This window comes from Nonomuraea glycinis (assembly GCF_014646515.1).
GTDB classification, from domain to species: Bacteria; Actinomycetota; Actinomycetes; order Streptosporangiales; family Streptosporangiaceae; genus Nonomuraea; species Nonomuraea glycinis.
Genome location: NZ_BMNK01000002.1, coordinates 54,063 through 107,325, shown reverse-complemented (window position 1 = coordinate 107,325; position 53,263 = coordinate 54,063). Strand labels below are relative to the sequence as shown.

63 protein-coding genes, 1 tRNA gene, 1 pseudogene and 1 riboswitch (2 of these 66 only partly in view) are annotated in these 53,263 nt (G+C 69.8%); of the genes and pseudogenes, 30 read left to right on the top strand and 35 right to left on the bottom strand.

Features of this window, described 5'->3' with window-relative positions; genetic code table 11:
- Positions 1 to 235 carry the 3' portion of a rhodanese-like domain-containing protein gene (locus tag IEY87_RS05645; protein WP_189137427.1) on the top strand. 89 nt of this gene lie to the left of the window's left edge, so only the last 235 of its 324 coding nucleotides appear in the window; its start codon lies off the left edge, out of view; the stop codon is at positions 233 to 235.
- Positions 236 to 387: 152 nt separating this feature from the next.
- Here the strand turns inward: IEY87_RS05645 and IEY87_RS05640 are convergent, their stop codons facing one another.
- Positions 388 to 831 carry a hypothetical protein gene (locus IEY87_RS05640; RefSeq protein WP_189137426.1) on the bottom strand — a complete coding sequence of 148 codons (444 nt, stop codon included), beginning with the start codon at positions 829 to 831 and terminating at the stop codon, positions 388 to 390.
- 337 nt (positions 832 to 1,168) lie between these two features.
- Positions 1,169 to 1,281: riboswitch (TPP riboswitch) on the top strand.
- Between IEY87_RS05640 and IEY87_RS05635 the strand changes: the two genes are divergently transcribed.
- Positions 1,272 to 2,621, top strand: a complete 1,350-nt coding sequence (locus IEY87_RS05635) for a purine-cytosine permease family protein (protein WP_189137425.1) — start codon at positions 1,272 to 1,274, stop codon at positions 2,619 to 2,621. It overlaps the preceding riboswitch by 10 nt.
- Here the strand turns inward: IEY87_RS05635 and IEY87_RS05630 are convergent.
- A complete protein-coding gene (locus IEY87_RS05630) occupies positions 2,590 to 3,156 on the bottom strand; it encodes a methylated-DNA--[protein]-cysteine S-methyltransferase (protein ID WP_189137424.1) in 567 nt (188 codons plus the stop codon). The genes IEY87_RS05635 and IEY87_RS05630 overlap by 32 nt on opposite strands.
- A 142-nt stretch (positions 3,157 to 3,298) precedes the next feature.
- Here IEY87_RS05630 and IEY87_RS05625 point away from each other — a divergent pair, with 142 nt between their 5' ends.
- Positions 3,299 to 5,122 (top strand): PAS domain S-box protein, encoded by a 1,824-nt coding sequence (locus IEY87_RS05625; RefSeq protein ID WP_229699299.1) that lies wholly within the window; start codon positions 3,299 to 3,301, stop codon positions 5,120 to 5,122.
- Between the two features lie 143 nt (positions 5,123 to 5,265).
- A complete protein-coding gene (locus IEY87_RS05620; RefSeq protein ID WP_225277159.1) occupies positions 5,266 to 5,697 on the top strand; it encodes an ATP-binding protein in 432 nt (143 codons plus the stop codon).
- Here IEY87_RS05620 and yidC read toward each other — a convergent pair.
- Genes yidC through IEY87_RS05605 form a run of 3 tightly spaced genes read right to left on the bottom strand, consistent with a single transcriptional unit; the run spans position 5,681 to position 6,761 of the window.
- Entirely contained in the window at positions 5,681 to 6,328 is a 648-nt protein-coding gene (gene yidC / locus IEY87_RS05615) for a membrane protein insertase YidC (RefSeq protein WP_189137421.1), read from the bottom strand. The genes IEY87_RS05620 and yidC overlap by 17 nt on opposite strands.
- A gap of 41 nt (positions 6,329 to 6,369) precedes the next feature.
- On the bottom strand, positions 6,370 to 6,591 hold the full coding sequence (locus IEY87_RS05610) for a DUF6412 domain-containing protein (protein ID WP_225277160.1): 222 nt from the start codon (positions 6,589 to 6,591) through the stop codon (positions 6,370 to 6,372).
- Complete coding sequence (locus IEY87_RS05605) at positions 6,588 to 6,761, bottom strand: hypothetical protein (RefSeq protein WP_189138203.1); 174 nt, start codon at positions 6,759 to 6,761, stop codon at positions 6,588 to 6,590. Before IEY87_RS05605 ends, IEY87_RS05610 begins: the two co-directional genes overlap by 4 nt.
- A 48-nt stretch (positions 6,762 to 6,809) precedes the next feature.
- Between IEY87_RS05605 and IEY87_RS05600 the strand changes: the two genes are divergently transcribed.
- A complete protein-coding gene (locus IEY87_RS05600) occupies positions 6,810 to 7,553 on the top strand; it encodes a response regulator transcription factor (protein WP_225277161.1) in 744 nt (247 codons plus the stop codon).
- The gene (locus IEY87_RS05595; protein ID WP_225277162.1) at positions 7,550 to 8,668 is read left to right on the top strand and encodes a sensor histidine kinase; all 1,119 of its coding nucleotides are present in this window, start codon (positions 7,550 to 7,552) and stop codon (positions 8,666 to 8,668) included. The genes IEY87_RS05600 and IEY87_RS05595 overlap by 4 nt, the downstream gene beginning before the upstream one ends.
- A gap of 4 nt (positions 8,669 to 8,672) precedes the next feature.
- Here the strand turns inward: IEY87_RS05595 and IEY87_RS05590 are convergent, their stop codons facing one another.
- Positions 8,673 to 9,074, bottom strand: a complete 402-nt coding sequence (locus tag IEY87_RS05590) for a hypothetical protein (RefSeq protein WP_189137420.1) — start codon at positions 9,072 to 9,074, stop codon at positions 8,673 to 8,675.
- 288 nt (positions 9,075 to 9,362) lie between these two features.
- Here IEY87_RS05590 and IEY87_RS05585 point away from each other — a divergent pair, with 288 nt between their 5' ends.
- The 3 genes and pseudogenes from IEY87_RS05585 to mptB form a co-directional block, all read left to right on the top strand.
- Entirely contained in the window at positions 9,363 to 9,710 is a 348-nt protein-coding gene (locus IEY87_RS05585; RefSeq protein WP_189137419.1) for an STAS domain-containing protein, read from the top strand.
- Positions 9,707 to 10,435 carry a glycosyltransferase family 2 protein gene (locus IEY87_RS05580; RefSeq protein ID WP_189137418.1) on the top strand — a complete coding sequence of 243 codons (729 nt, stop codon included), beginning with the start codon at positions 9,707 to 9,709 and terminating at the stop codon, positions 10,433 to 10,435. Before IEY87_RS05585 ends, IEY87_RS05580 begins: the two co-directional genes overlap by 4 nt.
- 159 nt (positions 10,436 to 10,594) lie before the next feature.
- Positions 10,595 to 11,659: pseudogene (gene mptB / locus IEY87_RS46595) on the top strand (polyprenol phosphomannose-dependent alpha 1,6 mannosyltransferase MptB); the annotation flags it as partial.
- A 667-nt stretch (positions 11,660 to 12,326) separates the two neighbouring features.
- Here the strand turns inward: mptB and IEY87_RS46590 are convergent.
- The gene (locus IEY87_RS46590; RefSeq protein WP_189137417.1) at positions 12,327 to 14,843 is read right to left on the bottom strand and encodes a hypothetical protein; all 2,517 of its coding nucleotides are present in this window, start codon (positions 14,841 to 14,843) and stop codon (positions 12,327 to 12,329) included.
- Positions 14,844 to 15,062: 219 nt separating this feature from the next.
- Between IEY87_RS46590 and IEY87_RS05565 the strand changes: the two genes are divergently transcribed.
- From IEY87_RS05565 to serS, 3 genes are read left to right on the top strand one after another with little or no spacing between them, the layout of a single operon-like run.
- Positions 15,063 to 16,346, top strand: coding sequence for a glycosyltransferase 87 family protein (locus IEY87_RS05565; RefSeq protein ID WP_189137416.1), 1,284 nt, complete (start codon positions 15,063 to 15,065; stop codon positions 16,344 to 16,346).
- Positions 16,292 to 17,212: a prephenate dehydratase gene (gene pheA / locus IEY87_RS05560; RefSeq protein WP_189137415.1), complete on the top strand. Its 921-nt coding sequence runs from the start codon at positions 16,292 to 16,294 to the stop codon at positions 17,210 to 17,212. Before IEY87_RS05565 ends, pheA begins: the two co-directional genes overlap by 55 nt.
- Positions 17,213 to 17,253: 41 nt before the next feature.
- Positions 17,254 to 18,516 carry a serine--tRNA ligase gene (gene serS / locus IEY87_RS05555; protein ID WP_189137414.1) on the top strand — a complete coding sequence of 421 codons (1,263 nt, stop codon included), beginning with the start codon at positions 17,254 to 17,256 and terminating at the stop codon, positions 18,514 to 18,516.
- Positions 18,517 to 19,236: 720 nt separating this feature from the next.
- Here serS and IEY87_RS05550 read toward each other — a convergent pair.
- On the bottom strand, positions 19,237 to 19,440 hold the full coding sequence (locus IEY87_RS05550) for a cold-shock protein (protein ID WP_043619750.1): 204 nt from the start codon (positions 19,438 to 19,440) through the stop codon (positions 19,237 to 19,239).
- Positions 19,441 to 19,663: 223 nt separating this feature from the next.
- On the opposite strand from IEY87_RS05550, the gene IEY87_RS05545 reads away from it, so the two are divergent.
- Positions 19,664 to 20,470, top strand: a complete 807-nt coding sequence (locus IEY87_RS05545) for an HAD family hydrolase (RefSeq protein ID WP_189137413.1) — start codon at positions 19,664 to 19,666, stop codon at positions 20,468 to 20,470.
- Here IEY87_RS05545 and IEY87_RS05540 read toward each other — a convergent pair.
- Positions 20,461 to 20,973: a bacterial proteasome activator family protein gene (locus IEY87_RS05540; RefSeq protein ID WP_189137412.1), complete on the bottom strand. Its 513-nt coding sequence runs from the start codon at positions 20,971 to 20,973 to the stop codon at positions 20,461 to 20,463. The genes IEY87_RS05545 and IEY87_RS05540 overlap by 10 nt on opposite strands.
- 5 nt (positions 20,974 to 20,978) lie before the next feature.
- A complete protein-coding gene (locus IEY87_RS05535; RefSeq protein ID WP_189137411.1) occupies positions 20,979 to 21,935 on the bottom strand; it encodes an NAD(P)H-quinone oxidoreductase in 957 nt (318 codons plus the stop codon).
- 113 nt (positions 21,936 to 22,048) lie between these two features.
- Between IEY87_RS05535 and IEY87_RS05530 the strand changes: the two genes are divergently transcribed.
- A complete protein-coding gene (locus tag IEY87_RS05530) occupies positions 22,049 to 24,286 on the top strand; it encodes a MinD/ParA family ATP-binding protein (protein WP_225277164.1) in 2,238 nt (745 codons plus the stop codon).
- Positions 24,287 to 24,365: 79 nt separating this feature from the next.
- Here the strand turns inward: IEY87_RS05530 and IEY87_RS05525 are convergent, their stop codons facing one another.
- The gene (locus IEY87_RS05525) at positions 24,366 to 24,815 is read right to left on the bottom strand and encodes a carboxymuconolactone decarboxylase family protein (RefSeq protein ID WP_189137410.1); all 450 of its coding nucleotides are present in this window, start codon (positions 24,813 to 24,815) and stop codon (positions 24,366 to 24,368) included.
- An 83-nt stretch (positions 24,816 to 24,898) separates the two neighbouring features.
- Between IEY87_RS05525 and IEY87_RS05520 the strand changes: the two genes are divergently transcribed.
- Positions 24,899 to 25,777, top strand: coding sequence for a sigma-70 family RNA polymerase sigma factor (locus IEY87_RS05520; RefSeq protein WP_189137409.1), 879 nt, complete (start codon positions 24,899 to 24,901; stop codon positions 25,775 to 25,777).
- A gap of 24 nt (positions 25,778 to 25,801) precedes the next feature.
- Here IEY87_RS05520 and IEY87_RS05515 read toward each other — a convergent pair.
- Positions 25,802 to 25,891 (bottom strand) — tRNA-Ser (locus IEY87_RS05515).
- Between the two features lie 53 nt (positions 25,892 to 25,944).
- On the opposite strand from IEY87_RS05515, the gene IEY87_RS05510 reads away from it, so the two are divergent.
- Positions 25,945 to 26,265: an STAS domain-containing protein gene (locus IEY87_RS05510; protein ID WP_189137408.1), complete on the top strand. Its 321-nt coding sequence runs from the start codon at positions 25,945 to 25,947 to the stop codon at positions 26,263 to 26,265.
- On the opposite strand, the gene IEY87_RS05505 is transcribed toward IEY87_RS05510, so the two are convergent.
- Entirely contained in the window at positions 26,254 to 27,099 is an 846-nt protein-coding gene (locus IEY87_RS05505; RefSeq protein WP_189137407.1) for an NUDIX hydrolase, read from the bottom strand. The genes IEY87_RS05510 and IEY87_RS05505 overlap by 12 nt on opposite strands.
- 369 nt (positions 27,100 to 27,468) lie before the next feature.
- On the opposite strand from IEY87_RS05505, the gene IEY87_RS05500 reads away from it, so the two are divergent.
- Complete coding sequence (locus IEY87_RS05500; protein ID WP_189137406.1) at positions 27,469 to 28,545, top strand: GNAT family N-acetyltransferase; 1,077 nt, start codon at positions 27,469 to 27,471, stop codon at positions 28,543 to 28,545.
- A 179-nt stretch (positions 28,546 to 28,724) separates the two neighbouring features.
- Here the strand turns inward: IEY87_RS05500 and IEY87_RS05495 are convergent, their stop codons facing one another.
- From IEY87_RS05495 to IEY87_RS45520, 3 genes are all read right to left on the bottom strand, one after another.
- Positions 28,725 to 29,135, bottom strand: coding sequence for a type II toxin-antitoxin system VapC family toxin (locus tag IEY87_RS05495; protein WP_189137405.1), 411 nt, complete (start codon positions 29,133 to 29,135; stop codon positions 28,725 to 28,727).
- Positions 29,132 to 29,380 carry a hypothetical protein gene (locus tag IEY87_RS05490; protein WP_189137404.1) on the bottom strand — a complete coding sequence of 83 codons (249 nt, stop codon included), beginning with the start codon at positions 29,378 to 29,380 and terminating at the stop codon, positions 29,132 to 29,134. The genes IEY87_RS05495 and IEY87_RS05490 overlap by 4 nt, the downstream gene beginning before the upstream one ends.
- A 136-nt stretch (positions 29,381 to 29,516) precedes the next feature.
- Positions 29,517 to 29,633, bottom strand: a complete 117-nt coding sequence (locus IEY87_RS45520; protein ID WP_229699314.1) for a hypothetical protein — start codon at positions 29,631 to 29,633, stop codon at positions 29,517 to 29,519.
- A 168-nt stretch (positions 29,634 to 29,801) separates the two neighbouring features.
- Between IEY87_RS45520 and IEY87_RS05480 the strand changes: the two genes are divergently transcribed.
- On the top strand, positions 29,802 to 30,059 hold the full coding sequence (locus IEY87_RS05480; protein ID WP_189137403.1) for a hypothetical protein: 258 nt from the start codon (positions 29,802 to 29,804) through the stop codon (positions 30,057 to 30,059).
- 204 nt (positions 30,060 to 30,263) lie between these two features.
- Here the strand turns inward: IEY87_RS05480 and IEY87_RS05475 are convergent, their stop codons facing one another.
- The 5 genes from IEY87_RS05475 to IEY87_RS05455 all read right to left on the bottom strand — a co-directional run bounded on the left by IEY87_RS05475 (position 30,264) and on the right by IEY87_RS05455 (position 33,976).
- Positions 30,264 to 30,605, bottom strand: a complete 342-nt coding sequence (locus IEY87_RS05475; protein ID WP_189137402.1) for a VOC family protein — start codon at positions 30,603 to 30,605, stop codon at positions 30,264 to 30,266.
- 73 nt (positions 30,606 to 30,678) lie between these two features.
- The gene (locus IEY87_RS05470) at positions 30,679 to 31,407 is read right to left on the bottom strand and encodes a M15 family metallopeptidase (protein ID WP_225277165.1); all 729 of its coding nucleotides are present in this window, start codon (positions 31,405 to 31,407) and stop codon (positions 30,679 to 30,681) included.
- 75 nt (positions 31,408 to 31,482) lie between these two features.
- On the bottom strand, positions 31,483 to 31,722 hold the full coding sequence (locus tag IEY87_RS05465) for an SPW repeat domain-containing protein (protein ID WP_189137401.1): 240 nt from the start codon (positions 31,720 to 31,722) through the stop codon (positions 31,483 to 31,485).
- On the bottom strand, positions 31,722 to 32,126 hold the full coding sequence (locus tag IEY87_RS05460) for a hypothetical protein (RefSeq protein WP_189137400.1): 405 nt from the start codon (positions 32,124 to 32,126) through the stop codon (positions 31,722 to 31,724). The genes IEY87_RS05465 and IEY87_RS05460 overlap by 1 nt, the downstream gene beginning before the upstream one ends.
- Positions 32,123 to 33,976 (bottom strand): MDR family MFS transporter, encoded by a 1,854-nt coding sequence (locus IEY87_RS05455; RefSeq protein WP_225277166.1) that lies wholly within the window; start codon positions 33,974 to 33,976, stop codon positions 32,123 to 32,125. The genes IEY87_RS05460 and IEY87_RS05455 overlap by 4 nt, the downstream gene beginning before the upstream one ends.
- A gap of 87 nt (positions 33,977 to 34,063) precedes the next feature.
- Between IEY87_RS05455 and IEY87_RS05450 the strand changes: the two genes are divergently transcribed.
- From IEY87_RS05450 to IEY87_RS05440, 3 genes are all read left to right on the top strand, one after another.
- A complete protein-coding gene (locus IEY87_RS05450) occupies positions 34,064 to 34,654 on the top strand; it encodes a TetR/AcrR family transcriptional regulator (protein ID WP_225277167.1) in 591 nt (196 codons plus the stop codon).
- 121 nt (positions 34,655 to 34,775) lie between these two features.
- Positions 34,776 to 35,894 (top strand): S1 family peptidase, encoded by a 1,119-nt coding sequence (locus tag IEY87_RS05445; RefSeq protein WP_189137399.1) that lies wholly within the window; start codon positions 34,776 to 34,778, stop codon positions 35,892 to 35,894.
- Between the two features lie 115 nt (positions 35,895 to 36,009).
- Positions 36,010 to 36,387, top strand: coding sequence for a VOC family protein (locus tag IEY87_RS05440; RefSeq protein ID WP_189137398.1), 378 nt, complete (start codon positions 36,010 to 36,012; stop codon positions 36,385 to 36,387).
- A gap of 48 nt (positions 36,388 to 36,435) precedes the next feature.
- Here IEY87_RS05440 and IEY87_RS05435 read toward each other — a convergent pair whose 3' ends face one another.
- The 7 genes from IEY87_RS05435 to IEY87_RS05405 all read right to left on the bottom strand — a co-directional run bounded on the left by IEY87_RS05435 (position 36,436) and on the right by IEY87_RS05405 (position 42,285).
- Positions 36,436 to 37,191 (bottom strand): GntR family transcriptional regulator, encoded by a 756-nt coding sequence (locus IEY87_RS05435; RefSeq protein ID WP_189137397.1) that lies wholly within the window; start codon positions 37,189 to 37,191, stop codon positions 36,436 to 36,438.
- A 9-nt stretch (positions 37,192 to 37,200) separates the two neighbouring features.
- A complete protein-coding gene (gene trpA / locus IEY87_RS05430) occupies positions 37,201 to 38,001 on the bottom strand; it encodes a tryptophan synthase subunit alpha (RefSeq protein WP_225277168.1) in 801 nt (266 codons plus the stop codon).
- Positions 37,998 to 39,194 (bottom strand): tryptophan synthase subunit beta, encoded by a 1,197-nt coding sequence (trpB, locus tag IEY87_RS05425; RefSeq protein ID WP_189137396.1) that lies wholly within the window; start codon positions 39,192 to 39,194, stop codon positions 37,998 to 38,000. Before trpB ends, trpA begins: the two co-directional genes overlap by 4 nt.
- Positions 39,195 to 39,318: 124 nt before the next feature.
- Positions 39,319 to 39,582 (bottom strand): DUF3817 domain-containing protein, encoded by a 264-nt coding sequence (locus IEY87_RS05420; protein ID WP_189137395.1) that lies wholly within the window; start codon positions 39,580 to 39,582, stop codon positions 39,319 to 39,321.
- A gap of 181 nt (positions 39,583 to 39,763) precedes the next feature.
- Positions 39,764 to 40,525 carry an HD domain-containing protein gene (locus IEY87_RS05415; RefSeq protein WP_189137394.1) on the bottom strand — a complete coding sequence of 254 codons (762 nt, stop codon included), beginning with the start codon at positions 40,523 to 40,525 and terminating at the stop codon, positions 39,764 to 39,766.
- Between the two features lie 17 nt (positions 40,526 to 40,542).
- The gene (locus IEY87_RS05410) at positions 40,543 to 41,502 is read right to left on the bottom strand and encodes a GlxA family transcriptional regulator (protein WP_225277169.1); all 960 of its coding nucleotides are present in this window, start codon (positions 41,500 to 41,502) and stop codon (positions 40,543 to 40,545) included.
- Between the two features lie 108 nt (positions 41,503 to 41,610).
- A complete protein-coding gene (locus IEY87_RS05405; RefSeq protein WP_189137393.1) occupies positions 41,611 to 42,285 on the bottom strand; it encodes a TetR/AcrR family transcriptional regulator in 675 nt (224 codons plus the stop codon).
- A 68-nt stretch (positions 42,286 to 42,353) separates the two neighbouring features.
- Between IEY87_RS05405 and IEY87_RS05400 the strand changes: the two genes are divergently transcribed.
- Positions 42,354 to 43,091, top strand: coding sequence for a hypothetical protein (locus tag IEY87_RS05400; RefSeq protein ID WP_225277170.1), 738 nt, complete (start codon positions 42,354 to 42,356; stop codon positions 43,089 to 43,091).
- A gap of 40 nt (positions 43,092 to 43,131) precedes the next feature.
- Here the strand turns inward: IEY87_RS05400 and IEY87_RS05395 are convergent, their stop codons facing one another.
- Both IEY87_RS05395 and IEY87_RS05390 read right to left on the bottom strand, forming a co-directional pair.
- A complete protein-coding gene (locus IEY87_RS05395; RefSeq protein ID WP_189137392.1) occupies positions 43,132 to 44,010 on the bottom strand; it encodes an alpha/beta hydrolase in 879 nt (292 codons plus the stop codon).
- A gap of 29 nt (positions 44,011 to 44,039) precedes the next feature.
- Positions 44,040 to 44,645: a GNAT family N-acetyltransferase gene (locus IEY87_RS05390; RefSeq protein WP_189137391.1), complete on the bottom strand. Its 606-nt coding sequence runs from the start codon at positions 44,643 to 44,645 to the stop codon at positions 44,040 to 44,042.
- A 141-nt stretch (positions 44,646 to 44,786) separates the two neighbouring features.
- On the opposite strand from IEY87_RS05390, the gene IEY87_RS05385 reads away from it, so the two are divergent.
- The 8 genes from IEY87_RS05385 (at position 44,787) to IEY87_RS05350 (ending at position 49,315) form a co-directional block, all read left to right on the top strand.
- A complete protein-coding gene (locus tag IEY87_RS05385; RefSeq protein ID WP_189137390.1) occupies positions 44,787 to 45,848 on the top strand; it encodes a GntR family transcriptional regulator in 1,062 nt (353 codons plus the stop codon).
- 75 nt (positions 45,849 to 45,923) lie between these two features.
- Positions 45,924 to 46,400, top strand: a complete 477-nt coding sequence (locus IEY87_RS05380; RefSeq protein ID WP_189137389.1) for a hypothetical protein — start codon at positions 45,924 to 45,926, stop codon at positions 46,398 to 46,400.
- Between the two features lie 13 nt (positions 46,401 to 46,413).
- Entirely contained in the window at positions 46,414 to 47,256 is an 843-nt protein-coding gene (locus IEY87_RS05375; protein WP_189137388.1) for a hypothetical protein, read from the top strand.
- Positions 47,253 to 47,630 carry a YbaB/EbfC family nucleoid-associated protein gene (locus tag IEY87_RS05370; protein ID WP_189137387.1) on the top strand — a complete coding sequence of 126 codons (378 nt, stop codon included), beginning with the start codon at positions 47,253 to 47,255 and terminating at the stop codon, positions 47,628 to 47,630. The genes IEY87_RS05375 and IEY87_RS05370 overlap by 4 nt, the downstream gene beginning before the upstream one ends.
- Positions 47,631 to 47,633: 3 nt before the next feature.
- A complete protein-coding gene (locus tag IEY87_RS05365; RefSeq protein WP_189137386.1) occupies positions 47,634 to 47,948 on the top strand; it encodes a YbaB/EbfC family nucleoid-associated protein in 315 nt (104 codons plus the stop codon).
- A gap of 109 nt (positions 47,949 to 48,057) precedes the next feature.
- Positions 48,058 to 48,510 carry an SRPBCC family protein gene (locus IEY87_RS05360; protein WP_189137385.1) on the top strand — a complete coding sequence of 151 codons (453 nt, stop codon included), beginning with the start codon at positions 48,058 to 48,060 and terminating at the stop codon, positions 48,508 to 48,510.
- Positions 48,507 to 48,845 (top strand): ArsR/SmtB family transcription factor, encoded by a 339-nt coding sequence (locus tag IEY87_RS05355; RefSeq protein WP_189137384.1) that lies wholly within the window; start codon positions 48,507 to 48,509, stop codon positions 48,843 to 48,845. The genes IEY87_RS05360 and IEY87_RS05355 overlap by 4 nt, the downstream gene beginning before the upstream one ends.
- 26 nt (positions 48,846 to 48,871) lie before the next feature.
- On the top strand, positions 48,872 to 49,315 hold the full coding sequence (locus IEY87_RS05350) for an SRPBCC family protein (RefSeq protein ID WP_189137383.1): 444 nt from the start codon (positions 48,872 to 48,874) through the stop codon (positions 49,313 to 49,315).
- Between the two features lie 62 nt (positions 49,316 to 49,377).
- Here IEY87_RS05350 and IEY87_RS05345 read toward each other — a convergent pair whose 3' ends face one another.
- From IEY87_RS05345 to IEY87_RS05325, 5 genes are all read right to left on the bottom strand, one after another.
- Entirely contained in the window at positions 49,378 to 51,153 is a 1,776-nt protein-coding gene (locus IEY87_RS05345) for a ferritin-like domain-containing protein (RefSeq protein WP_189137382.1), read from the bottom strand.
- A 1-nt stretch (position 51,154) separates the two neighbouring features.
- Positions 51,155 to 51,385 (bottom strand): hypothetical protein, encoded by a 231-nt coding sequence (locus IEY87_RS05340; RefSeq protein WP_189137381.1) that lies wholly within the window; start codon positions 51,383 to 51,385, stop codon positions 51,155 to 51,157.
- Between the two features lie 17 nt (positions 51,386 to 51,402).
- Positions 51,403 to 51,813 (bottom strand): cupin domain-containing protein, encoded by a 411-nt coding sequence (locus IEY87_RS05335; RefSeq protein ID WP_189137380.1) that lies wholly within the window; start codon positions 51,811 to 51,813, stop codon positions 51,403 to 51,405.
- 23 nt (positions 51,814 to 51,836) lie between these two features.
- Positions 51,837 to 52,592 carry an SDR family oxidoreductase gene (locus IEY87_RS05330; RefSeq protein WP_189137379.1) on the bottom strand — a complete coding sequence of 252 codons (756 nt, stop codon included), beginning with the start codon at positions 52,590 to 52,592 and terminating at the stop codon, positions 51,837 to 51,839.
- Between the two features lie 119 nt (positions 52,593 to 52,711).
- Positions 52,712 to 53,263, bottom strand: partial view of an FAD-binding protein gene (locus IEY87_RS05325; protein WP_225277171.1) — the 3' portion only. 477 nt of this gene lie beyond the right edge of the window; the window shows 552 of its 1,029 coding nt (coding positions 478-1,029); its start codon lies off the right edge, out of view — the gene reads right to left on this strand; it ends in the stop codon at positions 52,712 to 52,714.

Below are 53,263 nucleotides of genomic sequence, written 5' to 3'. Positions count from 1 at the left end.
CGCGCCCGAGGCGGTGCACATTCCCATGACGCAGATCCAGTCCCGCGTGGACGAGGTCCCCAGTGAGCGGACCGTCCACATCATCTGCCGGTCGGGCGGCCGCTCGCTGCAGGTGGCGGCCTGGCTCAACCAGCTCGGCCGCGATGCCATCAACGTCGACGGCGGCATGCGGTCCTGGGAGCACGAGAAGCGGCCGATGGTGAGCGAGACGGGGCAGCAGCCCTTCGTCGCCTGAACGAACCCGTCAAGTTTGCGCTGTCATCGGCCGGTACTGCGTTGAGACGCAGGTCAAGGGCCACCCGCACGGTTGCGGATGACCCTTCGGTTACTTGTACGGCTCATCAAGTCCTGGTACGCCGACCATCAGAAAGCCTGAGCGTCAGCGGCTCAGTTGTACTGGTTGTCTCGGGTCTTGCTGATCTTGGTAGTCCGCTCGCCTGGTCGGATGTAGACGGACACCTCCACCCAGACCATCGCTATGGGCTTGGTGCTGCGGCGGGTGATGTTTCCGAAGTTGGTGCCGTCGTCGCCGCAGCCGTTGGTGTCCGACTTCCAGGCGCCGTACCCGTTGGTTCCGTCGGTGTGTCTCCACCAAGCCCGGGCTCGCACCGGGAGGTTGTCGCCGGGACAGAGGTCGCGCACCGTGAAGTTCCGAAACACGACCTTCCTACGGTTGACGAAGTCGACGGTCGCCCGGACGGACCCGCCACCGTATCTCGCGGTGTCTATGCGGGCGGAGGACACTCCGTCTCTCGCCTGTGCCGGGCTTGCCACCAGCAGCCCGCTCAATACTGCGATTCCCAGCGCGGCGCCCAGAATGCGTGTCTTCAACAGTCCTCCAGCAAGAGATGTGCGACGAGGCTTCGCCCTGCTCGAAATCCCTGCTGACACGAGCGATTCCGGCGGCCCGGTTCACCGGAGTGATCGTTGCACGCGTCGGGAGCAGTGTGGAATACGCTGGGAATACGCCTGGTCACCCGATGTGATGATGAAGTGGGCAGCCCTCCTGCCCCCGTTCTCGGTGAGCGCGGCGAACGCACCTAGCTGTGCTCCCGCGGACCTGCACGGACTCTCCCGGGGGCGCGATGGCGGCTACCCCGGTGGTGGCCGATCTAGGACGAATGGTGCATCATGGGGGCGCGAGCTGGGATGATCCCGGCTTCGTGTACCAAACCCCCGCGGGAGCTTGGGGCAACCAGGCTGAGAGGGTAGCTACCGCTGCTGCCGACCGCATGAACCTGTCCGGGTAATGCCGGCGTAGGGAGTGCGCGATGTCGCATGCCGTCCACGATGACGAAGTTCCCCTCACTCTCCAGAGCGCGGCCCCCAAGACGCTGGGAGTGCTCGACCAGGGCGCGCTCTGGGCCAACCTGGCCGTCAGCCTGCTGGGCTTCTCCGGGGCGCTGTTCCTGATCGACCCGCTGGGCGGCGCTCCGCTGACGCTGGCCGCCGCGCTGACCGCGACGGTCGTGGGCAGCCTGATCGGCACCGCCATGGTGGGGCTGTCGGCGATCCCCGGCACGCAGACCGGGCAGCCGGCGATGGTGCTGCTGCGCGGGCTGTTCGGGGCCCGGCTGTCCTACATCCCGACGGTGCTCAACATCATCCAGATGATCGGCTGGGGGGCGTTCGAGCTCTGGGTCATCTCCATGGGCGCGATGGCCATCTTCGGCGACACCGTCCCATACGCGGTGTGGGTGATCGTCGCCGGGGTGCTGACCACGGTGCTGACCATCTGGCCGCTCGGCGCGATCAGGCTGCTGCGCCGCTACATCACCATCGCCGTGATCGTCTCGCTCGTCTGGTTCGCCGTGCAGTTCCTCGGGGACGCGCCGCCGCAGACGGGCGGGACGTGGGCGGCGTTCATGCCCGCGGTCGACTACGTGATCGCGCTGTCGGTGTCGTGGGTGCCGCTCGCCGCCGACTTCGCCCGGCACTCCAGGTCCAGCCGGGCGGCCTTCACCGGGGTCGTCGGCGGCTACACCCTGGCCCAGGTCGCCTGCCTCGGGCTCGGCGTCTACGCGGTGGCCATCGCGGGCGCCGGGGCGGTGGCGGCGGACAGCACGGCGGTGTTCGTGCCCTTCGTGGCCGCGCCGCTGGGCGCGCTGTTCTTCGCCATCCTGGTGCTGCGCGAGGCTGACCAGTCCTTCGCCAACGTCTACTCCACGACGGTCTCGCTGCAGAACCTCATGCCGCGGGTCGACCGGCGGATCCTCAGTATCGCCATCGGCGTGCTGACCGTCGCCATCGCGCTGGTGGTCGACGTGACGTCCTACGGCGCCTTCCTCGGCCTGATCGGCGCGGTCTTCGTGCCCATGTTCGCGGTGCTGGCCGTGGACTACTTCCTGCTCGGCGGCGGGGCCCGCTGGAACACCGCCGAGAACGCGCCCTCCCGCTGGTCGATGCTGCTGCCCTGGGCGCTCGGCTTCGCCGCCTACTGGCTGACCACCTCGACCCCCACGGTCGCCGCGTGGGACGGGATGTGGGCCGGGGTCCGCGAGGCGATCGGCTTCACCAGGGAGCCCTGGATGAACGGCGCGCTGGGCGCCGCCATCGTGGCGGCCCTGGTCACGCTGGCGGTGGGCGCGCTCAGGCGCGCGACTCGCGACGCTCGACGTTGAGCAGGTGCCGCTTGGCGGCCACGCCTCCGGCGTAGTCGCCGAGCTCGCCGTCCTCACGCACCACCCGGTGACACGGCACGATCACGCACACGGGGTTGGAGTTGAGCGCGTTGCCGACCGCGCGCAGCGCGCGTGGCCGACCGATGAGCTCGCCGATCCGCTCCATCGTGGTGGTCGTGCCGTACGGGACCGCCATCGTCTTCTGCAGCACCGTGCGCGCGAAGGAAGTGGCGAGGGCCAGGTCGACCGGCGTGGCGAAGGCCCGCAGCCGGCCGGAGAAGTAGGCGTCCAGCTCCCTGCGCACCGGGTCCAGCCGCCGGGCCTCGGGGCCGATGAGGCTGCCGACCTGCTTGGCGACGCGTTCGTACACGATCTGCTCGTCCTCGAAGCTGCAGGAGGCGATGCCCCGGGCCGTCACCGCGAGCACCAGCCGGCCGACCGCGCCGTCATAGGTGCCGAAGGCGACGTCGAGCGGCCGGTCGTCACGGTAGGTGTCGGATGTCACCCGCAGCAGGGCTTCGAGGTCGCCTGACATGCTTTCACCCTCTTCAGCCAGCCACGGAAATGCCGTGACCGCAGCGTATCGGACGGATCGCCCGGCATGAGCGCCACGCCACAGGCACTATGGAGATGTGGGGGACCTAAGGGCTGGGAGTGACGATGAGATAGCCCGCGCTGTGCTCGACAGCTCGCCCAACGCCGTGGTGGCCTTCGACAGGGACCAGAGTGTCCTGGTCTGGAACGCGGCGGCGGAGCGGCTCTTCGGCTGGAGCGCCGAGGAGATGCTGGGGCGCAGGGCGCCGATCGTGCCGGAGGAGCTGACCGCCGAGCACCACGCCGTTCTGGAGCGGGTCCGTACGGGCGAGCAGGTCTCGCTGCGCACCAAGCGGGTGCGCGGCGACGGGGAGCTGCTCGACGTGCGGGTGGACATCAGCGCGCTGCTCACGGGGAGCGCGGTGGCCGGCTACGTCTGCGTTTACCACCTGGTCCGGATGGACGACGCCGCCAAGAACCGGATGGCGCGCCGGGCCAGGCTGGTGCGGCGGCTCACCGACGTGGTGGGCGACATCAACGCCGAGCTGGACCTGCCCGCCGTGCTCGAACGGATCACGGCCAGCCTCACCGAGCTGACCGGCGCGGACGCGGGCGGGTTCGTGCTCATCGACGGGGAGCGGGTGCGGCTGGTCAGCACCTATCAGCTTCCGCGCACGCTGCAGGACAGCACCGCCGACCTGCACTCCAGCCTGGTCGGCAAGCTGCTGCGCACCGGCAAGACCGTCATGCTGGAGTCACAGGAGCTCGACGGCCTGGTGTGGGCCGAGCTGAAGGGGCTGCACACGATCGCGCTGGGTCTCGCCGCGGTCGGGGGCCGCCCGTACGGCGCCCTCTACGCGCTGTTCGCCAAGCGCAAGCCGGGTCATCTGGAGCTGGAGCTGCTGGAGCTGCTCGCCGGGCACGCGGGCATCGCGGTCGGCAACGCCGTCGCCTACCAGGACGCGGTGCGGCAGCGGGCGTACGAGCGGGCGGTGTTCGACGCCAGCGCGGACGGCATCGCGGTGCTCGACGACGAGGGCCGGGTGCTCAGGTGGAACCCGGCCGCCGTCGAGCTCACCGCCGTCCCCGCCGAGACGGTCATCGGGCAGAAGCCGCCGTTCCCGCTGCCCGCCCCCGGTGAGAAGCTCACCTTCCAGCTCGACACCGGGCGCTGGCTCGACGTGGTCAGCGCGCAGATCGAGGAGACCGGCGAGCTGGTCGTCGACTTCCGCGACGTGACCGCCGCCAAGGAGCTGGAGGAGGCCAAGGACCTGTTCCTGGCCACGACCAGCCACGAGTTGCGCACCCCGATCACGATCGTGCGCGGCTTCGCCAGCACGCTGGACACCCGCTGGGACAAGCTGAGCGACGCCGAGCGGCGCTCGGCCGTGCACACCATCGCCGAGCGGTCGCGTTCGCTCGGGCAGCTCATGGACCACCTGTTGCTGGGGGCCAGGGCGGGGGCGGAGGAGCAGGCGGTCAGGGACGAGCCGTTCGATCTGGCCGAGCGGGTGCACGCGGCGACGCTCGGGCTGCCGGTGCTGTCCGACGAACATCGGGTCGAAGTGAGCATCGGCGCCGGACTGCCGCCGGTGCGGGGGGACGCGCTCGCCACCGACATCGTCCTCGGGCAGCTCCTGGAGAACGCCTTCAAGTACTCGCCCAAGGGCGGGTTGATCAGGGTGGCGGCCTGGCCCGAGAACGGCGGGGTGACCGTGGTGGTCGACGACGAGGGCGTCGGTATCGCGCCCTCGGACCGGGAGCGCGTCTTCGAACGGTTCGTGCAGGTGGACAGCGGTGACCGCAGAAGATTCGGCGGCGTCGGGCTCGGTCTCTACATCGTGCGCAGCCTGGCCAGGGCCCAGGGCGGCGAGGTGAGCGCCCATCCGCGGCCCGACGGAGGCACCCGGATGAAGCTCGTGCTGAGAAGTGCTTCACCTATCGGATCCGACACACCGATGCGGTAACGAGGTGGTCACAGTTGAGCTGATCTATCGTCCGATGTGTACAAGCTGTGATCGAGATGCGGTTTCTGGGATCGAGTAACGGGGCATTTCGGTCGTACCGGGGTGTGTTCCCGCGGGGGGCACTGTGAGCGGGGGAGGTGGGTGTGTCAAGCGTCGTGCTGCTGCCGTACGCGCCGTCCAGCGTCGCCGTTGCCCGCCAGCGTCTGAGCACTGACCTGCAGGACTGTGGGGTGTTCAGCACCGCGATCGACGATGCCGTCCTCGTGGTGAGTGAGCTGATGAGCAACGCGCTGAGGCATGCGCATCCATTGCCTTCCGGCATGGTGAAGGTCACCTGGATGCGCAGTGATGATCACATTGAGGTCGCCGTGAGCGACGGGGGCGCGGCGACCGAGCCGCGCGCGGGCCGCCCGACGTTGTCCTCACTGGGCGGCCGTGGCCTGGGCATTGTCGAGTACGTCGCGGAGAGCTGGGGGGTTCGCCACGACGGTGACACGACGACGGTGTGGGCGATTCTGCCCGCTCCCCATGGCTCGGTGAACGGGCAGATCCGCGTGCTCAAAGAGGCCGGGTAGCCAGCACCGCCCGCTCCCCGGCCGTCCAGGCCGTGGAGACCAGCAGATAGAGCCCCGCCGCCAGGGGGAGCACGGCGGCGGCGAGCACCGACCCGTACGGCAGCAGCGGCATGACCCTGCGCAGGACCTCCGGCTGCTCCGCCGTGAGTTTCGACCTGATCTGCCGCGAGGTCAGCCAGGCCACCACCACGAGCAGCACGATGACCAATGCGAAGACCGAAACCGGCCAGCTGACCAGACCGTAACTAGTGACCACGCTCGCCACCTGCTGACCCAGGGGAGCGCCCAGAAGGTCATGGCCGGCGAGCGCGGTCGGATGCGTGGCGACTCGGTACACGAGCCACATGAAGGGGAGCTGCGCCAGGCCCGGCAGGATCCCCGCGAACGGTGAGGTGCCTTCGGCGGCGAAGAGCGCGGACGTCTCCTTGGCCAGCCGCTCCGGGTCGCGCTCGAATGTCGCGCGCAGCGCGCGCAGCCTGGGCGCCAGGCGCTCCCTGATCCGCGCGCTACGCGCCTGGCGGATGCCCAGCGGCAGCAGCAGGAGCCGCACGGCCAGGGTGAACAGCACGATGGCGAGAGCGGCGTTGCCGCCGGACACGCCGATGACGAAGGTGACCAGTGAATCGATCATGAGCCCATCCCACTAGGAGGTCAGGGCTTTGACAGCCCCGCTTATTCGGCAGCGGGGCGTGTGGAGGGGGCTCGTGGCCGTGGCCGTCCCGGCGCGTCGGGATCGCTCTGGCGCGGGAACGCCGTACGCCGCGCGTAGACCAGGGGGAAGCCGGCCGGCTCACCGCCGACGACGGGCAGCATCCTGGCGGCCCATGAGGCCAGCAGCAGGACCGCCATCATCGTGACGGCGATGAGCCAGGGATCGAACAGGAAAAGCGTCACCGGGATGAGGACGACTTACCGACCAGGGTGACCGCGATGAAGACGAACAGACCGACCACCCCGATGATGAGAGCGATCTTCAGCAGCCCCAGGACCATGGGAATGATGAAATTGAACAGCACGAAAAGCGCCAGCAGGGCGCCCAAAACGAGCATGATGACTCGACTCATGGGGCCACCGTACGTCCTGGCCGATAGATCCGCGAGGCTTACGAAGTCATGACGTGGGTGTCGATCGACCGGGTCGCGCCGTACCGTGAGGTCGTGAAGACCCGCATCCTGGTCGTGGACGACGACCCCACCGTGTCCGAGGTGGTGGCCCGCTACCTGGAGCGGGACGGGCACGAGGTGGAGTGCGTCGCGGACGGCGCGGAGGCGCTGCGCAGGGCGCTGGCCAGCCCGCCCGACCTGATGGTGCTCGACCTGATGCTGCCCAAGATCGACGGACTTCAGGTGTGCAGGAAGCTCAGGGAACGCTGGCCGGTCCCGGTGATCATGCTGACCGCGCTGGGCGAGGAGATCGACCGGGTGGTGGGCCTGGAGACCGGCGCCGACGACTACGTGACCAAGCCCTTCAGCCCGCGCGAGCTGGCGCTGCGGGTGCAGTCGGTGCTGCGCAGGGCGCGCGGCGCCGCCGTCACCGGCGGTACCGGGGTGCTGCGCGATGACGACCTGATGGTCGACGTGGGCGCGCACGAGGTGCGGCTGGCCGGCGCCGAGGTGCTGCTCACCGCCCGCGAGTTCGACCTGCTGGCCTACCTGATGCGCAACCCCAGGCAGGCCTTCAGCAGGTCCGCGCTGCTCAACCAGGTGTGGGGCTGGTCGTTCGGCGACTCCTCGACCGTGACCGTGCACGTCAGGCGGCTGCGGGAGAAGATCGAGCCGGACCCCACCGAGCCGCGCAGGATCGTCACGGTGTGGGGAGTCGGCTACCGGTACGAACCGCTGGAGGGCCCGGCATGACGCCGCACGTGGCCGCGATGGACGACCTCGGCGTGATCGTGGCCGTCACCGCCGGGCTCGGACTTCTGGTGGCGGCCCTGGGCATCGCGGTCATGTGGTGGCTGCGTACCCGGTCGATCGGCGTGATGCTGGCCGTCGTGGTGGTGGTCGCGGTCGTCGCGACCCTGGCGGGCGTGGTGGCGATCACCATGAGGATGATCATCGAGGGTCCGGCGCGGAACATCGTGCTCAGCGTCGTGGCCGTGGGCGGCCTGGTCGGGCTGGGGGTCGCCTTCGTGCTGGCCCGGCGGGTGGTGGGGGAGAGCAGGCGGCTCGTCGCCGCCGTGGGCGAGCTGCCGTTCGTCGCGCCGCGCAAGCTCCCGGCCGAGCTCCAGACGATCGCCAACACGCTGGAGGAGGCGTACGCCCGCGAACGCGCCCTGGAAGGCGCGCGCCGCGAGCTCGTCGCCTGGGTCAGCCACGACCTGCGCACCCCGCTGGCCGGGATGCGGGCCATGGCCGAGGCATTGGAGGACGGGGTGGTGACCGACCGCGAGACGGTCAGCCGCTACCACGGCCAGATCAAGCTGGAGGTCGAACGCCTGTCGGCCATGGTCGACGACCTGTTCGAGCTGTCCAGGATCCACGCCGGCGCGCTGCGGCTGTCGCGGGCCAGGGTCGGGCTGTCGGACGTCGTGGCCGACACCCTGGCCGGGGCCGAGCCGCTGGCCAGGGCCAAGGGTGTGCTGCTGACGGCCGAGGCGACGGCCGCGGTGCCGGTCGAGGCCGACGCGGGCGCGCTCAGCCGGGCGCTGGCCAACCTGGTGATCAACGCGATCAAGCACACGCCGTCGGACGGTTCGGTCGTGCTGCGGGCCCGGGTGGACCAGGGCATGGCCTGCGTGTCGGTCAGCGACTGCTGCGGCGGCATCCCGGAGGAAGACCTGCCACGGGTGTTCGACGTGGCGTTCAGGGGCGAGGCGGCCCGGACCCCGACGGCGGACGGCGGGGCCGGGCTCGGCCTGGCGATCGCTCAGGGCATCGTGGAGGCGCACGACGGGATGATCGGCGTGGTCAACGACGGGCCCGGCTGCCGGTTCGAGATCCGGCTGCCACTGGTCGACGCACCGCGCTGACCCATCAGGCCGACTCCGGAACGGTCGACTCCTGGCTCGTCCCGAACGACTCCGACATCGCACGAAATGTCGGGCAGGGCCAGCGCCACATGCAGCTCCGGCACCGCAGGATCGGATGCGCGGCGTCGCTGGTGATGCCCCCCGCGTCGCGCGGCTGGTGCAGGTCCAGCAGCCGGAGCCCGAGCTCGGAGAACCTGAGCAGCTCGTCACGGGCGCCGGCGAGGAAGTCGAGGTCCTCGCCGGCCAGTTTGGTGCGGACGGGGACGTACCCCTCGTGGTTGACCAGGCCGCGCAGGCGCGCGGCCTCGTCATGCCAGGGAGCGGCCTTCTCCGTGCGGATGAAAATGGCCTCCAGCTGCTCGCGGAGCCTCTGACGCTGAGGATCTTCGGCTTGGTCTGTGTTCATCGGTGATCGGGCCCACGAAACTCGCCCAGCCCCTCCTCCTGAGTGAAGTGGTGACCGACGCGAAGGCGCCGGCGCCGGTGTCACAGTGTCAAGCTTCGCGTACTCTCCGTCTCCGCGATGGCGAAACAGGGACTCTCATCGCCAGATCGCTACCAGGGGCTCCTGATGGCAAAATGTGTCACCACGTCAGGTCAAGAACGGGTCGATTCGCCTCGTCGCTTCATACCCGTCGTCCCCCTATCGGCGTGACAACGTGACCCGAGGCCGTCTCGCCGCTAGCCTGCCCATGTGGAGCTCAAGGTCTCGACTCGATCACATGCCGGCCATGCACTCGTTGCGATCACCGGCGAAATCGACCTCTATACGGCACCCCACCTGCAGTCGGAGTTCACCCGCCTGCTGCAGGAAGGGCCCAGCCGCGTGGTCATCGACATGTCCGCCGTGGATTTCTGTGACTCCACGGGGATGAACGTGCTGCTGTCAGCACTCAAACGGATGAAGGAGCAGGGAGGCGCGCTCGACGTGGCCGCCCCGCGCCCCGCCGTCCGCAAGATCCTTCAGGTGACCGGACTGGACTCGGTGTTCACCGTGCACGATGAGGTGCCGCAGGAGTTCCTCATCACCGAGGGCTCATGACGAGTCCTGACACGGCGGTCGTCATACCGGCCAAGAACGAGGCCGATCGCATCGGCCTCACCGTCAAGTCCGCGCTCGACCTGCCCGGCGTCGACCTCGTCGTCGTGGTCGACGACGGCTCGACCGACCAGACGGGCAAGGTCGCGCGGGCCGCGGGAGCCAAGGTCGTCCGCCACAGCCGCAACCGCGGCAAGGCCGCCGCCATGGAGACGGGCGCGGAGGCGGTCCGGCTGCTGGACGCCGACACCCCGCGCCACCTGCTCTTCCTGGACGCCGACCTGGCCGGCACCGCTCAGGCGGCGGCCCCCTTAGTCGAGCCCGTCCGGGCCGGCGAGGCCGACATGACCATCGCGGTCTTCCAGACTCGGGTGAAGCTGGCCGGCCACGGCATCGTGGTGCGCCTGTCCCGGGACGGGATCCGCCGCGCCACCGGCTTCCAGGCGTCCCAGCCCCTCAACGGGCAGCGCTGCCTCACCCGAGCCGCCTTCGAGGCGGCCCGGCCGCTGGCGCACGGGTTCGGCGTGGAGACCGCGCTGACCATCGATCTGCTGCGCAAGGGGTATCGGATCGTCGAGGTCGAGGTGGAGATGGCGCACCGGGCCACTGGGTCTGACTGGCGGGCCCAGTTGCACCGCGCCAAGCAGTTGCGGGACGTGGCACTGGCCCTGGCCGGCCGGGAGCCGGTGGTGGTCGAGAGCCTGGCCAAGCTGCGTCCCAAACGCTGACGGGCACTCGGTCCGTACGGCTTCCGTTTGCTGGGGGCGGGCGGGTTATCCACAGGCTGGGGATCGGCGGCCGAAGCCCGGCGTGGAGTGTGCTGGAATTTGCGGGTGACTTCCGAGACGCGGAGCGTCAGGCCGCCTGACCGGCTCGCGGTGCCGGCCATGGTGTCGATCGCTGCCTCGATCATGCTGACGATCGCCATCGGTCTGCTCGGCCCGTCAGCCATGATCCCGGCGCTGGGAGGTCCGGGCTGGCATCCGCCCTACTCTCTGGACGTCCACCCGCACCCCTACGCGGTGGTGGCGATGGCCGCCGCCGCGATCGTCCTCGGTGGTCTCGGCCTGCTGACGGCCCTGACGGCGCTGCCGCCGGCGGCCACCTCGGCCCGCCTGCCCCGCATCCTCGTGATCGTCGGCTGCCTGGCCGCAGGTCTCCTGGCGTTCCTGCCCCCGGCAGGGTCAGGCGACCATCTCAACTACGCCGCCTACGGCCGCATGGTCACCCTCGGCCTCGATCCTTACACGCACGGCGCGCACGCCCTGCCCGGCGACCCCATAGCCGACGCGGTCGAAGCGCCGTGGCGTGAGGAGCCCAGCGTCTACGGTCCCGTGGCGACGGCCGTGCAGGCCCTGGCCGGCTGGATCGGCGGTGACTCGCTCCGGCTCACCATCTTCGTGCTGGCTCTGGTCAACGCCGCCGCCTTCATCGCCACCGGCTTGCTGATAGACCGCTTCACCAGGGACGACCCGGCCAGGCGCACCCGGGCCGCCCTGCTGTGGACGGTCAACCCGCTGCTGCTCTACCAACTCGTGGCGGGCATGCACGTGGACACCCTGGTCGTCGCCTGCATGGTGGCGGCCCTCCTCGCCAGGGGCCGGCCGGTGGTCGGCGGGGCGCTGCTCGGGGTGGGGGTCGCGCTCAAGCTCAACGCCGGACTGGTGGCCCTCGGACCGGCCTGGGAGCTTCGCCGCCGTCCGGCTCGCCTGGCCCTGATGGCGGGGATCGCCCTGGCGGTGGTGGCCGTCGGCTACGCCATCGTCGGACCCGCCGCGCTCGAACCGGTGACCCGGACGAGCAAGTCCGTGTCCAACGCCTCGTTCTGGAAGCTGGTCCAGGGCTGGCTGCAGTCACTGGTCGGCACGGGCAGCGCCTACCGGGGCGAGATCCAGATCGGCTCCCTGCTCGTCCTCGCCCTCGTGGCCTGGTGCCTCTTCCGCCTGACCTCCCACCGCCTCCCCCTCACCACCAGGCTTTTCACCCCCGGGCCCCCACGAGGTGCCGCCGCTGAGCGCCTGCCGGGTGACCTTGAGCGTCCACGGGGTGACCTTGAGCGCTCGCCGGGCGATCCCGAGCGTCCTCCGGGCGATCCCGAGCGCTCGCCGGGAGATCCTGGGCGTCTGCCGGGCGGTGGAGAGCACCCGCCGAGTGGGGGGCGGCAAGCCCCGACAGCCGCGACGGGCGGCAGCAGTGCGGCGGACGCCGGCCGAGTAAGGCTCGTATCCACGGCCAAGCTGCCTGACCCGTCCACGGCCGGGCGGCCTGACCCGTCCACGGCCGGGCGGCCTGACCCGTCCACGGCCGGGCGGCCTGACCCGGCCGGGCGGTCGGCGGGCGAATCGTCCGTCCATGGCCAGGTGGGGCCGGAGGGCGGCGGAAAGCATGTGGGTCGTGGGGGTGATGGGGATGAGGCGACGGTGGTGGCCTTGGTGCTGGTGGTCGCCTATCTGTTCGCCTCGCCGTACGTGCTGCCCTGGTACGACGGGCTCGCGTTCGGGCTGCTGGCCCTGGTCGCCGCTTCCACCGTGGACCGGTTCATGGTCGTACACCTGATCGTGCTGTCGCTGGCCTATCTTCCGGCGCGTGTCGCTGGGCAGCCGCCGGAGCTCGAATGGCTCAGGACCGTCGTACGGGGTGAGTTCGCTCCGTGGGCGCTTCTTGCGCTGACGGCGGCGCTAATGGTGTGGACTTGGCGAGCTGCAGGGCGCGTACGCACGCGGCCAGAGTCAGGGGCACCGCGACCGTGAGCGCCATGGACGGGATGGCGATGCCCGAGTCGTTCATCAGGAAGCCGATGAAGGCGGAGGTGAGTGCGCCGATCAGGCCTGCGCGGAGTGCGGGGGCGAGCGCGTAGGTCTGGCCGAGAGCCGATGCGCCCCAGCGGGAGGGCCTGTTGAGCACCAGGAAGAGGAAGGCCAGGGCGACCAGGGAGAGGAGCGTCAGTGACCAGTTGCCGACGGTCACGCCCACCATCGCCGTGAACTTACGGACGACGACGGTCAACGCCTGACCGTCGATGACCTGCTGGACGAAGGTGCCCAGATGGGTGCGCTGGGTGGCGGGGCGCAGCCAGTCGAACAGGGCGATGGCGCTGATGAGCGCGCCTCCGGCCAGGCCGACCAGCAGCAGCTTCAGCACCGACACGCGGCGGCCGGAGAGCAGGATGAGGAAGACGGCCAGACCCACCACGAAGGCGGGTACGCCGCCGAAGTCCGCACCCCAGGAGGGCCACCCGTCGGCGAACACCGCCAGGCCGCCGTACAGCACGCACACCAGCATCGTCACGAACCTCGACGCACCCCTGCCCATCAGCCACTGAGCGACCCCGGCCAGCCCCAGGATGGTGCCGGTGGCGTAGATGGCGAAGGCGATGTTGCTGAAGCCGTAGAACCGGCCGCCGGTGACGGGCTCGTACCCGGAGACGGCGTTCACCTGAAGGGTGGAGCCGGTCATCACGTCGACCAGCATGGCGACCGAGGTGACGGCCGCGACCACGGTCAGCGGGCCGAGCACGTGCGTACGCCAGGGGCCGGCGAAGGCCAGGGCGGTGATGAGGCCGGCGATCGCCAGGATGGTGACGATCAGGGCGGTCATCGGCGCGGGCAAGCTCCACCAGGGCACCAACTGCGCGAGGAACGTGGAGACGGCGATGGATCCGCTCACCACGGAGACCACCTGCACGGCGACCAGCAGCCGAGAGGCGCTCGCCACCTCGAACCCGGCCCGAGGGAGGCGATCGGAGCCCCCCGAGCCCCCGGAGAGCGGCTGCGTCCGGTGCTCGACTCCGTTGCCGTTGGCGCTGATGGCTGGGGGGTCTGTTGCTCGCGCTGGGCTTGTGCCGGAAGTGGTGGGGTCTGTCGGTGAGTTCGGCTTGGGGGACGGAGGGGTTGCCGGGGCGGGGCTCTGCGGGTCCTCCTGGAGGGAGTCCTGCGTGGGGGCGGCGGTCGTGGTGGGGGATGCGGGTGACGTACTGGCTGGAAGTGCGGGCTGGGGGCGGTCTGGAGTGGAGGGGGAGGGGCGGGCTGGGGTGGATGAGGCGCGGCGGCGGCGGAGGGCGAGGGCGGCGAAGGCGTAGAAGAGGAGCTGGACCGCTACGAATATGGCGAAGAAGGGGCCGCGGACCGTGACGAGGACCTGGCTGGCCAGGTCGGCGTCGGCCAGTTCGGTGACCGAGTCGGCCACGGTGGCCGGGGGTGGGGTGGCGGCGGATTGCCAGGGGCGGCCTACGACCTGGGGGGCGGGTTCGGCGCCGGCCAGCTCGATCGTTGTGGCGGTCAGGTCCGCGAGAGTGACGAGGGCGTCCTGGCGGGTGGAGGTCGCGGTCAGGTGGCCGTGGCTGTACGGCGGGCCGGTGGCGATCGCCACGTGGAGGTGGGCGCCCGGGGTGACGTCCGAGACGCCTGCTACGAGGATCGTCGTGTCGGCGGGGAGGGTGGTGAGGAGGGTGCCGATCCGGCGGTCGGCTGCTGCGGCGGCTGCTTGGCGGGTGGTCGAGGGCATGGAGGCGGGGATGCCGTACTCGTCCGGGGGCTGGTCGGCCCAGGCGTTGGCGAGGTCAGGAGCCTCCATGACGATCAGGGTGTAGCGGGTTGGGTCGCCCAGGCTTTCCGGGGTGTCGGCGTATTTGGCGATATTTCCGGATTTGTCGGCAGCGGCTAGGGCTGCGCCTGGGCCGATCGCGGCTACGGTTCCGCCGGAGTCGGTGATGGTTTGAGCAAGTGTGCCCAGTTGGGCGGCGTACCCGGTGGTGGATTGATGCGTCACCAGGTCACGCCAGCCTGGGATCGTCGCGCCTTCGCCGTTGGGCTGGGGGGTGGGGGTGGCCTGGCAGCCCTTGCCCGGCGTCCCGGCCCGCTGGCCTGCCGACACCGTGAGCCAGCCTGTGACGGGGCAGGTGATGCCGCGGCCTTGGGGCGGCACGGTCCGGGTGGACATCGAGGCGGAGCCGCCCTGGGTGACGAGCTTCCAGAGGTTCGGGGTGCGGGACTGGTCGATGTCGCTCCACACAAGGCCGGGCACGCCGACCAGGGCCACGCGACCTTGGGCGGTTCCTGCTGAGGCGGCGGCCGGGCCAAGGGCGGCGCAGAGGGCCGTGAGCATCATGGCCAGCAGTAGAGCGGCGAGGGTACGCATGGCCGGGCGCCGTACTCGTTGCGCCGAGCTCCGCCGTACCTCGTGCCCGCCGTACCGGCGCCTGGGGGGAAGGCCGGTCGACGGGTGGGTAACGGGGAGCGGGGGCCGGGAGGCGGTCGGGTGCATGGGGGAGGGCGCGCCGGAGGTGGGTTGCGGCATGTGTGGATCCCCCAGTGTTGGCGCGCTCGACAAACAACAGCCACGGTAACGTGCCACACCGTGACGAGTGTCGAGACGCCGGTGAAGCGGCGGCAGTGGTGGGCGTGGGCCGTCGTGGTGCTGGTCGTCGTCGCGGCGGTGGCCCCGCTGGTGCAGCAGTGGCTGACGAACCCGGACGACCAGCGCCTCGTCGACCTCGACGTTTACCGTACCGGCGGGCAGATGCTGCTTGAGGGGCGGCCGGTTTACGACTACTTCACCCCTGCCCCGCAGTTGCTGCCGTTCACCTACCCGCCGATCGCGGCGATGCTGGCGGCGATACTGGCGGAGATGTCCTGGGGGACCGCGCAGTGGGTGTGGACGGCGGGGATCTTCCTGGCGCTGGCGGTGGCCGTGGGGTTCTCGTTCAGGCAGGTGCTCGGGCGGCGGCACGCGCCGTGGGTGTTCGCGTTCCTGGTGGTCGCCTGCACCTACCTGATGCCGATCCGGGACCAGGTGCGGTTCGGGCAGGTGGACATCCTGCTGGTGGCGCTCTGTCTGGCCGACTGTGTGGCGCGGCGGCCGTGGTGGCCGCGCGGGTTCCTGATCGGGCTGGCCACGGCGGTGAAGCTCACGCCCGGCGTCTTCCTGATCTATCTGCTGGTGACGCGGCAGTGGCGGACGCTGTTCATGGCGTCGTTCGTGACGGCGCTGCTGACGTTGCTGCCGTTCGCGGTGCTGCCACAGGACGCGGTGGACTTCTGGTTCGGGGCGCTGCTGGACTCCGAACGGCTGGGCGCGAACGCCGCCACCACCAACCAGTCGATGCGCGGCATGCTCATCCGCCTGTACATGCCTGACGCGCTGACGTCGGTGATCTGGCTGGCGCTGGTCGCGGTGGTCGGCTGGTACGGCTTCCGCGGCGCGCGGAACGCCTATCTGGCCAAGGAGCCGCTGACGGCCGTCGCGCTCGTGGGGCTGATGGCGGTGCTGCTCTCGCCGGTCGCCTGGATCCACCATCTGGCCTGGGTGGTCGTGGTGCTGGGCGCGATCGTGGGCGACGGGCGGGATCCGGTCAGGTTGCGGGTGGCCGCGGGGGTGTGGCTCTACTACGTGGTACCGGTGCCGTGGTGGGGGGTGGCGTTGAAGGCCGCCGACATTCCGGTCGTCAGCCCGGTCCTCGGCAAGATCGTGCAGAACGGTTTCGGGCTGGGGGCGCTGGCCCTGGTCTGGCTGCTGGTGTTCTGGCTGCCGAAACGGGCGGCCCGAAAACCCGGCAGCACGCGTCCACCGGCGGATACTCTGGAAGCATGCCCAGAATCTCGTATCTCGGACCTGAGGGGACCTTCACCGAAGAGGCCCTGAGGCTCTTGGAGCCCGGCGCCGAGCAGCTGTCCTGCGCCAACGTCACCGCCGCGCTCAACGCCGTGCGGAACGGCGAGGCCGACGGCGCGGTCGTGCCGCTGGAGAACTCCCTTGAGGGCGGGATCACCACCACACTCGACGAGTTCGCCTGGGGCGAGCCGCTGCTGATCACCGCCGAGCTGCTGCTGCCGGTGCGGTTCTCGCTGCTGGCCAGGCCGGACACCGAGATCGGGCACATCAAGCGCGTCTACACCCACCCGGCGGCGATCACGCAGTGCCGCGCCTTCACCAGCCGCGAGCTGCCGGACGCCGTCGTGGTGTCCGCGCCGTCGACCGCGGCGGCGGCCCAGGAGGTCGCGCTGCCGGGCTCGCCGTACGACGCGGCGATCGCGGCACCCATCGCGGGCGAGCACTACGGGCTGGTGGAGCTGGCGGGTGACATCGGCGACAGGTCCGACACCGTGACCAGGTTCATCAGGGTGAGCCGGCCGGGCGCGCTGCCGGAGCCGACCGGGTCCGACCGGACCACGCTGGTCGTCTTCCTCGCCGACGACCATCCGGGCGCGCTGCTGGAGATGCTGACCGAGTTCTCGGTGCGCGGCGTCAACCTGAGCCGGATCGAGTCGCGGCCCACCCGCGACGGCATCGGCCACTACTTCTTCCACTTCGACTTCGAGGGCCACGTGGCGGACGCGCGGGTCGGCGAGGCGATTTCCGGGCTGCATCGCATCTGCGAGCAGGTGCGCTTCCTCGGCAGCTATCCGCGGGCCGACGGCGTCGCTCCCCAGATCAAGCGGGGGACGGCCGACGCCGATTTCGCCGAGGCGGGGCAGTGGCTGGCCAGGATCAGGGCCGGACAGGTCTAATGCGGGAGCGGGCCGCCGGTCAACGCCGGTAGCCTTTCCTTGTGATTGACCTGCGTACCCTTCGTGAGGATCCCGACCGGCTACGGGCGTCGCAGCGTGCCCGCGGTGAGGACGACTCCATCGTCGACACGCTGCTCGGCCTTGAGGAGCGCCGCCGTTCCGCGCTGACCTCGTTCGAGACCATGCGCGCGGAGCAGAAGAGTCTCGGCAAATCGGTCTCCAAGGCGCAGGGCGACGAGAAGGCCGCCCTGCTCCAGCGGGCCAAGGACCTCGCCGCACAGGTCAAGTCCGCCGAGGCCGAGGCCGAGAAGCTGGCCGGGGAGCTCGACGAGCTGCTGCAGACGGTGCCCAACATCGTCGAGGAGGGCGCGCCTCCCGGCGGCGAGGACGACTACGTGGTGCTCGAGACCCATGGCGAGCCGCGGGTGTTCGACTTCGAGCCCAAGGACCACGTCGATCTGGGCGAGCGGCTCGGCGCCATCGACATGGAGCGGGGCGCCAAGGTGTCCGGCTCGCGGTTCTTCTTCCTCAGGGGCGTGGGCGCGCGGCTGCAGCTCGGCCTGCTCAACATGGCCATGCAGCACGCGATCGAGCGCGGGTTCATCCCGATGATCACGCCGGTGCTGGTCAAGCCGGAGACCATGCAGGGCACCGGTTTCCACGTCGCCCACGACAAGGAGATCTACCGCCTGCCCGACGACGACCTCTACCTGGTCGGCACGTCGGAGGTGGCGCTGGCGGGCTACCACGCCCAGGAGATCCTCGGCGGTGACGAGCTGCCGCTGCGCTACGCCGGCTGGTCGTCGTGCTTCCGCCGCGAGGCGGGCTCCTACGGCAAGGACACCAAGGGCATCATCCGGGTGCACCAGTTCGACAAGGTCGAGATGTTCTCCTACGTGCGTCCCGAGGACGCCCAGGAGGAGCACCAGCGGCTGCTCTCGTACGAGAGGGAGATGCTGGCCAAGATCGAGGTGCCCTACCGGATCATCGACACGGCGGCCGGGGACCTCGGCATGTCGGCGGCGCGCAAGTTCGACTGCGAGGCGTGGATCCCCACGCAGGGCCGCTACCGCGAGCTGACGTCCACCTCCAACTGCACCGAGTTCCAGGCCCGCAGGCTCGCGGTCCGCTTCCGGGACAAGGACGGCAAGCCGCAGCACCTGGCCACGCTCAACGGCACGCTGGCCACCACTCGCTGGCTCGTCGCCATCCTGGAGAACCACCAGCAGGCCGACGGTTCCGTGGTGGTTCCCGAGGCGCTGCGTCCCTTCGTGGGCCTGGACGTGCTGGAGCCCGTCAAGTAGGCGTACGTACGACACGCTGACGTTTGCGCTCCTGCGCGGCGTCACGAGTCCGCCGATCGCGGACCCGTGGCCGAGCAGGGGCGTCAGCGCTGTGTCGTGGTCGCCGGAGACGATGGACGATGCCCCGGTTCACGGCCGCCGGCGTCGGCATCAGCGCCCCCGGTGGCAGCCACAAAGAGGCATACGCGTACCCCCGCTCGCAGTCACGGAGAGCACGGCCAGTGGCACGAGTGGCGATCACTTGGCGGCGTCCTGAGGCCAGCCGGAGAGTGCGTTGCCGTATCCACCCGGGGGAGCCCGCGCGGGCAGAGCGATCAGGTCCTTGTGAACGGCCAGGACGCGCCATGGGCCGGGATCGGGGTCCGGGCTAGGGAGGCGGCCTCAGCGCCCGTCTCCGTGGATTTCACGAGCGTATAGAGCGGCGTCCGTCAGAATGGTGGCGGTCTGACGGCGGGCCGAACCGTCGACGTGACTGAGTTTGCCCGCCCGGGTCCGGTCGTTGAGTGGCAGCACGAACAGCGAGACGACAGTTACGGGGTGACATAACCCCGCATATCTCATATGCGTTGAGGAATGCAGGTTCACTGTCCGTGTTAATTGAGTCACAGTCGTGACAACAACCGGTCAATACGAGACAGGTTGTCCCAAAAGGGAGCCCGGTAAACGCGAAAGGCCGGAGTTCGCTGGAAGCGAACCCCGGCCCGTCTCGCCGTTAGCAGGTCAGATAGCACGGACCTGGGAGGCCTGCGGCCCCTTCTGGCCCTGTGTGATCTCGAACTCGACCCGCTGGCCGTCTTCAAGGCTGCGGTAGCCGTTGCCGACGATCTCGGAGAAGTGCACGAACACGTCCGGCGCACCGCCGTCCGGGGCGATGAAGCCGAAGCCCTTCTCAGCGTTGAACCACTTGACGGTTCCCTGAGCCATAAAAGCTCTCCCTCAGGATGTGAATCTATGGGACCCACACCTCGTGGGTCCCGGTGTGTCGTACAGCAAGCACCCCGGGGTGGCTCAGACAAACTCATGCTGGTATTCACTACGGGATCGCTAATACAACGCCACCACATCTAACACCATTCTGCCGCGTTGGTGTTCCTCTCCCTAGGAAGATTTCTGGTCGGTGGCATCACCGGGCAAACTGGAACCTGTTATGCACAGCCTTCCCGCGCCCCGCCTTGTGGCCACCGACCTGGACGGCACTGCTCTGCGTACCGACGGAACGGTGTCTCCCCGCACGGCTGCGGCCTTCGCGAAAGTCGAGGAATTCGGGGCCATGCTGGTCTTCGTGACCGGCCGGCCGCCCCGGTGGATGGGCGGTGTGGTGAGCACGCTGCGTCACCGTGGCGTAGCCATCTGTGCCAACGGCGCGCTGGTCTACGACTTGCACAGCGAACGGATAGTTGAATCTCACCTCATCGACGTACAGGTGCTCGAGGAAGTCGTCGCTCAGCTTCGAGCGAACGTCCCCGAGCTCGCCTTTTCGGTCGAGTACGAAGGTGGTTTCGCGCATGAGTCCGATTTCCGGCTGGGAAGCTGGGACCGTCAGACCACCGCGGGGTCCCTGCCGGTCCGGCGGACGCTCACCTCGCGCCCCTGCGCCAAGCTGCTGGCCCTGCACCCCGAGATGCACCCCGACGAGCTGCACGCCACCGTGCACGGCCTGGTGGGCCATCTGGTCACCGCCACGCACTCCAGCGGCAAGGGGCTGGTCGAGATGAGCGCTCGCGGGGTCACCAAGGCCACCGCCCTGGCCACTCTGGCCGAACGGCACGAGATCAAGGCGTCACAGGTGGTGGCGTTCGGGGACATGCCGAACGACCTGCCCATGCTGAGCTGGGCAGGCACGTCCTACGCGGTCGCCAACGCGCACCCCGGCGTGCTGGCGGCGGTCGATCACGTGACCGCGGCCAACGACGATGACGGCGTCGCCCGGGTGCTCGAAAACCTCTACAGGTAGGGGCCGGAGCCGCCGGGGGGCCGCGGCGGCTCCTCGCCGTGCGGCACGCCGGGCAGCGCCCTGCGCATCTGCTCAAGCTGCGCCCTGGCCGCCATCTGCTGCGCGAACAGCGTGGTCTGGATGCCGTGGAACAGCCCCTCCAGCCAGCCCACGAGCTGGGCGTGCGCGATGCGCAGCTCGGCGTCGCTGGGCGGGCCGTTCTCCTCGGTGAAGGGCAGCGACAGCCGCTCCAGCTCCTCGACCAGCTCGGGCGCGAGGCCGTCCTCGAGCTCCTTGATGGAGGACTGGTGGATCTCCTTCAGACGCTTGCGGCTGGCCTCGTCGAGCGGGGCGGCGCGAACCTCCTCCAGCAGTTGCCTGATCATGCTGCCGATCCGCATCACCTTGGCGGGCTGCTCGACCAGGTTCGTGACCGACCGCTCATCATCGCCGTTATCGCCCTGACCTTGGAAGTCCGGGCCAACCACCACGATGTGGGGGGTGTTGTTGTCCTCAGCATTCATACGTCTCACCGTACTAGCAGGATCTTCCCGACGTGTTCTCCGGAATCGAGCATTCGATGCGCCTCTGCCGCTCGCTCCATCGGCACCTCGGCGTACACCACCGGACGCACCGCGCCCCCGCTGACCAGCGGCCATACTTTGTCGACGGTGCTGCGCACGATCGCGCCCTTGTCGTCGACGGGCCGCGCCCGCAGCGTGGTGCCGTACACCGAGAGGCGTTTGGCGAGCAGCATGCCCAGGTCGAGCTCCGCCTTGCGGCCGCCCTGCAGCCCGATGACGACCAGCCGCCCGCCGGGGCGCAGCGCCTTGACGTTCTGGGCGAGGTATTTGGCGCCGATGATGTCGAGGATCACATCGGCCCGGACCTTCTCCGAGAAGTCCTCCTGGTGATAGTCGACGGTCTCGTCCGCGCCGAGCGCCAGGACGCGCTCGGCCTTCTCCGCCGAGCCGACCGTCGCCACCACCCGTGAGCCGAGCGCCTTGGCGAGCTGCACCGCGAACGTGCCGATCCCGCTGGCGCCGCCGTGCACGAGCAGCGTCTCGCCCTTGCGCAGCCTGGCGGTCATGAACACGTTGGACCAGACCGTGCACGCCACCTCTGGCAGCCCGGCGGCCTCCACCAGTCGCACTCCCTGCGGCACCGGCATCACCTGCTGCCAGGGCACGGCTACGCGCTCAGCGTAACCGCCGCCCGCCAGCAGGGCGCAGACCTCTTCGCCCACCCGGAACTGCTCGACGTCCGCGCCGACCTCGGCCACCACCCCGGAGACCTCCAGACCGGGGTACGGCGAAGCGCCAGGAGGTGGGTCATAGTGGCCGTTACGTTGGTGCACGTCCGCCCGGTTGACCGCGGAGGCCGCCACCTCGATGACGATTTCGCCCGGCTCCGGGCGAGGGTCGGGCACCTCGCGCCACTCCAGCACCTCGGGCCCGCCACTGCGGGTGATCTCGATGGCTCGCATGAGACCAAGGTAACGGGGCAAGGAAGTTGTGGGTTGGCAGGGCTACTCTCAACTCTTGACGTTAACCTGCGAAGTATTTGCTGCCCCTTTAGACCCACCCGAGGGGGAACACGGTGGCAAGGCACGATCGAGAAGAATCGCTAGAGGAACAGCTGGCTTGGCTTGACGCGATCAAGGAGACGGAAGAGGTCCCGGTCAAGGTCAGTTCCTCGGCCGCGCCCGACGACTCCGTCGCCTCGCCATACCCTCAGGACCCGTGGGCGTCGGTTCCGCAGCACGACACACCGCCCCCGCCGCTGTTCCGCGCCGCGGTCGACTCCGTGTACGGCGCGGCGCCGGCCGAGCAGGCGCCCGAGGCGAAGAGCGAGGCCGGTGAGTGGGCGGACGAGGACGAGCCCGCTTTCAGCGCCAAGCCGAGCTTCCTGGACACCCCCGCCAAGCCGGGCTTCCAGGACAGCGCCAAGCCGAGCTTCCTGGACAAGCCCGCGCCGCCGGACGAGCCTGCCGTCAAGGACGAGCCCGCCTCCCCGCCGGCCAGCCTGGGCAAGGCGGCCGACGACACGTTCGGGGCGCCGCTCCGGCCGCTGCCCCGCCCCGACGACACCGACACCTACTCGATGCTGCCGCTGCCCGGCAAGGTGAAGCCACCCGAGGACCAGACGGAGGAGAACCTCCCGTGGCCGCTGCCGCCCGAGTGGGCACGGTCGTCGGCGGCGTCCGTACCGGAGGAGGCGCAGGAGGATCAGGCCGAGCAGGACACCGGGCCGCAGCAGGTCATCGGACGGCCCGCTGCACTCAGGCCTGAGCCGGTCGCCGAGACGCCGCCGCCCGCCGAGACCCCGAAGCGATCTCTGGACGAGCCGCGGCACATCTTCGAGGAGCCCCGGCGGCACTTCGACGAGCCGCGCCGCCCGTTCGGGGAGCAGCGCCCTGCCGAGACCTCCCCGCGCGCCTTCGACGAGCCTCAGCGCCTCCCCGAAATGCCGCAGCGGGCCTTCGACGAGCCGAAGCGTCCCGCCGAAGCGCCTCAGGGTGCCTTCGATGAGCCGAAGCGTCCCGCCGACGGGACGAGGCGTCTCTTCGATGAGCCGCGGCGTTCTGCCGATGGGCCGGCCAAACCGGCTTTCGAGGAGCCTGAGCGCCCGGTTCGGGAGTCTTCGGACGAGCGCGCCTTCGACGACGAGCCCGCGCCCCCGTTCGGCGGCGCCCAGCGGGCTTACGACCAGCCCGCACGTCCGCTTGACGAGCCGCAGCACGCCTTCGGGCAGCTTCCACCGGCCTTCGACGAGCCGCAGCGTCCGGCCGCCGAGCCACGCCACCGCCAGGCGCCGGAGTTCCAGCGCTCGGCCGAGCCGCGGCACCGCCCGGCACCCATCCCCGTCTTCAACGCCCCGCCCCGCCCGCCGGTCACCGGCAGGCCAAGCGCCGACAGCCTCGACCCCGAGACGCTGCTGCGCGGCCGCCGCAACGCCCCGTCCAAGGGCTGGCGCAGGCTGGTCTTCAAGGCGTCGGGCGGCTGGATCAAGCCGGGTGAGCCGCCCGAGGTCAGGCGCCGCCGCGAGCTGATGACCAGGGCCCGCACCCCGGTGGCCGCCGGTCACCACCGGGTGGCCGTACTCAGTCTCAAGGGCGGGGTCGGCAAGACCACGACCACGGTCGGCCTCGGCGCGACGCTCGCGCACATGCGCGGCGATCGCGTCATCGCGATCGACGCCAACCCCGACCGGGGCACGCTGTCGGACAAACTGGTGCTGGAGACCTCGGCCACCGTACGCGATCTGCTCAACGAGCATCAGCAGGTCAAGAGGTACGTCGACATCAGGGCGTTCACCTCGCAGGCCCCGTCACGGCTGGAGGTGCTGGCCTCCGACCGCGACCCGTCGGTGTCCGAGGCGTTCAGCGGCGCCGACTACCAGGCCGTGTCCCAGGTGCTGGAGAACTTCTACTCCATCTGCATCACCGACTGCGGCACCGGCCTGCTGCACTCGGCCATGGGCGGCGTACTCGGCATGGCCGACCAGATCGTGCTGGTCAGCTCGCCGTCGGTGGACGGCGCCAGAGCCGCCTCGGCGACGCTCGACTGGCTGGAGGCCCACCACTACGGCCATCTCGTACGTGACGCGACCGTGGTGCTGTGCAGCGTCAGGCCCCGGTCGAAGTCGGCCGTGGACATCAAGAAGCTGGAGGCGCACTTCGCCGCCCGGTGCCGTGCGGTGATCCGCGTGCCGTACGACCCGCACCTGGAAGAGGGCGCGGAGATCGACCTGGACCGGCTGCAGGAGACCACCAGGGAGGCGTATCTCCAGCTCGCGGCCTACGTCGGCGACGGGTTCGCGGGCACCCAGGAGTGAGCGGGCCGCCGTCCGCACGGACGCTCAGGAGTGGGCGGGCCGTCGTCCGCACGGGCGCCCGGCACAGGACGGGGCCGGCTCACCAGGTCTTGCCGGCCTGCTCCTGAATCGTGTGGTTGATCCGGTTGAAGAAGTTGGTCAGCGCGATGTCCAGAATGATCGCGGAGAGCTGCTTCTCGTCGAAGTGAGCGGCGGCGGCGTCCCAGACCTCGTCGGTCACGCCCGGCGCGCCGTCCTGGATCCGGGTGGCGGCCTCGGTCAGCGCGAGCGCCGCCCGCTCCGCCTCGGTGAAGAAGGGCGTGTGGCGCCACGTGACCACGTTGTGCAGCCGCTCGTCGGTCTCTCCCTGCTTCTTGGCCGAGTCGATCCCGGCGAACACGCACGGGCCGCAGCCGTTGATCTGGCTGGCTCGCAGGTGGACCAGCCCGAGTACGCGCGGGTCGACGCCCCCGGCGTACATCGCCTTGTAGAGGCCCTGGATCGCCGTCATCACGTCGGCGTTCGCGGGGCTCTTCATGCGTGCTTCCATCGATCCTGCTCCTTCATCGGTTACCCGAGCCCGTCCGGGCCCGTCATCACCCATGACGGAGCAGCGCCGAGGAAGGTAACAACATGTCCGAAACCAGTCCGACGGACCCGGTGGCCGAGACGTTCGAGGCCCAGCGCGACAGGCTGCGCGCGGTCGCCTATCGCATGCTCGGCTCACACGCCGATGCCGAGGACGTGGTCCAGGAGGCCTGGCTGCGGCTCTCCCGCCAGGACCCGGGAACCATCCACAACTTCGCCGGCTGGCTGACCACGGTGGTCGGCCGGATCAGCCTCGACGTCCTGCGCTCGCGCCAGGCCCACGCCGAGGCGTCCTACGGCGACCGGCCGCCCGAGCTTGTCGTGACGGTCGACGACGGCCCGGCGCCGGAGGACGACGCGGTGCTCGCCGACTCGGTGGGGCTCGCGCTCCTCGTCGTCCTCGAATCGCTCGGGCCGAGCGAGCGGCTGGCGTTCGTGCTGCACGACCTGTTCGCGGTGCCGTTCGCCGAGATCGGCCAGATCCTCGGCAAGTCCGCCGACGCCACCAAGATGCTCGCCAGCCGCGCCCGCAGGAAGGTGCGGGCGACCGAGCGGCCGACAGTCGCCGCAGGAGAGCAGCGAGAGGTGGTCCAGGCCTTCCTGGCGGCGGCTCGGCATGGCGACTTCGCGGGGTTGCTGCGCGTGCTCGACCCCGAGGTGAGGCTGACCGTCGACACTCCCCAGGGTGTGGTCGTCGTTCTCGGGGCCACCAAGGTCGCCTCCGGCGCGCGGCTGGGCGCGGCCACGGCCGTGCGCGGGCGAGCGGTGCTCGTCAACGGCCTGCCCGGGTTCGTATCCTGGCTGGACAGCGGCGTCCCGCTCTCGGTCATGGCGTTCACCGTCGTCGACGGCCGGATCGCCGACATCGCGGTCGTGACCGACCCGGCCAGGCTCGCGTTGATGGACCTGCCGGATCCGGAGTGAGTCACCGCCGAGCGGGCTGGAACGTGGCGGAGGGTGTGGGATTCGAACCCACGAGGCCATCGCTGACCTGGCCGCTTTCAAGGCGGCTGCACTCGTCCACTATGCGAACCCTCCAGTGCGCGCACACAACGATAGCGGCTGTGGTGGCAGCGGTGTACGTTCGAGTGGTGACGGATCTTAGCTTCGAGGTTCTACGAGTGGAGGAAACCGTCACCGTGCGCTTGGACGGTGAGCTGGACAAGGTCGCCGCTCCCGCGTTCAAGGAGCGCCTGGGCGGATTGTCGGCCGAGGGCCGGCTCGACGTCGTGATCGACGCGAGCCGGTTGACCTTCTGCGACTCCAGCGGGCTGTGGGCGCTCGTCGAGTTGCAGCGGGGCGTCGCCGAGCGCGGCGGGTCCCTCACGCTCACCGGCGTGCACGGGGTCCTGCGGCGCGTGCTCGACGTGACGGGGCTCAAAGCTGTCTTCGACGAGGTGTTACCCGCGTAGCTGTGACAGCAGCCACTTCGGGCCGGTGGTCTCGGCGCCGAGCGCGCTCACCCGCTCCTTCAGCCCCCGGTCGGCCGTGACGACGAGCGTCCGCTCCCACGGTCTGGCCCGTTTCACCACCCCCACGATCGCGTCATCGCCGCTGCCCGTGGCCGCCACCACCTGAATGCCTGGAATGTCCGGCACGCCCTTCGCGGCGCCCTCGACCACGGCCACCAGGCGCGGATACCACTGCGCCAGGGTCGGATGGGTGAGGTTCATGCCCGCGACCGATCGCAGCAGCCGGGTCGCCGCGCCCTGGCGGTCGTTCCACCAGCCCTTCTCGGCCTGGGCGCCGACGATGTTCGCGACGTCCAGCACCACGGTCTCGGGGTTGATCGCGAGCTGGACCTGGTCCCACGTCGCGGCGAAGCCCGGATGCAGCACCCGGTCGGTGACCTCGGGCAGCGGCAGCCAGCACAGCTCGTCGCTCTCGCTGTTGGCGCACACGGCCGCCAGCAGCCCCGCCGACTCGGCGATCACCGTCTCGAACGCCCACCCGCCGTGATCGTCACGGTAGACGCCCTGGACCCGAAGGTGCTCGGCGCCGAGCGCGGCCTCCTCGCGGGCCTCGCGCAGAGCGCTCGCCACGGCGTCCTCATGGCTGTCACGGGCGCCGCCGGGCAGACCCCAGGTGCCGCCATGGTGGCTCCACAGGGCGCGCTTCTGCATCAGGACGTACGGGGTGCCGAGGTCATCATGGTGTACGGCGAGCAATCCGGACGCGCCGTGCACTCCCCAGTGCCGGTGCCCTTGCGCACACTCGGCCCAGCCGTCGCCGTCCTTGTCCGCCATGCCGTGATCCTCTCAGCCGCCTTGGGGACCCGTACCTCAGTTGACCGTACCCAGTGTCGGGCGTGATGCCGGCGTGGGCACCGGGTGGGGGCCGGCCACGGTACGGGGCTGAATGACGTTTTCTGATGGATGGACGGGCACCCGGCGCACCGGCCGGCCGCGACGCGCCCACGTTCACGACAGCGCTTTCAGCCCGGTTGTCGGAGTTTCTCGGTGATCGGAAAGACGCCATTGACAGCGATCTTCCCGCGTGCGAATCTCGCGATGTCCGGCTCATGGAATTCACGGCGAACCCGGGGAACGGGGGCCATTTCGGTGTTGCCATTCGTCGAACCTCTGAGTGGCCTGACCGCGGCGCGCTGGAATGCGATGACCGCCGATTTCCTCTATTCATCACGCCGCTGGCTCGCGTTCTGCGCGGAAATGTCGTCCATGCCGTCGGGAGCGGTCACCGCGGAGCTCTCCGACGGCGGCCTGGCGGCCCTTCCCGTCGCGCTGGCGGGCGGGGTGGAGAACCCGTTCTACGACTGGACGGCGATCCTCACCGCGCGCGGCCTGCCCGCGCCGCCGCCCTTCGGGCTGCTGGCCGGCCCCGGCCACGGCTACCAGACGCACCTGCTGACCACACCGGGGGCCGACCGGCGCGAGGCCGCCGAGCGGCTGCGCGCCGCGTTCGACGAGGCGGGGCTGCCCGCGATGGCGATGTTCCTCGGCACGCCGGACGTGGCGGTGCTGCGCCAGGCCGGCGTGCGGGCCCTGCCGGTGCTGCTGCAGGCCGACGCCTGGCTGCGGGTTCCGGCGGGCGGCTGGGACGAGTGGCTGGGCTCACTGAGTAAGGGCCGCCGGTACACGGTCAGGAGCGAGGTCAAGCGGTTCGCCGAGGCCGGCTACGAGATCATCGAGGGGTCGCTGCGCGAGTGGACCGGCGTGGCCGCCGACCTGCTCGCGGCCACCGAGGCGAAGTACGGCCATGCCCATCCCGCCGGGTTCTACGAGCGACTGCTCACCGCCCAGGCCAAGCACATGGGCGAGGAGGCCAGGGTCGCCCTGTGCGTCCCGCCGGGGGAACCGCCGGTTGGGTACGTCCTTTATCACATATACGGCGGAACGCTTTATGTACGCTCAGCGGGATTCGATTACCCACGGCTGCGCGGCGTCGCCGAATACTTCAATCTCGTCATTTACCTGCCGCTACGGCGGGCCGTGGAGGCCGGCGCCCGGATGGTGCACACCGGCATCGAATCCACCGACGCGAAAGCGCTGCGCGGCGCCGAGCTGAGGCCGCTCTGGATGCTGGAGCTTTCGCGCGACGGCGTTCTCGCCGACCACGAAAAGGCGATTCGGACCGCCAATTCCCGCACCGCGGCGGACCTCTCCGCGACGCCTTTCATGGAAAAATCATGGCGTTGGGGCGAGGAGACGGCCGACTGGTTCGAGCCGCCGTGAGCACGCCGACCGACAGGCATTGATACGCTTCGCGTTTCTTCTCGATGTCGCCGGCGTTCTTGTGCTGCTGGGCATCGAGGTGCCGTCAAACCCGCGATCCCGTAGCCGTCATTTCATGGTGGTTCGGCTGCCCGCAGCAGATAGAAGACCCTTCCGTCTTGTCGGTCGGGACCACCACGTTATGGCAGCAAGGTGAAGGCGTTGACGTGCTGCGGTTTGACGACGTGGAAGTGTCGACGGTCCAGAGTGGCGATCTCGTGGACCTTGAGGCGCTCAGCTACGGCAACTACGGAGGCGTCGGCGGCACCGAGCGGAAAGTCGGCATAGGTCCGGATGAGGTCGGCCATCCGGCTGAGGTCCTGGGTGGTCACAGCTTCGAGGGTGAGAACGCCGTCAACGATCGACTGGAGGAACTGAGCCTCGACTTCAGCGCCGACGCGGGATTCGACAAGCCAGCAGACTTCTGTGAGGACAGGGGCGGGGATGACAAGTGGGCCGGGGTGGCGTTCGAGGAAGGCGAGGCAGCGTTCATGGTCGTCATCAGCTTCGTTGAACAGCGCCACGAGGGGACCCGTGTCGCAGATGATCACCTGGTGTATCCGCCGAGCTCGTTGCGGATGATGTCTTCTGAACGGGCGGCAAGGTCGTGTTCGGCGTGCATCGTCTTAGCGAAGGGGAAGCGCCGAACGCGGCCGTCTTCGGATGAGGGAACCTCTGCGGGCGCTTGGCTCGGAACAAGCTGCAGGACCACCGCACGGACCGCTCGTGCCTGGTCCGGAGTGAGCCGGTCGACCAGGCGATGAAGATCTTCGTACTCCTCATAGGCCACGCTCATGCTTTTGAGTCTACGCCACCTGGTCAGACCGTCGCTTGCTAGCAGTGGTGCTGGATGATTATGGACTGCGATGCAGCGGGTGACCGGGCCGGATCATGCGGGTGTGCGGCGTTTACGGGCTGGTCCCGACGGTCGTTCAGTCAGGAATGACAAAGGTGTACGACCACATGAACCGGCTCGCCGCATGCACGCCACGGGCATACTCGACCACCCGCCCGTCAGCCGTACGCGTGGTACGGCGCAACTCGATCACCGGCTCGCCCGTCGGAAGATCGAGCCCGTGCCTCTGCGGCTGCACCGGGCGGCGAACCCTGTACGGCGAGACGGCCGTACAACTCCGCCGCGAACTGGAGCTGGCGGTCAAGCAACTGGAGAGGGCAGGGGGCGATGCCTCCGGCGGCGCTCCGGGGGAGGCGCCGTAATGCGGCCTGGCGGCCGGCACCGCGCCGGACAGGTGGTGCCCACCGTGATGCACCGGCGCCGATGGGATGCCCAGGCGCGGGCCGAGGCGGCATGGCTGGATGGCGAGTATCAGGACTGGACGATCATGTACGGCCCGTACTCACGCCAATTCTACGCGCTGGCCACCTGGTCGGCACCAAAACCGGTCATCGTCTCAGCGGCCACAGTCGAGGAGTTGGAGGAGCAACTGTCCTGGCTGGGCCTGGCAGCAGCCTGACAGGGGTGCCGCTTGGCCGGGCCCACCCGGCCAAGCGGCCGTCGATGACCTGCCAGCAGCCGAGGCCTGTGCCCAACACTCACGCCATCAGCCAATAGCGTCCGGCGAGCCACGGCATCTTCTGCGTGATTGGCATCGCTACGGCATCAGTGTCAGGCGGATGACCTTCATCCTCGGCGGTGCGTGATCAGACCCGAGGTGGCGTCAGCCTGGGACGCCGCCGAAGCTGATTTCATTGCCTTCCGCGTCCCGGTAGATCACCTTGGTCACGCCACCGTCGTACGTCTCGCGCTCGGCGGGCTCGATACCCCGTCGCGAGATCGCGGTGACCCGGTCGTCCAGGTCGTCGACGAACGACAGCACCAGGGCGTTCCCTGCCCGTTCCGAATCCTGCACGATGTAGATGTACCGGTTCTCGGCCACCTCCCACACCGCCTCGATGTCGTTCGGCAGGAACGAGGGCTTCCCGCCGAAGAACTGCTCGTACCACGGCAAAGCTGCGGCGTAGTCGGTAACGGGGATACCAGCAAAGAGGTCCAGCGCCATGTCGTCCTCCGCGCGTAGTCAATGTGCCGCCAGTACTGACCCGGGCAACGTCGGAAACTCATCGGCGCAGGTGTCAGCCGCCGCCCTTGCTGAAGTGTTGGAAGTCCTTGGTGCCTGCCCAGTCGCCGCCCCATTCCCAGCCGACCTGGCGGAAGGCGCGTACCACCCGGTCTCCTGGGTTGATCACGCCCTTACCCTTCATGGGGCGTTCGGTGTACTTCTCGGCGTTCTTGTGGGCGGTGTCGCCGCCTGCGGTGACGTACGGGTTTTCGCGGGGGTTGATGTCGATCGCCTGGCCGTAGGCGTGGTTGGACCAGTTGCTCGAGCCCGTGGCGCGGCGGCAGTTGAAGGCCGAGGTGTTGTCGGCCTCGATCGAGGCGAAGTCGTCGGCCTTGAAGGCGTCGACCAGTTTCATCTGCCGGATCGGCCAGCGCCAGTCGTACAGCTTTCCGAAGACCTGGACGATGTCGTCGGTGACGGTCTTGCGGACGACGAGTTCGCCGGTGTGGGGCTTGTCGTCGAAGCCCCAGTAGCTCAGGGTGATCAGCCGCAGGTCGCGGTAGTGGACCGGGCAGCCCTCACGCCAGGAGTAGGGCAGGCGGTCTCGGGCGACCTTGGTCACCTTGGCCGTGAACTCGGGTGGTTCGGTCCGGGTCGGGGAAGGTGTGGGAGTGGATGCGGTGGGTGTGGCGGGCATGGTGGGCGAGGCTGGCGGGCTCTGCTCCGAGGACGCGGCCGGTTCCTGCCCGCCGCACGAAACGGACGCGAGCACCACGAACGCCATGGCGGCAGCACGTTTCATCTGGCCACCATATGCCACGTCTTTCCAGGTCAAGCTGTTATGGGCCCGTACGGCATGGCGTTTCGCTGTCAGGCGTCAGGCGTCGGTGGGGTGTTCGGCCCGGGTGGTGAGCTCGCGGAGTGCGTCGGCCGCGTAAAGGACGAGGGTGATGAACGAGAGCCCGGCCAGCCCGCCGCCCACCCACAGGTTGTTGACCGTCGCGGCCGTATAGGGGGCGCCCGCAGGCTGGTAGCCGACCACGAACGGTGAAGCGACCAGCCAGAGGCCGGCCAGGAACAGCAGGACGAGGGCGCAGACGCCGAGCCGGGCCTTCATCACAGGTTCTCCTCCGATTTGACCAGCGGGCCCGAGCCGTTCTGGCGGCCGGGGCGGTGGCTCAGGTCTTCGCGCAGCGCCTCGACGAGCGGGGCGAGCAGCGTGGCCAACTCGGAGGAGGACGTCTCCACGGGGGCGGCGACGGGCACGGGGACAGGCTCCGGCTTGCGTACCTCCACCAACCCGCGGGCGACCAGCTCGTCACGAATGGCGGCGACGAAGGCGGCCACCCCGGCGAGCGCGACGACGGCCACGCCGAGCCCGGTGAAGAACTGCGACGTGGTGGCGCCCGTCCAGGAGGCGTTCTCCGGCTGGGCACCCAGCGCGAACGGCGCGATCATCAACCACAGCCCGGCCATGAAGGCCAGGCCGGCCATGACAGCGCCCACAAAGGTGCGAATCATCGGGGGGTTCCTCCGGTCACGAGGTCTCTCTGAGGTGGCACGGCCTGTTCGATCAGCGCGCGGGAGGTGGGACGCAGCACGTCCTGCGCCACCGATCTGGCACGCTCGCGCTCGGGCCGGTCGTCGGGCGGGGCCATCTTGGCCACGGCGGTGAGCAGCGCCGACGGCCGGTCGGTGGCCCGGTCGACGCGCTGGGCGACGAGTTCGAGCAGCAGCCCGGCCAGGACCAGGTCCTGCTTGCTGAGCGAGGGCGAGGGTGAGGGCGAGGGTGAGGGTGAGGACGAGGGCGACGACGATGCCGGTGGGGAGGCCGGAGCGGCCTCCGTGTTGCCGCGCAGCGGCAGTTCCTTGAGGAAGAGCACCGCCAGGAAGCCGAGCACCGCGATCGGCACGCCTACCAGGAAGACGGTCTCCAGCCCGCGGGTGAACGACTCCAGCACGATGTTCTTGACGGCCACCGGCAACTGCTGGATCTCTTCGGGACTGCCCAGGGAGACGGCGCCGCTGGGCAGGGTGAGGTGCGCGGCCCTGGCCAGCTCGGTCATCTCGGTGGTGAGCCGGCTGTTGAGGATCGCGCCGAACGCGGCCACCCCCATGGCCCCGCCGAGCGCCCGGAAGAACGACACGCCTGAGGTCGTGGAGGCCATGTCGCGCACCTCGGAGCCGTTCTGCGCGGCGAGGATCAGCATCTGCATGGTCAGGCCGAGCCCCAGGCCCAGAACGCCCAGGTCGAACCCGATGAGCAACTCGGTCGAGTCCACGTGCAGCTGGGACAGCAGGAACATGCCGACGGACACGAGCGCCAGCCCCACCACCGGGTACGCCTTCCACTTCCCGGTCCTGGTGACGATCTTGCCGGAGCTGATGCTCGCCATGAGCATGGCCACCACCATGGGCAGCGTCATGAGTCCCGACTTAGTGGGACTCATCCCCTTGACGATCTGCAGGTACTGCGGCATGTAGATCAGCGCGCCGAACATCGCGACGCCCACGAACAGGGACGCGGAGGCGGTGAGCAGGAAGGTGCGGTTGCGGAACAGGCGGGGCGGCAGGATCGGGTTGCCGGAGGTGCGCTCGGCCAGCACGGCCAGGGCCAGCGACAGCAGGGTGAGCGCGCCGAGGAAGTAGGTCCAGGGGGAGTTCCACGCGAACTGCTGCCCGCCGAGGGTCAGCAGCAGCATCAGGGCGCTCGCGCTGGTCGTGATGGCGGTGGCGCCCCAGATGTCGATCGTGGTGTCCCGCTTGACGACGGGCAGTTTGAGCACCCGCTGGATCACCACGGCGGCGACGATCGCGAGCGGCACGCCCACGTAGAAGCACCAGCGCCAGCCGAGCCAGTCGGCGTCGACGAGGAACCCGCCGAGCAGCGGCCCGATGACGGTGGCGACGCCGAAGACGGCGCCCATGTAGCCGGAGTAGCGGCCGCGCTCGCGCGGCGAGACGATGTCGCCGAGGATCACCTGGGCGAGGGCCGACAGGCCACCCACCCCGAGCCCCTGTACGGCGCGGGCGGCGATGAGCTGGCCCATGTCCTGCGACAGGCCGGCGAGCAGCGAGGCCCCGACGTACAGCGCCAGAGCGGTCTGGAACAGCAGTTTCCTGCCGAACACATCCGAAAGTTTGCCCCACAGCGGCGTGGACACCGTCATCGTCAGCATGGTCGCCGACGCCACCCACGGGTACTGCTCCTGCCCGCCGAGCTCTCCCACGATCGTCGGCAGTGCCGTGCCCACCACGGACGTCGAGAGCATCGAGGTGAGCATGGCGAGCATGAGGCCCGCCATGACCTTGAGGATCTCGCGATGTGTGTACTGCCGTGCTGTGGCGGTTGCGGTCTGTGCCTGCGCCACCGCGACACCACATCCCCTCTTGTACTGATATGCCTTTGGAGTATACGTCCGTTTACTAGCCGCGCGGCAAGTAGATATATTCCTCACATGAACGGCAAGGCGATCCCGGGCATGGACACCCAGCTCGAGGAGGCGGTCAGACCGCGAGACCGTGAGGCCACCCGGCAGCGACTGCTGGCCGCGGGCAGGACGCTGTTCGCCGAGCACGGCTACGAGCACGTGACGGTGCGCATGATCGCCGCCGAGGCGGAGGCCAACGTCGCTCTGGTGGGCCGCTACTTCGGCTCCAAGGCAGGGCTGTTCAGCGAGGTCCTGCAGGGTGAGCCCACGATCCGCCGCATCCTCGACGGCGACGCCGAGGGCCTGGCCAGACGCCTGGCGGTCTACGCCGCCAAGCGCATGACCCACGACCCGAAGAGCCGCATCCTGCGCTCGCTCGAACACTCCTCCCAGGACCCCGAGGTCAAGGCTCTGGTACGCGAACGCCTGCGGACGGCCTTCATCGAGCCGATCGCGGAGATCCTGGGCGACGCCCCCGAGGCCCGCGCCCGTGCCCGGATGGTCACGATGCTCTTCCTGGGCATCGGCAGTATGCGCCGTACGTTCGGCCCCGAGCCGCCCACCCCCGCGGACGTCGATCGCCTGACCGCCATGTTCGAGGTCTGCCTGCACGGCTAGTTTCGGGCGCGCCGCAGCGGAGTTCGCCGTACGACCATAAGACCGAAATAGGGGTCATTTGGGGACCTGTCAGGTCCCGTACCAGCCGTTAACTTGACAGCACCCCCCTCAAGGAGTGCACATGTTAGGTAAACGCTGTGCCCTGGTAGGAGCCACCATCGTGGCCTGCCTCGCGACTCCTCTCCACGCCGCCATGGCCGAACCGGCCCCCTCGGCGGACCCGTCCACCCCACCCGCGGTGATCGACGCGCTCGAACGCGACCTCGGACTCACCGAGCAGCAGGCCATCACCCGGCTCGACAACGAGCGGCGCGCCGCCGCCACCGAGGCCAGCCTGACCTCCTCCTTAGGCAAGTCCTACGGCGGAGCGTGGCTGAACGCCGACGCCTCCAAGCTCATGGTGGCCACCACCGACGCCGCCACCACGGACGCCATCAAGTCCCAGGGCGCCGAGCCGGTCGTCGTGTCCCGTACGCTCGCCCAGCTCGACGGCGTCGTGGCGCAGCTCGACCAGGCGGCGGAGAAGACCCAGGGCGCCACGCTGTGGTACGTCGACGTGGCGACCAACAGCGTCGCCGTCCTCGCCGCCACCCAGGAGGCCGCCGACGCGCTGGTCGCCGCGGCGGGCGTCGACAAGAGCGCGGTCAAGACGGCCGCGACCACCGAGACCCCCAAGCCGTACATCGATATCATCGGCGGCTCGCCGTTCTACATCGGCAGCAGCCGGTGCAGCGTCGGCTTCTCCGTGACGCGCGGCAGCACCCCCGGCTTCGTCACCGCCGGTCACTGCGGCAGTGCGGGTTCGCGGACCACCAACCCGACGGGCACCTTCCAGGGCTCCTCGTTCCCGGGCAACGACTACGCCTGGGTCGCCGCCCCCGGCAACAACCCCACCCCGTACGTACGCGGCTCCGGCAGCTCCCGGGTGACCGTCACCGGCTCCACGCAGGCGTCGGTCGGCTCGTCCATCTGCCGCTCCGGCTCCACCACCGGCTGGCGTTGCGGCACCATCCAGCAGCACAACGCCACCGTGACCTACTCGCAGGGCAGGGTCACCGGCCTCACCCGGACCAGCGCGTGCGCGCAGCCGGGCGACTCCGGCGGCTCGTTCATCTCGGGCAGCCAGGCCCAGGGCGTCACCTCCGGCGGCTCGGGCAACTGCACCGTCGGCGGCACGACGTACCACCAGCCGGTCAACGAGATCCTCTCCACCTACGGGCTGACCCTCACCAGAGGCTGACCCCGTACCTGTGACGCGGCGTGTCCGGCACTGTGCCGGGCACGCCGCGATGAGTTTCGGCCGGGCGCCGGGTCTCCATGGTGGACAGCACGTCGACACCCACAGGAGGAACGGTATGAGACGGTCAGTTCTGGGCAGCATGCTCCTCGCCAGCACCGACCCCAAGCGCCTGCGTACCTGGTACGTCACCGCGCTGGAGCCGGCGGAGGAGACCGATGTCGAGTCTTACGGGGTGCTCAGGTTCGGGGACTTCCACCTGTTCATCGACACCCGGACGGACATCGGGGACAAGAATCCGGAGCCCGGCAGGATGGTCGTCAACTTCGAGGTGCCGGACGCCCGTGCCGTGGTCGCGCGGATGAACGACCTCGGGGTGACCTGGGTGGCGGAGCTGGAGGACCGCGACGGCAGCCTGTTCGCCACCGCCATGGACCCGGACGGCAACTACGTCCAGATCATCGAGCTGAGCGAGGCCCACCGCGCGGGCATGTGAGGTCCGGCGCGGCCACAAACCGGGCGGGTGGCACCCTGCAGATCACGGCTAGTTGGTGGCGCGCCAGGACAGGGACAGGCCGGTGGCGGCGCGTTCGGTGCGGATCTCCATCATGGTGCCCAGGATGGTGGCATGGTCCGACACCACGGGGACGGCGTCGGGCGTATAGGTGATCCGGGTGCTGACGAGCACGGGGCTGCCCGGCGGCTCGTGGAGGTGGCGGGCGGCGGCGGGGTCGAGCAGCCCGGGCCGGACCACCTCGGACGCCCGGGCGACCGCCACGCCCGCGTCGGCGAGGGCCGCGTAGAGGGAGACGGCGGTGAAGTCGCGGTCGCGGATCTGCTCGGCCACCGGCCGGCGTACCCAGGACACCTGGTGCACGGCGGGACGGCCGGCGAACTCGCGGACCCGCTCCAGCCGCAGGGCGGTGTCGCCGGGCCGCAGCCGCAGCTCGGCCGCGATCGAGGCGGGGGCCCGGCGCAGCGCCCGCCCGGCCACCACGGTGCCCACGTCGTGGCCCTGCTCACGCAGATCGTCGGCCAGGCTGCGGAGTGAGCCGAGCTGGTAGGCCAGGTGGGGCGGGGCCACGTACGTGCCTTTGCCGGGCCGCTGCACGATCAGCTTCTCGTCGCTGAGCTCCCGCAGCGCCTGGCGCAGCGTCATAAGAGTCACCCCGTAGGAGGCGGCCAGCTCCCGCTGCGGGGGCAGGGCCTCGCCGGGGGCGTGGTGTCCCGACCGGATCTTCGCGGCGAGATCGGCGGCGATGGCGCGGTATCTCGCCTCGTGTCCGGCGTCGGGGGGCATCGTGGTCGGTCACTCCTGGTCGAGGGCCTGCCGCAAGGTCGCGAGAAAGGCCCGCAGGTCGTCCGGCCCCGCCCCGTCGAGCACCCGCCGCATGACCGCGGCGCCGACCACCACGCCGTCGGCGTGCCTGCCGGCCTCCCGCGCCTGGTCAGGCGTGGAAATGCCAAATCCTAGCAAGACCGGCCGATCGGTGCCCCGTCTGATTCGCGTGGTGAGCTCCGCCGCCGAGGCGCCGAGGGCGGCCCGCTCGCCGGTGGTGCCCATCAGCGACACCGCGTAGACGAAGCCGCGGCTGCGGCGCGAGATCTCCGCCAGCCTCGGCTCCGGCGTCGCCGGCGAGGCCAGCAGGACCAGTTCGATCCCGGCGGCGGCGGCCACGTCCGTCAGCTCGTCCGCCTCGTGCATCGGCAGGTCGGGCACGATCAGACCGGTGACGCCGGCCCGGCGCAGCGCGGCGCAGAACGCCTCGCCCCCGTCGTGCAGCACCAGGTTGTAGTAGGTGCTGACGACCAGCGGCACGCCCAGGTCCGGCAGGCCGGACAGGTCGGCGAGGATCCGGCGCGTGCTCGCCCCCCGGGCCAGCGCCGTGTCACTGGCCTGCTGGATGGTGACGCCGTCCAGCGTGGGGTCGGAGAAGGGCAGGCCGACCTCGATGGCGTCCGCGCCGGCGGCGGCGAACGCCCGCAGGTAGTCCGTCCAGCCGGGCGTGATCCCCCCGGTGACGTACGGCATGAGCAGGCCGCGGCCGGTGTCCCGGCGGGCACGCAGGTGGCGCTCGACCGGGCCCGGGGTCAGGGTGAGGTTCGTCACAGCAGCTCCTTCAGCGTGGAGATGTCCTTGTCGCCCCGGCCGGACAGCGTCATCAGGACCGTCGATCCGGCGGGCAACTCGCCGGCGTCGGCAGCCCGGATCACCCAGGCCAGCGCGTGCGCCGATTCGAGCGCCGGGACGATGCCCTCGGTGCGCGCCAGCCGGATCGCCGCGCCGACCGCCTCGTCGTCGGTCACCGTGACGTACCGGGCCCGGCCGAGGTCGCGCAGGTGGGCGTGCTCCGGGCCGACTCCCGGGTAGTCGAGCCCGGGGGCGATGGAGTGCGCCTGGGTGATCTGCCCGTCGTCGTCCTGCAGGAACAGCGAGCGGCAGCCGTGCAGGACGCCCAGCCGGCCGCGGGCCGCCCCGGCGCCGCCCTCCGCCTCCACACCGACCAGGCGCGCCTGGGTGTCGGCGAATCCGGCGAACGTGCCGGCCGCGTTGGAGCCGCCACCCACGCACGCGACCACCTGGTCCGGCACGCCGGTAGGCAGCGCGGCGGCGCACTGCGCGCGGGCCTCGTCGCCGATGACCCGCTGGAACTCCCTGACCATCCACGGGTACGGGTCCGGCCCGACGACCGAGCCGACGCAGTAGTGGGTGTCGCCGGTGACGCCCACCCAGTGCCGCATGGCCTCGCTGGTCGCGTCCTTGAGCGTACGGCTGCCCGTGGTCACCGGGACCACCTCGGCGCCCAGCATGCGCATCCGGAAGACGTTCAGCTCCTGCCGCTCGATGTCGCGCTGGCCCATGAACACCGTGGCCTCCAGGCCGAGCAGCGCGGCGGCGGTCGCGGTGGCCACCCCGTGCTGGCCCGCCCCCGTCTCGGCGATCAGCCTGCGCCGTCCCATCCGCACGGCGAGCAGGGCTTGGCCCAGCACATTGTTGATCTTGTGGGATCCGGTGTGGGTCAGGTCCTCGCGCTTGAGGTACAGCCGCACGCCCAGCTCTCCCGACAGCCGCCGGGCCGGCGTGAGCGGGGTCGGACGTCCGGCGTGCAGGGCGAGCAGCTCCGCCAGGGTGCCGCGGAACCCCGGATCCGCCCACGCCTCCCGGAACGCCTCCGCCACCTCACGGCACGCCTCCACCAGCGACTCCGGCGCGTACCGCCCGCCGTACTCGCCGAACCGGCCCAGCGCCCGGGGCTCGCCCATCGTTGGGACGGACCTGCTCGATGTCGACACGTCTCGCATGTCACACTCACCTCGTTCTATAACTCTTGGCAGAGTTCTATAACAGTGAGTGTGACATGCGAGACGTGCCCGCGCCACCCCCGGCCGTCCCTTGCACCCGGAGGACAGGCCTGGTGGCCACCGATCAGGGCTGGCTTGCTCGGGAACGGTCACGCAGTCGCCACAGTGCGAGGAGCCCGCCGATGGCGGGGATGGCAGCGCGCCGGCGGGTGCCGGATGAGGCTGGTGATCGGGACAGCAGGGTGGCCGTGACGACGGTGACGTAGGCCGCGCCGTGCAGCGGACCGATGAGAGAGGAGATCGCCGTGACGTGGGTGGCGAACAGGTTGATCAGCAGAACCGTCAAGGAGACGGCCTCGACGCCGGCCGCGATCCGCAGCGTGCGCATTCCGGATCACGCTCCCGGGCATAGCCGGGACATACGATCATCAAGACGACGACGATCGCCCACAGCAGGTTGTAGATGCCGGCGACGCGGTTCATCTGACAGATGACTGCGTCGATCCGACGCATGCACGTTTGTTCACGGGTTCGGACGAGGGCGGCCGCTCAAGGGGTGAGGCGTGCCGTCAGTCGTCCCAGCCACTGGCGTCGAGGAAGCCTTCCCAGGTCATATAGGGAACCTCAGGATGCCGCTGGTGCAGGATCTCGCCGGGCAGCGTCATGGGCGGCGCCTTGCGCGGGTCGGCCAGGCCCTGCGCGATGATGGCGTCGGTCAAGATGCGGGCGCCGCCGTGGCGGGGATAGGCGGCGTGCACGCGTTCGGCGTATCCGGCGGGCAGTTGGTCGGGGCTGCCGGTCAGGTCGATGCCGATGCCCTCCTGGGCGATCGCGATCTCCGGCGGGCGGCGCCGCGCGAACACCGGCGACTGGTGGAAGCCGAAAGAGGTGTGCAGGGCGATGCCGTCCCAGACGGTGTCGACGCGGCGGTCGGTGATGCCGTGCTGCTCCAGGAACCGGGCGGCGAAGTCGGCGCCGTCGAGTTCGAATCGCTGGCTGGTGGCGGCGCGTTCGGTCAGGCCCATGTCATGCAGCACGCAGATGAGGAACATGACTTCGGCGTTGTAGTCCTGGCCGGGCCGGCGACCGGCCTGGGCGGCGGCCGCCCGGCCGAACAGGAAGCTGCGCAGGCTGTGGTTGCGCAGGTACGGCTGCTGCTCGTCCGTCACCAGTTGCCGGGCCGCCCGGGCGACGCGCGTGGTCGGAAAGGCTAGGTCGGCGTACTGATCCCCGGTGCCGTCGGCTGCGGCGGCGGGTGTACCGACCGCCAGGCCCGCTACGCCGGCGAGGCCGGCTCCCAGCACTGTGCGGCGGGGCAGGAATGAGCTCATACGGTCTCCTTGAGACGTCATGTGCTGAACGGGATGGCGTGGGAGGTGTGGAAGCGCTGGCGATAGGCGGTCGGCGTCGTGCCCAGAACCTGCAGGAACGCCCGGCGCATCGTCTCGTCGGACCCGAAACCACAACTGCGGGCGACCGAGGCCACGCCGGCGGCACCGGTCTCCAGGAGGACCTGCGCCGCTTCCACCCGGATCCGCTCCACATACTGACCGGGAGTGAGCCCGACCTCGCGACGGAACAGCCGGGTCAGATGACGCTCGCTCACCGCGGCACGGGCCGCCATCGAGGCGAGGGTGTGCTCGCCCGCCGGTTCGGCCGCGACCGAGTCCAGCAGCCGGCGCAACGCGGGATGGCGTGGCGTGGCGACGGCCCCGCGAACGCTGAACTGCGACTGGCCGCCCGGGCGTTGCAGGAACACGACCAGGTATTTGGCCACCGCCCGCGCGAGGTCCGGACCGTGGTCCTCCTCGACGAGGGCGAGCCCCAGATCGATTCCAGCGGTGACGCCGGCCGAGGTCACCACAGGCCCGTCACGAACATAGATGGCATCGGGTTCCACGGCGACCCGCGGAAACCGGGACGCCAGCTCAGCGCAGGCGGCCCAGTGTGTCGTGGCCCGCCGCCCATCGAGCAGACCCGCCTCCGCCAGCAGCAACGCTCCCGTGCACACCGATGCCACCCGGCGCGCGCGATGGCTGATGTCGCGTAGCAGGTTCAGGTACGGCTCGCCGGGGCGGTCACCATCGGGGTGCGCGTAACCCGGTGTGAGCAACGTGTCGACCGGCCCGTCGACGTCGTCCAGAGCCAGGTCGACCCCTAAGGGCACGCCGATGTCCGTGCGTACGGACCGTCCATCGACCGAGGCGAGCCGGATCCGGTAGCCGCCGGACCCGTGCAGAACCTGCATCGGTCCGGCCGCGTCCAGCAGCACCACCCCGTCATAGACGGCCACAACCACATCTCTCACGCCACCAGCCTCGTGGGTGGCCGGAGATGTCCACAAGGACCACTAGCCCACAGATCCGGACACAGGGGCGAGCGCAGGCGAGGAAAGGGATCTGGTCGCGGCCCTCGTTCAGCGCCTTGTATCGGCTGGGCTTGGGGGACCCGACCGATGGCACGCGCAAGGGAGCAGCTCGCGGACCAGCGTCTCGCTCCACCACTGCTCGACGCGATCGGGTGACCAGCCGCGTTCGGCGGTGAGCGTGGTGTAGACATCGATGCTGCACAGGCCGGCATAGATGTCGACGGCTTGCTGGACGTCCAGGCCTGGGCGGAGGGTGCCGGCCGGCCAAGAGGAGAACACCGCCACCCGGGTCTCGTCGGCTCGCCTGCGGCCGTCACGGTAGGCCGCCGCCAGCTCGGGCTCGGTGCGGCCGGCTTCGCGCACCAGTGTGATGACGTCTCCGGCGCGCTCGTACAGCCGCCGGTCGAAGGCGGCCATCGTGGCCAGCTGCCGTTCAGGATTCCCAGCCGCGGCTTCCAACTGCGCGACCTGCTGCGACAGGCCGGCCGACAGGTCCGCGGCGTCGGCCAGTGCCCGGGTCAACCCGGCCTTGTTCCCGTACACCGAGTAGACCGTGGGCACGGAGACACCCGCCTCGCGGGCCACGTCGCGCACGGTCGTCGCCGCCCAGCCGCGAGCGACGAAGAGCCGGCGCGCAGCGCGGACGATCTCGGCCCGCGTGTCCACCGCCTGCGCTGCGCGGCGCAGCGAGTCGTAGCGCCGTCGGCCCGCTTCTGCACCCATGCCCTGCACCTTAAAGGGTTTACGCTACTTATAATGAATATAAGACAAGTAAACAAGGAGGCATCTCCATGCGCTTCTCCCGGATCAGCGGCTTCGCCGCCATCGGTTTCGCCATCACGATCGTGGGCGGCAACTTGATCATGGTGCCCGCCGGCCTGCCACTGGTCGGTGCGGAGACGGCCGAGGTCAACGCGTTCTTCGGCGAGCACGGTGACCTCGTCGGTCTTGTATCCGGGTTCCTCCCCGCCGTCTGGGTGCTGGCGACCCTGTTCGGCGCGGGCGCGGTCGCCGCGCTGTGGACATTCGAGCGCAAGCGCGGCGAAGCCTGGTCGCTGGTCGGCTTCGCCGGCCTGATCATGCAGAACGTCACCTTCACCGGAGTCATCGCCACTCGCCTCGCGCTGGCCAGGACGGCTCCGTACGACACCACCGCGACCACCGGACTCTGGGCGTTACATGATGCGCTGCTCACCCTCAACGGCACGTTTCTGGCAACCGCCCTTGTCGGCCTCTCCATGGCCGGCCTACGCGCACAGTTCATCCGGCACTGGCACGGCGGGCTGGGACTCCTGGCCGCTGCGCTCCAGTTCACCTCTGCCAGCCTCGCCTCCCTGGTCATCAAGGAGGAGAGCCCGCTCGGGCTCATCGGCCTCACCGGCTGGCTGCTCTGGGCGGTCTGGATAGTGATGTACGGCATTCGCCTGATCCGCGTCGCCGAGACCGGTCCACGGCTGCCGGTGGGCGGAGGCGTTCCCGGTCACCCCGGCGACGATCTTGCGCTGGCGTCGCGACCTCCTGACGCGTAAGTGGACCTCTACCGACAGGCCGCTGGCCGGTCGCGTCGTGTCAGCGGTTGAGGAGGTCGCTGAAGACGTTCACCAGGTCGGGGTGGTCGAAGGGGCCGACATGGGGTACGGCGACGCTTCGTACGTCGGTCGGGTTGTCGGGCGTGAGGCGGTCGGCCTCGTTGATGAAGCGGTCCTGCAGTGCCGGCGGGATCAGCCGGTCGAGGGTGAAGCGCACGTACGTCCGGGGGATCCGGCCCCAGGTCGCCGCCTCGCCCCGGGCCTCGGTGACGGGGATGGCGGCGGTCTCGTCCGGCTCCAGCATGTTGAGCAGCCGGCCCACCGCCTCGTCGGTGAAGTCGCCGGCGAGGCACTCCTTGACGGCGTGGAACACGGCCGGGTCGGCCGAGCGCCAGTTGACCCGGTTCACTCCCAGGATCGCCGGATCGGCGGCCTTCACCGCCTCTATCAGGGGGAGGAGGCTGTCGGCGTTCTCCGGTGCGGTGAGATAGGCGGCCATGTTCGGCAGGTCGACGCAGCAGTACGCGGCGACGTAGACGACTCGTTCGAGCAGGTCGGGGATGGCGTTGCCGACCCTGCTCACGGTGACGCCGCCCTGGCTGGCGCCGGCGAGGATCACCGGTCCGTGGCGGCGGGCGCGGTGGACCACGTCCACGACGCGATCCACGTAGTCGTCGATGGTGATCTTGGCAAGGGGTGACGGCTCGGTCGCCAGCGCCTTGAGGTCCTGCGGGGCCTGGTACGCACGAGGGTAGAACGCTTCGTCGCCGTGCCCCGGAAGGTCGACGGCCACGCTCCGGTGCCCGCGCAGGGTGAGCTCCCGCATCAGCCCGGAGGCCCAGGCCGAGGAGGAGTTGGTGCCGTGGACGAGCACCAGCGTCGGCGGTCGCCGATCAGCAGTGGTGAGGTTCGATGTCATCGTCGTTGTCTCCTTGAGTGTGTCGGTGGTCATCGGCGCGGTCGGCGCCACATCGGCCACAGGGGCGGGCTGTCGGCCACGCGCACCGGTGCGCCGCGATCCTCGAAGCCGTGCCGCAGGTAGAGGGCGCGGCTCCGGGGCGAGCTCGCCTCCAGGTACGCGGCGAGCCCGTCGGTGTCCGCGCGCGCCAGCCGGTGCCGCAACATCGCCGAGCCGAGTCCGGCGCCCTGCCGCCCGCCGACCACTCCCATGCAGGGGAGGTAGAGGTGTGGTTCGTGGTCGGGGTGCCGGTGCGCAAGCGCCTGTCCCAGCGTCCGCAACCGCGTGCCGTGCTCGCCGAAGACCGAGTCCGTCTCGGGCGGGTCCGGGTGCTCGTCATGGGGTGCCTGGCCCGCGGCCAGTGCCAGCCACACCGAGGCGCCTTCGTCCCGGCCGATCAGATAGGTCTCGCCGGCGGGATGGGCGAGCAGCGGGCGGTAGAAGTGCGCCTGGAGACGACCTCGGTCGTTCGCCTCGGGGAAGAGCCAGCAGACGAGGGGGTCGTTCATGAACGCCTCGGTGAGGACGTCCAGCACCGCCTTCCGGTCCGGGTCACCTGCCTGCCGGACTGGTGCGTACGGCGTATCTGGTGTCATGCGTACAGCGTATGGCTCAGGTCTCATAAAGTGCTTTGTATCGGCATTTTTCGTGCAGAAAGTGCACTAGTGACCTAGTAGGCGGACTAGTACACTTGCGGGCAAGTGGTCGACACATCACCAGCGAATCGGGAGGCTCCCATGCCGTCGTCAGCGCAACGGCCGGATCCGCCATACCGGCGGATCGTCACGGAGCTCCGGGCCCGGATCCTGGCCGGCGACCTGCGGCCAGGTGATCGCATGCCCTCCATCCGGCAGATCGCGCAGCGGTGGGGCGTCGCCGTCGCCACAGCGACCAAGGTGGTGGCGACCCTCCGCGACGAAGGGCTGGTCGAGGCGAAGGTCGGCTCCGGCACCGTGGTCAGCCCACGCACGAGCCGGCCGCAGCCGGCCCTCCCACGCACGAGCCGGCCGCAACCGGTCGGCCCACGCGCGGTCCGCCCGCAGCCGGTCAGCTCGCGCGTGGGAGGGCCGCAGCCGGTCGGGGGCGTCCCCAGGCAGGCCCTGGATCGCAGGCACGTGCTCCGCACCGCCATCGCGATCGCCGACGCCGAGGGTCTCGCCGCCGTGTCGATGCGGCGGCTCGGGGTCGAGCTCGGCGTCGGTCCGATGTCGCTCTACCGGCATGTGGCGAACAAGGACGAGCTGGTGACGCAGATGGTCGACGAGGTCTTCGGCGAGCCCGAGCTGCCCGTCCCCGGGCCGCCGGGTTGGCGGCCGAAGCTCGAGCTGATCTCCCGCCGGCAGTGGGAGCTGGTGCGGCGGCACCTCTGGCTGCCCAGGGCCGTCTCGTTCACCCGCCCGTTGCTGGTGCCCAACATGATGGCCCACACCGAGTGGACCCTGCGCGCGCTCGACGGGCTCGGACTGCCCATGGCGACCCGGATTCGAGAGGCGCTCACGCTGCACGCACTGGTCATCACCGTCGCCCTGTCCATGGCCGACGAGGTGGAAGCGGAGCAGGAGACCGGTGTGACGCTCACCCGGTGGTGGCTCGCCCAGCGGACGCGGGCCGACGAACTCCTCGGCAGTGGACGATTCCCGTTGCTGGCCACGATCGCCGAGGAGACGGTGTCGGACCTGGACGGACTGTTCGAGTACAGCCTGGCCCGCCACCTCGACGGGTTCGCCGTCATGGTGGAGAGAACCCCGGCCGGTGGCGAAGATCAACAAGTAGGTGGCGCAGGGGTGACCTGCGGCTGAACATTCGTCGTTGACCGCTGGAACGGGTCACGGATGGCGGTCGGTTGAACCGGTCATTGGTATAGAAAAGAGCGCGTGTCGACCGATGATCAGTCCTACCCGGCCAGCACGCCGTCGCTGGTGAGCCCGTGCCCGCACACCCCCGCGTGCCCGCCGCCCGCCTGCCTCCCGCCCGGCCTGCGCGCGCAGCCGGCGGTGGCCGTACGAACGCCTCCACCAGCGCCGGACGCCGGCGGTTCCGCAGGCGGCGCCCCGGGCGGGTATGAGGTCGAGGCGGGATATGTACGGAAATTCGCTGGCACCATGGACGACTCGGCCACCGGCGTGGACACCGTCAAGCAGTGGACGCCCCGCTTCGAGGGCTGGAACCTGGCCCCGATGGCGGGCATCCCCATCGTCGGCCTGATGTTCGTCAACCGGTTCAACATCATCGCCGACACCTGGCGGGACAGCGCGGGCATTCTCACCGAGGTGCTGCGTACCGACAGCGGCAAGGTCTTCAGGGCCGCCGACAACTACGTCGCGGCCGAGCGGTCCAGCACCGTCAAGTGAGGAGAAACGCGCGATGGCTGACCCGCCGAAGCTGATCGTCCCAGGTCAGAGCACACCCACCGCCGCCGGCGGGCAGCTCCACATCGCCAACGCCAGAGGCGCCGTGCAGCGGACCGTCAACGTCGCCCCGCCGGTGCGTACCGACCCCGGCTTCTTCAAGCGGCTGATCTCGGAGCTGAACCCGCTGCGCCAGACCACCAGGGGCGCGATGGCGATCTCCGGGCTCGGCGTCGCCGCGCTCGCGCTGGACGTGGCGGCCACCCTCAACCTGGGCAACCCCTTCCTCTTCTACGATCGGCGCGAGCAGTGGAAGGACCTGGCCGGGATGCTGGAAGGCAGCCGGTCCGACCTGTGGCGGTCCTTCTTCGACGACATCTCCCCCAACTGGAAGGGCCAGGCGGTGCAGACGCTCCAGCAGTACGTCCGATTCAACGTCAACGGCCTGTACAGCCAGCTTGGCAGTGTGTCCGGCGAGATGAGCGGCGCCATGCACAGCCAGTACAAGGAGGTGCTGGAGTACGACCTGTCGGTGTTCGGGCTCTATGCCACCTCGGCCCCCATGCTGCGCACCGTCGCCGCGCTGAGCGCGCACCCGGTCGGCAAGGTCGCCCTGATGACCCAGGTGGGCCTGTTCATGAGCGCGGCCGGAAACCTGGTCAAGCAGTTCGCCGACGTGTACAACTCCTACGAAGGCGACCTCAACAAGCTCGAACTCAAGCTCAACAACCTGAGGGGCGCCTTCTACAAGAGCGGCAGCCCGGACCTGGGAGCACGCGACCTCAACCTGACTCCCGCGATCGCGGATCCCCTCCGGCTGAAGGAATACTGGGTCTCCGCGTCCAAGGGCGCCTCATGAGGCACGTCGAGTCGTTCGCCGAGGGCCGGCCGGACGACGTCACCGGACTGCTGCGCGAGGCGGACGGCTGGTCCCGCACCCTGGCCGAGGCGCTGGGGGAGCTGGAGGAGCAGCGGTTGACGGGCACCGACCCGGCCGAGATCGTCCGCGTCGAGGTGTCCGGCACCGGCCGCCTGCGTCAGTTGTCCATCGACCCGCGCGGCCTGCGTGACCTCGACCATGTCCAGCTCGCCCAGGCCGTCCAGGCGGCGATCGTCGCGGCCCACCTGACGATGGGGGAGCGGCTGGAGGAGGTCGTCCAGGGTCTGACCGGCACGACGAGTGCCGCCGACCCGCTGGAGGGCCACATCCGCAACGTGCTGAGAGGTGAGTGAGCGATGCAGGAGGCGCAGGCGCGGCTGGAGGCGCTGATCGCCACCGCCGAGCGGGCGGAGGCGAGGGTGGAGGCGTGGAGTGCCGCCGAGTTCTCCGGCCGGGCCGACGAGGGCGGCATCGTGGCCGTCACCGACGCGCTCGGCACGCTCACCCGGCTGGAGATCTCGCCCCGCAGCAGGCGACGGCTGGACGCGACGAACCTGGCCGCCGCCATCCTGGCGGCGATCACCATGGCCGAGGAGGCCGCGGCGACCGCCAGGGACGCCCTGCTGGCCGACCTGCACCCCGCCCCGGGCGATGTGAAACGATCCCGCTGAACTGAGCTCTTGGGCGCGCCTTATATGCAACCGATGGTTGCGCATACACGGGTCGCGCGGTAGCGTGACGTGCAACCGAACGTTGCGCGTTGCCAAGGAGTGAAGAGCGATGGAGTACGGCAGCATCGAACGCGAGATCCACGTCGACGCCTCACCCGAGGTGGTCTTCGAAGTCGTCAGCCGCCCTGAGCACATCTCGCAGTGGTGGACCGACGACGCCGACGTCGAGGCGACTCCCGGCGCCGTCGGTGAGCTCGTCTGGGGCGACCGGGCCGAGGTCGTCCCGATCACCGTGGTCAAGGCCGAACCGCCTCGGCTGTTCGCGTTCCGCTGGTGCTATCCCGATGGCAAAGTCGACGACTCCGCCGACTCCCTGCTGGTCACCTTCGAGCTCACTCCCTCGGGTACGGGCACCAGGATCCGGCTCGTCGAGACCGGGTTCCGGGAGATGGGCTGGGCGGCCGCCAAGCTGGAGGAGCAGTACCGCCAGCACGTCGCCGGCTGGGACAAATTCGTTCCCCGCCTGGGGGACTACCTCGCGCGGCTGGTCGCGACGTCATGAGCGCCGCCGTCGACGACGACCTCTGGTCCGCGGTCGGGGACCCGACGCGCCGGCGGATCCTCGACCTGCTCCTGACAGGCGGAAACGGCACCGCCACCAGCCTCAGCGAGCAACTGCCCGTGACCCGGCAGGCCATCGCGAAACATCTCGGCGTGCTCGACCGCGTCGGCCTGGTGCACGCGTCCCCTGCGGGACGGGAGAGGAGATACCGGGTGGACGAGGCGCAGCTCGCCCGTGCGGTGGCTCAGTTGTCCTCGGTGGGGGCGACATGGGACGCCAGGCTCCGGCGCATCAAGCGGATCGCCGAGACGATCCAGCGCGGCAAAGACCAGTGAAAGCAGACAGGAAAGAGGAATCGACCATGGTGGACATCCTGCACAGAGTGGGCATCAAGTCATCGGTGTCCGAGGTCTACACGGCCTTGACCACCGCCGAGGGGCTCGCCGGTTGGTGGACGACCGACACGAAGGGCGAGGGGAACGACCTCGGCGGCGTGCTGCGGTTCCGGTTCGGGGCCGGTGGGTTCGACATGAAGGTCCTGGAGCTCGACCCGGGCAAGCGCGTGCTGTGGGAGGTGATCGACGGACCGGAGGAGTGGATCGGCACGCACGTGTCCTGGGACCTCGCCCACGCCGACGACTACGCCATCGTGCTGTTCAAGCACGCGGGCTGGAAGGAGCCGGTGGAGTTCATGCACCACTGCAGCACCAAGTGGGCGGTCTTCCTGATGAGCCTGAAGTCGCTGATCGAAACCGGGAAGGGCGCGCCGGACCCGGACGACGTCAAGATCGACAACTGGAACTGACGGTCCCACCTTTTCCCGGGACTCCGTATGCATGTTCATCCGCGCCTTGTCCGGTATTCGAGCTAGGCCCGTACGGGTGCGGCGTCGTCTTCGTGGAAGCCGATCTCCCGGTGGGTGCCGTCGCACAGCGGCTTGTTGCCGGAGCGGCCGCAGCGGCACAGCGTCATCCGGTTGCGGGTCTCCAACGGCAGGCCGTCCGACCGCAGGACCGGCACCTCACCGGTCACCCACAGCGCACTGGCCAGCCCGTTCTCCTCCTCCAGAACCGAGACGGCCTGCGGCAGGTCGGGCTCGGTCGTCTCGCCGCCGCGTTCGAGGGCATAGCTGTAGGAGCCGGACGGGCAGTGGTCGATGCGGCCCATGACGCCGGAGCGCACGTCGCTGTCGCCGGTGTCGGCCAGCATCGCGGCGATCGGCCTGGTGCGGCCGATGCAGAAGGCGGCGTGGACGCACAGCTCCCCCACCCGCTGCGCCGAGATGCCCACCCCGTCATGCACGTGCTGCAGTTCCCGGTACGGCTGGACGCTCGCGCTCTCCGTGCCGTCGAACCCGATCATGGCGTGCGTCCCGTCGCAGAACGGCTTGGTGCCCGAGTGGCCGCAGCGGCACAGCGCGTAGGTGTCCTCGGTCTCCAGCGGATCGCCGGTCTTCCAGGTCAGCGCGTTGTTCTCGGCAGAGACGATCTTGCGTTTACGCCGGAGCGGGACGCTGCCGTACACGACGTACGGTCCGTCCCGGAGCACGACGATCCGCTGCCGGTCGTCGCCCACGGCCCACTGGCGTTGTTCCGGTGCGACGTAGTCGAAGGTGGGACCGGCCGTGGTGCCGCCCACGTCGGGCATCCGCATCAGGGCCTGGGCCTGCGCCTTGAGCGCGTACATGGTGCCGGTGGCGACCGCGAGCAGCTTCGGGCTGCCGTTGAACGCCTGCTCCAGCAGGTGCAGGACGGCGCAGTAAGTGTGGTTGAACTCCTCCTGGGCCGTTCGGATCGCGCTGCCGGGAGCGTGGTCGGACAGGCGCTGGTTGGGCCGCATCGGATGCACGCCGGCCAGGTCCACGGAGATCTTGTCGCCGGTGGGCCCGGACTCCGGGGTGTCGCCACGCTGGTAGCGCCGGCCGATCTTGAGCTCCTGGAAGCGGTAGTAATGCGCGACCTCGTCCCGTTCCGGGTGGAAGATGTCCTGGTCGCCGTCCCAGACCTCGCCACGGGAGGTGCCCTCGCCCTGCTCGACGATCTCTTCGAGCGCCGCCAGCGCGGAGTCCAGGCCGTCGACCACGACCAGCCGTCCGGCGGTGTGGCGGAAGTGGGCGGCGCTCACCTGGCGGGCCGGGTCGCCGTGGAAGACCGCCTGCTCGCCGAGCCGGTCGCACAGGAGGCGCAGCCCTTGTTCGATCGCGGCGTAGAACTGCCCGATCGTCTCGTAGTGGTCGCCCTCCGCCACGGCGCCGGGCGGCGCCGGCTGCTCGATCCGCAGGAACATCTCCAGCGCTTCCGGCCCGAAGGGGACCAAGGACAGTTCCAGGGAGCCGTGCGGCAGCGGCCGGGGATGCGGCGGGAGCATCTGCGGCGTGTCCAGCCGGGGCCGGCCGCCGACGGCGTTGAGCAGGTTCGCCGCCAGTGCCAGGTGCAGCATCTCCTCGGCGAAGACGCTGCCCACCACGTCGACGGCTTCCGGGTTGCGCTCCGGGTCCAGCGAGTACAGGGCGCACAGGTACGGCGGCAAGGTCGCGTGCTCCAGCTCGATCGCCCACTGCAGGTGCTCACGAAGGCTGTCGAGCGTGTCGATCGGTGGCGCCCCGGCGATGGTTCCCAGCGGTTCTCGGTGACTCACGGACATGTCACGCACCGTGCTCCCCTGGGCGTGAGTGGCCCTCCAGCACCTCGACCGCGTCGAGCAGCCCGCGCAGGCCGATCTGCTCACGCTCGACGTCCGTCGGATCGAACAGCCACTCGGTGACCGGCAGGTCGAACTCCTGCTCCGGACGGCTCTCTTCGACGTGGATCAGTTCGACCTCGACCTCGGCCTGGAGCTCGTACAGAAACTCGTTCTCACCGTTCGGAGCAGTCATCTTTCCCTCCTTGGGGCTCAAGCCGGGCGCGGGGCGCGGCGGTCCTGGCGCTGGGCGAGCTCTTCCTCGTCCACCAGCGTGAGCATCGGCTTGCCCGGCTCGCACAGCATCGTGACGGTGAACCGCAGCGGGATGTCGTCGCGGTTGTTGCCGTCCTGGTAGTGGATGACGTCGCCGCCCGGCTCCCAGAACGCCTCCCCGGCGTGCAGCACCCGCGCCGGTTCACCCTCGATCTCCAGCAGGATCTCGCCTTCCAGGACGAACCCGAAAGCCGGGCCGGAGTGCCGGTGCGGCGGGGTGCCGGGGTCGCCGGGCGGGTACTCGATCACCACGGTCATCGCGTGCGCGCCCTGCGGGATGAACGGAGGTTCGACCTCCTGCAGCGTGGTCAGCGCGGTCTGCCATGCGGTCGATCTGGTGTCGGACATGGGATGTACCTTTCGTGGAGGTGTTACTTCCCGGCGGCGTTCTGGGCGGCCCAGTCGCGGTAGCGGATCTTGCCGAGGGTGGCGCCGTCGCCCGGCACCAACGACCGCTCGCTCAGCTCGCTGCCGAAGTAGCGCGCGTGCACGTCGGTGACCACCTGGCGCGGGTCGCCCCAGCCGGCCAGCGCGTCGCGGAAGAACTCGTCCATCCGGAACTGCTCGGGCCCGGCGATCTCGGTCCTGCCGTTCAGCGGCGAGCCGACCGACACCCTGGTGACCGCCTGCGCCACGTCGTCGCCGGCCATCGGCTGGTAGAGCACGGGCGCGATCCGTACCGAGTTGCCTTCCGTGGCCGTGTCGGCGATGCCGCGGGTGAACTCGAAGAACTGGGTCGCGTGCAGGAGCGAGAACGGGTTCCCCGACTTCTCGATCAGCTGCTCCTGGGCGATCTTCGCCGCGAAGTAGCCGTTGTCCGGTATCCGCTCCGTGCCCACGATCGACACCGCGACGTGGTGCCCGACCCCCGCCTCCGCCTCGGCCGCGAGCAGGTTGCGGGTGGAGGTCTCGAAGAACTCCAGCACCGCGGCCCTCTCGAACGACGGGGAGTTCGACACGTCGATCACGACCTGCGCGCCGTCCAGCGCCTCGGCCAGGCCTTCGCCGGTGATGGTGTTGACACCGGTGTTCGGCGAGGCCGGCACGGCTTCGTGACCGTTCTCGCGCAGCATCGCCACCGTCTTCGAGCCGATGAGGCCGGTTCCGCCGATTACCACGATCTTCATGGGCAGTTCCTCTCTTCATGCCGGGGCACCCGTGTGCCGACCGGTCATCAGCTAAGACAGGGCGGCTTCCGAGGATGTGACAGTTGCCGCGAAATTCTTTTCCAGCCTGCCGAAGGTCGCTACTCGACAAGTTTTCCGACGCTGGAGACCTCGCGCATGAGCGCCGCGATCTCGTCGGGGATCGGGGGGATCGTCTCCCTCGCCACCGATCCGGGACCGGACCACACCAGGTTGACCTGCAGCGCGGGATCCAGCTCGGGGTAGTCGGAGCGGTTGTGGCAGCCACGGGTCTCACGACGCTCCAGCGCGGCCTCGACGGTCGCGCGTGCGGCGAGCGCCGCCGACTTCAGGTCGAAGGCGTGTGCCAGGTCCTGGAAGCCGGCGATGTCCGGGTGTACGCCGACGTCGCCGATGCGCGCCTCCACCGTGGTGAGTTCGGCCAGGCCCTGCCGCAGGCCGTTCTCGTCGCGGATCACGCCGGCATGCTCGGTCATGATGTCGCGCAGGGCTCGCTGCAGTGCCCGTACGTTCTCGGGGCCGTCGGCGGCGAGGAGTTCGTCCACCTCCGCCCGTGCCACGTCGAGCGCCTCGGCCGAGCGGCGCTGCGCGTCGAGGCCTGTGGAGTACTCGGCCGCGGCCTGTCCGACGATGCGGCCGAAGACGAGGAGTTC

Coding starts and splice junctions, on each gene's coding strand:
- IEY87_RS05340 (WP_189137381.1), bottom strand. CDS start 51,385: ATGACTGCTCCGAACGGTGAGAACGAGTTTCTGTACGAGCTCCAGGCC.
- IEY87_RS05465 (WP_189137401.1), bottom strand. CDS start 31,722: ATGAAGGCCCGGCTCGGCGTCTGCGCCCTCGTCCTGCTGTTCCTGGCC.
- IEY87_RS05390 (WP_189137391.1), bottom strand. CDS start 44,645: ATGACACCAGATACGCCGTACGCACCAGTCCGGCAGGCAGGTGACCCG.
- IEY87_RS05525 (WP_189137410.1), bottom strand. CDS start 24,815: ATGGAAGCACGCATGAAGAGCCCCGCGAACGCCGACGTGATGACGGCG.
- IEY87_RS05580 (WP_189137418.1), top strand. CDS start 9,707: ATGACGAGTCCTGACACGGCGGTCGTCATACCGGCCAAGAACGAGGCC.
- IEY87_RS05435 (WP_189137397.1), bottom strand. CDS start 37,191: ATGCCCCCCGACGCCGGACACGAGGCGAGATACCGCGCCATCGCCGCC.
- pheA (WP_189137415.1), top strand. CDS start 16,292: ATGCCCAGAATCTCGTATCTCGGACCTGAGGGGACCTTCACCGAAGAG.
- IEY87_RS05550 (WP_043619750.1), bottom strand. CDS start 19,440: ATGGCTCAGGGAACCGTCAAGTGGTTCAACGCTGAGAAGGGCTTCGGC.
- IEY87_RS05450 (WP_225277167.1), top strand. CDS start 34,064: ATGAACGGCAAGGCGATCCCGGGCATGGACACCCAGCTCGAGGAGGCG.
- IEY87_RS05470 (WP_225277165.1), bottom strand. CDS start 31,407: ATGAAACGTGCTGCCGCCATGGCGTTCGTGGTGCTCGCGTCCGTTTCG.
- IEY87_RS46590 (WP_189137417.1), bottom strand. CDS start 14,843: ATGCGTACCCTCGCCGCTCTACTGCTGGCCATGATGCTCACGGCCCTC.
- yidC (WP_189137421.1), bottom strand. CDS start 6,328: ATGATCGATTCACTGGTCACCTTCGTCATCGGCGTGTCCGGCGGCAAC.
- IEY87_RS05475 (WP_189137402.1), bottom strand. CDS start 30,605: ATGGCGCTGGACCTCTTTGCTGGTATCCCCGTTACCGACTACGCCGCA.
- trpB (WP_189137396.1), bottom strand. CDS start 39,194: ATGCGAGACGTGTCGACATCGAGCAGGTCCGTCCCAACGATGGGCGAG.
- IEY87_RS05480 (WP_189137403.1), top strand. CDS start 29,802: ATGCGGCCTGGCGGCCGGCACCGCGCCGGACAGGTGGTGCCCACCGTG.
- IEY87_RS05460 (WP_189137400.1), bottom strand. CDS start 32,126: ATGATTCGCACCTTTGTGGGCGCTGTCATGGCCGGCCTGGCCTTCATG.
- IEY87_RS05335 (WP_189137380.1), bottom strand. CDS start 51,813: ATGTCCGACACCAGATCGACCGCATGGCAGACCGCGCTGACCACGCTG.
- IEY87_RS05370 (WP_189137387.1), top strand. CDS start 47,253: ATGAGGCACGTCGAGTCGTTCGCCGAGGGCCGGCCGGACGACGTCACC.
- IEY87_RS05595 (WP_225277162.1), top strand. CDS start 7,550: ATGACGCCGCACGTGGCCGCGATGGACGACCTCGGCGTGATCGTGGCC.
- IEY87_RS05440 (WP_189137398.1), top strand. CDS start 36,010: ATGAGACGGTCAGTTCTGGGCAGCATGCTCCTCGCCAGCACCGACCCC.
- IEY87_RS05415 (WP_189137394.1), bottom strand. CDS start 40,525: ATGAGCTCATTCCTGCCCCGCCGCACAGTGCTGGGAGCCGGCCTCGCC.
- IEY87_RS05360 (WP_189137385.1), top strand. CDS start 48,058: ATGGAGTACGGCAGCATCGAACGCGAGATCCACGTCGACGCCTCACCC.
- IEY87_RS05355 (WP_189137384.1), top strand. CDS start 48,507: ATGAGCGCCGCCGTCGACGACGACCTCTGGTCCGCGGTCGGGGACCCG.
- IEY87_RS05490 (WP_189137404.1), bottom strand. CDS start 29,380: ATGAGCGTGGCCTATGAGGAGTACGAAGATCTTCATCGCCTGGTCGAC.
- IEY87_RS05635 (WP_189137425.1), top strand. CDS start 1,272: ATGTCGCATGCCGTCCACGATGACGAAGTTCCCCTCACTCTCCAGAGC.
- IEY87_RS05385 (WP_189137390.1), top strand. CDS start 44,787: ATGCCGTCGTCAGCGCAACGGCCGGATCCGCCATACCGGCGGATCGTC.
- IEY87_RS05545 (WP_189137413.1), top strand. CDS start 19,664: ATGCACAGCCTTCCCGCGCCCCGCCTTGTGGCCACCGACCTGGACGGC.
- IEY87_RS05630 (WP_189137424.1), bottom strand. CDS start 3,156: ATGTCAGGCGACCTCGAAGCCCTGCTGCGGGTGACATCCGACACCTAC.
- IEY87_RS05420 (WP_189137395.1), bottom strand. CDS start 39,582: ATGCGCACGCTGCGGATCGCGGCCGGCGTCGAGGCCGTCTCCTTGACG.
- IEY87_RS05375 (WP_189137388.1), top strand. CDS start 46,414: ATGGCTGACCCGCCGAAGCTGATCGTCCCAGGTCAGAGCACACCCACC.
- IEY87_RS05330 (WP_189137379.1), bottom strand. CDS start 52,592: ATGAAGATCGTGGTAATCGGCGGAACCGGCCTCATCGGCTCGAAGACG.
- IEY87_RS05540 (WP_189137412.1), bottom strand. CDS start 20,973: ATGAATGCTGAGGACAACAACACCCCCCACATCGTGGTGGTTGGCCCG.
- IEY87_RS05345 (WP_189137382.1), bottom strand. CDS start 51,153: ATGTCCGTGAGTCACCGAGAACCGCTGGGAACCATCGCCGGGGCGCCA.
- IEY87_RS05520 (WP_189137409.1), top strand. CDS start 24,899: ATGTCCGAAACCAGTCCGACGGACCCGGTGGCCGAGACGTTCGAGGCC.
- IEY87_RS05535 (WP_189137411.1), bottom strand. CDS start 21,935: ATGCGAGCCATCGAGATCACCCGCAGTGGCGGGCCCGAGGTGCTGGAG.
- IEY87_RS05605 (WP_189138203.1), bottom strand. CDS start 6,761: ATGAGTCGAGTCATCATGCTCGTTTTGGGCGCCCTGCTGGCGCTTTTC.
- IEY87_RS05445 (WP_189137399.1), top strand. CDS start 34,776: ATGTTAGGTAAACGCTGTGCCCTGGTAGGAGCCACCATCGTGGCCTGC.
- IEY87_RS05350 (WP_189137383.1), top strand. CDS start 48,872: ATGGTGGACATCCTGCACAGAGTGGGCATCAAGTCATCGGTGTCCGAG.
- IEY87_RS05365 (WP_189137386.1), top strand. CDS start 47,634: ATGCAGGAGGCGCAGGCGCGGCTGGAGGCGCTGATCGCCACCGCCGAG.
- IEY87_RS05395 (WP_189137392.1), bottom strand. CDS start 44,010: ATGACATCGAACCTCACCACTGCTGATCGGCGACCGCCGACGCTGGTG.
- IEY87_RS05500 (WP_189137406.1), top strand. CDS start 27,469: ATGACCGCCGATTTCCTCTATTCATCACGCCGCTGGCTCGCGTTCTGC.
- IEY87_RS05405 (WP_189137393.1), bottom strand. CDS start 42,285: ATGGGTGCAGAAGCGGGCCGACGGCGCTACGACTCGCTGCGCCGCGCA.
- IEY87_RS05590 (WP_189137420.1), bottom strand. CDS start 9,074: ATGAACACAGACCAAGCCGAAGATCCTCAGCGTCAGAGGCTCCGCGAG.
- IEY87_RS05505 (WP_189137407.1), bottom strand. CDS start 27,099: ATGGCGGACAAGGACGGCGACGGCTGGGCCGAGTGTGCGCAAGGGCAC.
- IEY87_RS05600 (WP_225277161.1), top strand. CDS start 6,810: ATGACGTGGGTGTCGATCGACCGGGTCGCGCCGTACCGTGAGGTCGTG.
- IEY87_RS05400 (WP_225277170.1), top strand. CDS start 42,354: ATGCGCTTCTCCCGGATCAGCGGCTTCGCCGCCATCGGTTTCGCCATC.